42 protein-coding genes (1 of these 42 running past the window's edge) are annotated in these 57,671 nt (G+C 65.4%); 15 read left to right on the top strand and 27 right to left on the bottom strand.

Going from position 1 to position 57,671, the window contains the following annotated elements; all coding sequences use genetic code 11:
• Window positions 1–103 precede the first annotated feature (103 nt).
• The 4 genes from ACVOLO_RS08605 to ACVOLO_RS08620 all read right to left on the bottom strand — a co-directional run bounded on the left by ACVOLO_RS08605 (window position 104) and on the right by ACVOLO_RS08620 (window position 3,134).
• Window positions 104–439 carry a DUF6172 family protein gene (locus ACVOLO_RS08605; protein WP_481569833.1) on the bottom strand — a complete coding sequence of 112 codons (336 nt, stop codon included), beginning with the start codon at window positions 437–439 and terminating at the stop codon, window positions 104–106.
• 82 nt (window positions 440–521) lie between these two features.
• Window positions 522–1,193: a methyltransferase domain-containing protein gene (locus ACVOLO_RS08610; RefSeq protein ID WP_481569902.1), complete on the bottom strand. Its 672-nt coding sequence runs from the start codon at window positions 1,191–1,193 to the stop codon at window positions 522–524.
• A gap of 23 nt (window positions 1,194–1,216) precedes the next feature.
• Window positions 1,217–1,861 carry an SGNH/GDSL hydrolase family protein gene (locus tag ACVOLO_RS08615; protein WP_481569834.1) on the bottom strand — a complete coding sequence of 215 codons (645 nt, stop codon included), beginning with the start codon at window positions 1,859–1,861 and terminating at the stop codon, window positions 1,217–1,219.
• A 7-nt stretch (window positions 1,862–1,868) separates the two neighbouring features.
• The gene (locus ACVOLO_RS08620) at window positions 1,869–3,134 is read right to left on the bottom strand and encodes a pyridoxal phosphate-dependent aminotransferase (RefSeq protein ID WP_481569835.1); all 1,266 of its coding nucleotides are present in this window, start codon (window positions 3,132–3,134) and stop codon (window positions 1,869–1,871) included.
• A gap of 425 nt (window positions 3,135–3,559) precedes the next feature.
• Here ACVOLO_RS08620 and rsgA point away from each other — a divergent pair, with 425 nt between their 5' ends.
• Both rsgA and ACVOLO_RS08630 read left to right on the top strand, forming a co-directional pair.
• Complete coding sequence (gene rsgA / locus ACVOLO_RS08625) at window positions 3,560–4,657, top strand: ribosome small subunit-dependent GTPase A (protein ID WP_481569836.1); 1,098 nt, start codon at window positions 3,560–3,562, stop codon at window positions 4,655–4,657.
• A gap of 204 nt (window positions 4,658–4,861) precedes the next feature.
• Window positions 4,862–6,118, top strand: a complete 1,257-nt coding sequence (locus tag ACVOLO_RS08630) for a flavohemoglobin expression-modulating QEGLA motif protein (RefSeq protein WP_481569837.1) — start codon at window positions 4,862–4,864, stop codon at window positions 6,116–6,118.
• Between the two features lie 7 nt (window positions 6,119–6,125).
• Here ACVOLO_RS08630 and ACVOLO_RS08635 read toward each other — a convergent pair whose 3' ends face one another.
• The 8 genes from ACVOLO_RS08635 to ACVOLO_RS08670 form a co-directional block, all read right to left on the bottom strand.
• The gene (locus ACVOLO_RS08635; protein WP_481569838.1) at window positions 6,126–7,364 is read right to left on the bottom strand and encodes an FAD-dependent oxidoreductase; all 1,239 of its coding nucleotides are present in this window, start codon (window positions 7,362–7,364) and stop codon (window positions 6,126–6,128) included.
• Window positions 7,365–7,449: 85 nt separating this feature from the next.
• Window positions 7,450–8,655 carry a sodium/glutamate symporter gene (gene gltS / locus ACVOLO_RS08640; RefSeq protein WP_481569839.1) on the bottom strand — a complete coding sequence of 402 codons (1,206 nt, stop codon included), beginning with the start codon at window positions 8,653–8,655 and terminating at the stop codon, window positions 7,450–7,452.
• 320 nt (window positions 8,656–8,975) lie between these two features.
• A complete protein-coding gene (locus ACVOLO_RS08645; RefSeq protein ID WP_481569840.1) occupies window positions 8,976–9,374 on the bottom strand; it encodes a RidA family protein in 399 nt (132 codons plus the stop codon).
• 34 nt (window positions 9,375–9,408) lie between these two features.
• Window positions 9,409–10,845: an N-acyl-D-amino-acid deacylase family protein gene (locus tag ACVOLO_RS08650; RefSeq protein ID WP_481569841.1), complete on the bottom strand. Its 1,437-nt coding sequence runs from the start codon at window positions 10,843–10,845 to the stop codon at window positions 9,409–9,411.
• 3 nt (window positions 10,846–10,848) lie between these two features.
• The gene (locus ACVOLO_RS08655) at window positions 10,849–11,724 is read right to left on the bottom strand and encodes a MurR/RpiR family transcriptional regulator (RefSeq protein WP_481569842.1); all 876 of its coding nucleotides are present in this window, start codon (window positions 11,722–11,724) and stop codon (window positions 10,849–10,851) included.
• Between the two features lie 2 nt (window positions 11,725–11,726).
• Entirely contained in the window at window positions 11,727–13,082 is a 1,356-nt protein-coding gene (locus ACVOLO_RS08660; RefSeq protein WP_481569843.1) for a GntT/GntP/DsdX family permease, read from the bottom strand.
• Between the two features lie 25 nt (window positions 13,083–13,107).
• Window positions 13,108–14,373 (bottom strand): amino acid deaminase, encoded by a 1,266-nt coding sequence (locus ACVOLO_RS08665; RefSeq protein ID WP_481569844.1) that lies wholly within the window; start codon window positions 14,371–14,373, stop codon window positions 13,108–13,110.
• 396 nt (window positions 14,374–14,769) lie between these two features.
• Window positions 14,770–15,909, bottom strand: a complete 1,140-nt coding sequence (locus tag ACVOLO_RS08670) for an OprO/OprP family phosphate-selective porin (protein WP_481569845.1) — start codon at window positions 15,907–15,909, stop codon at window positions 14,770–14,772.
• A gap of 118 nt (window positions 15,910–16,027) precedes the next feature.
• On the opposite strand from ACVOLO_RS08670, the gene ACVOLO_RS08675 reads away from it, so the two are divergent.
• Window positions 16,028–16,675, top strand: coding sequence for a response regulator (locus ACVOLO_RS08675; RefSeq protein WP_481569903.1), 648 nt, complete (start codon window positions 16,028–16,030; stop codon window positions 16,673–16,675).
• A gap of 207 nt (window positions 16,676–16,882) precedes the next feature.
• Here the strand turns inward: ACVOLO_RS08675 and ACVOLO_RS08680 are convergent, their stop codons facing one another.
• Entirely contained in the window at window positions 16,883–19,531 is a 2,649-nt protein-coding gene (locus tag ACVOLO_RS08680) for a PAS-domain containing protein (RefSeq protein WP_481569904.1), read from the bottom strand.
• A gap of 247 nt (window positions 19,532–19,778) precedes the next feature.
• Between ACVOLO_RS08680 and ACVOLO_RS08685 the strand changes: the two genes are divergently transcribed.
• Together ACVOLO_RS08685 and ACVOLO_RS08690 are read left to right on the top strand one after the other, a co-directional pair.
• Entirely contained in the window at window positions 19,779–21,131 is a 1,353-nt protein-coding gene (locus ACVOLO_RS08685; protein WP_481569846.1) for a dicarboxylate/amino acid:cation symporter, read from the top strand.
• A 228-nt stretch (window positions 21,132–21,359) separates the two neighbouring features.
• Window positions 21,360–23,651, top strand: coding sequence for an NADP-dependent malic enzyme (locus ACVOLO_RS08690; RefSeq protein WP_481569847.1), 2,292 nt, complete (start codon window positions 21,360–21,362; stop codon window positions 23,649–23,651).
• Between the two features lie 283 nt (window positions 23,652–23,934).
• On the opposite strand, the gene ACVOLO_RS08695 is transcribed toward ACVOLO_RS08690, so the two are convergent.
• The gene (locus tag ACVOLO_RS08695; protein WP_481569848.1) at window positions 23,935–24,297 is read right to left on the bottom strand and encodes a helix-turn-helix transcriptional regulator; all 363 of its coding nucleotides are present in this window, start codon (window positions 24,295–24,297) and stop codon (window positions 23,935–23,937) included.
• A gap of 272 nt (window positions 24,298–24,569) precedes the next feature.
• Here ACVOLO_RS08695 and ACVOLO_RS08700 point away from each other — a divergent pair, with 272 nt between their 5' ends.
• The 6 genes from ACVOLO_RS08700 (at window position 24,570) to ACVOLO_RS08725 (ending at window position 33,778) form a co-directional block, all read left to right on the top strand.
• The gene (locus tag ACVOLO_RS08700) at window positions 24,570–25,832 is read left to right on the top strand and encodes an HlyD family secretion protein (RefSeq protein WP_481569905.1); all 1,263 of its coding nucleotides are present in this window, start codon (window positions 24,570–24,572) and stop codon (window positions 25,830–25,832) included.
• 279 nt (window positions 25,833–26,111) lie between these two features.
• Complete coding sequence (locus ACVOLO_RS08705; protein ID WP_481569849.1) at window positions 26,112–28,856, top strand: M16 family metallopeptidase; 2,745 nt, start codon at window positions 26,112–26,114, stop codon at window positions 28,854–28,856.
• 35 nt (window positions 28,857–28,891) lie between these two features.
• On the top strand, window positions 28,892–31,015 hold the full coding sequence (locus ACVOLO_RS08710; protein ID WP_481569850.1) for a peptidase domain-containing ABC transporter: 2,124 nt from the start codon (window positions 28,892–28,894) through the stop codon (window positions 31,013–31,015).
• A gap of 122 nt (window positions 31,016–31,137) precedes the next feature.
• A complete protein-coding gene (locus ACVOLO_RS08715) occupies window positions 31,138–31,335 on the top strand; it encodes a zinc-finger domain-containing protein (protein WP_481569851.1) in 198 nt (65 codons plus the stop codon).
• A 9-nt stretch (window positions 31,336–31,344) separates the two neighbouring features.
• On the top strand, window positions 31,345–32,460 hold the full coding sequence (locus tag ACVOLO_RS08720) for a glycosyltransferase (RefSeq protein WP_481569852.1): 1,116 nt from the start codon (window positions 31,345–31,347) through the stop codon (window positions 32,458–32,460).
• Window positions 32,441–33,778: an O-antigen ligase family protein gene (locus ACVOLO_RS08725; RefSeq protein WP_481569853.1), complete on the top strand. Its 1,338-nt coding sequence runs from the start codon at window positions 32,441–32,443 to the stop codon at window positions 33,776–33,778. The genes ACVOLO_RS08720 and ACVOLO_RS08725 overlap by 20 nt, the downstream gene beginning before the upstream one ends.
• Window positions 33,779–33,906: 128 nt before the next feature.
• Here ACVOLO_RS08725 and ACVOLO_RS08730 read toward each other — a convergent pair whose 3' ends face one another.
• Window positions 33,907–34,836 carry an LpxL/LpxP family Kdo(2)-lipid IV(A) lauroyl/palmitoleoyl acyltransferase gene (locus tag ACVOLO_RS08730; RefSeq protein WP_481569854.1) on the bottom strand — a complete coding sequence of 310 codons (930 nt, stop codon included), beginning with the start codon at window positions 34,834–34,836 and terminating at the stop codon, window positions 33,907–33,909.
• A gap of 289 nt (window positions 34,837–35,125) precedes the next feature.
• On the opposite strand from ACVOLO_RS08730, the gene waaA reads away from it, so the two are divergent.
• Window positions 35,126–36,421: a lipid IV(A) 3-deoxy-D-manno-octulosonic acid transferase gene (gene waaA / locus ACVOLO_RS08735; protein WP_481569855.1), complete on the top strand. Its 1,296-nt coding sequence runs from the start codon at window positions 35,126–35,128 to the stop codon at window positions 36,419–36,421.
• Between the two features lie 114 nt (window positions 36,422–36,535).
• Here waaA and ACVOLO_RS08740 read toward each other — a convergent pair whose 3' ends face one another.
• The 3 genes from ACVOLO_RS08740 to ACVOLO_RS08750 all read right to left on the bottom strand — a co-directional run bounded on the left by ACVOLO_RS08740 (window position 36,536) and on the right by ACVOLO_RS08750 (window position 39,369).
• Window positions 36,536–37,894: a TolC family outer membrane protein gene (locus ACVOLO_RS08740; protein WP_481569856.1), complete on the bottom strand. Its 1,359-nt coding sequence runs from the start codon at window positions 37,892–37,894 to the stop codon at window positions 36,536–36,538.
• Between the two features lie 20 nt (window positions 37,895–37,914).
• Window positions 37,915–38,562: a protein-L-isoaspartate O-methyltransferase family protein gene (locus tag ACVOLO_RS08745; protein WP_481569857.1), complete on the bottom strand. Its 648-nt coding sequence runs from the start codon at window positions 38,560–38,562 to the stop codon at window positions 37,915–37,917.
• A gap of 147 nt (window positions 38,563–38,709) precedes the next feature.
• Window positions 38,710–39,369, bottom strand: coding sequence for a TetR/AcrR family transcriptional regulator (locus ACVOLO_RS08750; protein ID WP_481569858.1), 660 nt, complete (start codon window positions 39,367–39,369; stop codon window positions 38,710–38,712).
• 102 nt (window positions 39,370–39,471) lie between these two features.
• Between ACVOLO_RS08750 and ACVOLO_RS08755 the strand changes: the two genes are divergently transcribed.
• The 3 genes from ACVOLO_RS08755 to ACVOLO_RS08765 all read left to right on the top strand — a co-directional run bounded on the left by ACVOLO_RS08755 (window position 39,472) and on the right by ACVOLO_RS08765 (window position 46,815).
• Entirely contained in the window at window positions 39,472–40,596 is a 1,125-nt protein-coding gene (locus ACVOLO_RS08755) for an efflux RND transporter periplasmic adaptor subunit (protein WP_481569859.1), read from the top strand.
• 3 nt (window positions 40,597–40,599) lie between these two features.
• Window positions 40,600–43,761 (top strand): efflux RND transporter permease subunit, encoded by a 3,162-nt coding sequence (locus tag ACVOLO_RS08760; RefSeq protein WP_481569860.1) that lies wholly within the window; start codon window positions 40,600–40,602, stop codon window positions 43,759–43,761.
• A 108-nt stretch (window positions 43,762–43,869) separates the two neighbouring features.
• Complete coding sequence (locus tag ACVOLO_RS08765) at window positions 43,870–46,815, top strand: diguanylate cyclase (RefSeq protein ID WP_481569861.1); 2,946 nt, start codon at window positions 43,870–43,872, stop codon at window positions 46,813–46,815.
• A gap of 62 nt (window positions 46,816–46,877) precedes the next feature.
• On the opposite strand, the gene gdhA is transcribed toward ACVOLO_RS08765, so the two are convergent.
• From gdhA to ilvC, 9 genes are all read right to left on the bottom strand, one after another.
• Window positions 46,878–48,221 carry an NADP-specific glutamate dehydrogenase gene (gene gdhA / locus ACVOLO_RS08770; protein WP_481569862.1) on the bottom strand — a complete coding sequence of 448 codons (1,344 nt, stop codon included), beginning with the start codon at window positions 48,219–48,221 and terminating at the stop codon, window positions 46,878–46,880.
• Between the two features lie 164 nt (window positions 48,222–48,385).
• Window positions 48,386–49,447, bottom strand: coding sequence for a 3-isopropylmalate dehydrogenase (gene leuB / locus ACVOLO_RS08775; RefSeq protein ID WP_481569863.1), 1,062 nt, complete (start codon window positions 49,445–49,447; stop codon window positions 48,386–48,388).
• A gap of 509 nt (window positions 49,448–49,956) precedes the next feature.
• Complete coding sequence (gene leuD / locus ACVOLO_RS08780; RefSeq protein ID WP_481569864.1) at window positions 49,957–50,535, bottom strand: 3-isopropylmalate dehydratase small subunit; 579 nt, start codon at window positions 50,533–50,535, stop codon at window positions 49,957–49,959.
• On the bottom strand, window positions 50,535–51,953 hold the full coding sequence (gene leuC, locus ACVOLO_RS08785; protein ID WP_481569865.1) for a 3-isopropylmalate dehydratase large subunit: 1,419 nt from the start codon (window positions 51,951–51,953) through the stop codon (window positions 50,535–50,537). Before leuC ends, leuD begins: the two co-directional genes overlap by 1 nt.
• A 35-nt stretch (window positions 51,954–51,988) precedes the next feature.
• The gene (locus tag ACVOLO_RS08790; RefSeq protein WP_481569866.1) at window positions 51,989–53,542 is read right to left on the bottom strand and encodes a 2-isopropylmalate synthase; all 1,554 of its coding nucleotides are present in this window, start codon (window positions 53,540–53,542) and stop codon (window positions 51,989–51,991) included.
• Complete coding sequence (locus tag ACVOLO_RS08795; RefSeq protein WP_481569906.1) at window positions 53,539–54,588, bottom strand: threonine dehydratase; 1,050 nt, start codon at window positions 54,586–54,588, stop codon at window positions 53,539–53,541. Before ACVOLO_RS08795 ends, ACVOLO_RS08790 begins: the two co-directional genes overlap by 4 nt.
• A 252-nt stretch (window positions 54,589–54,840) precedes the next feature.
• Window positions 54,841–55,092 carry an ACT domain-containing protein gene (locus ACVOLO_RS08800; protein ID WP_481569867.1) on the bottom strand — a complete coding sequence of 84 codons (252 nt, stop codon included), beginning with the start codon at window positions 55,090–55,092 and terminating at the stop codon, window positions 54,841–54,843.
• Window positions 55,076–56,803: an acetolactate synthase 2 catalytic subunit gene (gene ilvG, locus ACVOLO_RS08805; protein ID WP_481569868.1), complete on the bottom strand. Its 1,728-nt coding sequence runs from the start codon at window positions 56,801–56,803 to the stop codon at window positions 55,076–55,078. Before ilvG ends, ACVOLO_RS08800 begins: the two co-directional genes overlap by 17 nt.
• A gap of 38 nt (window positions 56,804–56,841) precedes the next feature.
• Window positions 56,842–57,671, bottom strand: the 3' portion of a protein-coding gene (gene ilvC / locus ACVOLO_RS08810; RefSeq protein WP_481569869.1) for a ketol-acid reductoisomerase. It continues 145 nt past the right edge of the window; 830 of the gene's 975 nt are visible here — the last part of the coding sequence; its start codon lies beyond the right edge, outside the window — the gene reads right to left on this strand; the stop codon is at window positions 56,842–56,844.

The following is a 57,671-nucleotide window of genomic DNA, read 5'->3' on the forward strand; positions in this document are numbered from 1 at the left end:
GCCCAAAGCCCAAAGCCCGAAGCCCGAAGCCCGAAGCCCAAAGCCCCAAGCCCAACGCCCAAAGCCACGGCATTGCCCGGTGTGATCGGGCAAGGCCCTTGAATCAATCTTCGAAGTCGCTTTCCGCTGCGGTTGCAGCGTCCGGCTCGGCATTCGGGCGCGGGTTGCGCTTGCCGGGCTTGCTCAGCACTTCGACATAGAACTGGGTGTTGCCGGCGGCTACCAGCGCGTCAATGGCGCGGAACAGCTCGTCATAGGCCACCGGCGTGGCCGAGGCTTCGTCCACGCCGAGCTTGCTGTCAAAGCCCCAGACATCCGCGCCGGCCGGCAGCGCTTTGCCGCGCTCGCGCTTGGTGTACTTGCGGATGTCGTGCTTGCTGGCTTCCAGCAGGCGGTCGGGGTGCTTGCCTTCGATGTCGAGGCGGTAGGTCTTTCTCACGGGTATCTCGTCGGTGTGCCGGCCAGGACGGTCGGCGGAAAAGGAATGGCGCAATTATCGGCGCAAACGGCTGAGTCGTGGCTCAATCGCGCTGTGCGACCAGCAACCAGTTGTTGAACGGGGTGTTGCCGTACAGCGGTGTGCTGCTGACGGCCAGGCCGCATTGCCGCAGGTGCGGGGCAATGACATCCAGCCCCAGATAGTGCCGCGGCCGGAAGCGCATCCAGCCCACCAGGTTGGCGGCCCGGTCGCCGATACGCGAGACCACGCTGCGCCGGCTGCCGTCGGCCACGGTCATGCGGATCACCAGCCGGTCGCCGTCTCCGAGCATTGCGGCGGTGTTCCGCAGTAGGTTGAGTTGGGCATCGGCCTGCAGGTACTGCAGTACATCGAGGATCGCCACGCTGCCGGTGTGCCGGGGCAGGGTGGTGGCCAGATCCACCTGCTCGAAGCGGGTATCGGCCAGCCCGGCGCGGCCGGCGGCGTGGCGGCCGGCGCGGATCTTGGGCGCGTCGTTGTCCACGCCGTAGTAGGCCATGGCCTGGCCGTCCTGGCGCAGTGCATGGGCCAGCAGCCCCAGGCCGCAACCCAGGTCGAGCACCGGGCTGGTGCTGCCGCGCAATGCAGTCAGCACGCCGGGATACAGCGGATCGCTACGCAGTTTCATCAGTGCGTAGCAGTAGTCGTTCCAGTTTTTCCAGGGGCGTGCCGGGGCAAATGCACCGGCAATGGCGCGGGCTTCATCGGCCGCCATGGCCGGGTGGACGCGCTGCACCGTCACGCCGGCGGTTGCGGCTTCAGCAGGGCGGCGGCCACCGGCAGTGCCTGTTCCATCCAGCGCTGATACATCAGTGCCGACGGATGCAGGCCGTCCTCGACCAGCATCGCCGGGTTGGCGCCGTCATCGCGGCTGGTGGGGGTGATGTCGACAAAGGCCACGTCATAGTCGCCGCAGCAGGCACGGGCGGCGGCGTTGAAATCGTCGATTTCGCGGGCCACCTGCGCTGCATCGCGGTCGTGCGCCTGGGCGTAGGGCGTGAAGCCCCAGTCGGGCGTGGACAGCACCAGCACATGGCCCGGGTGTTCGCCGGCCAGAGCGATGGCACGCTGCAGCAGTTGCTCGAACTGCTGCCGGTATTCGGCCAGCGGGCGGCCACGGTATTGGTTGTTGACGCCGATCAGCAGGCTGACCAGGGCGAACGGGCCCTGCGGTGCGGCCTCGTCGATGGCCGCGGCCAGCTCGTCGGTGGTCCAGCCGGTGGTAGCGATGACCCGGGGGTCATCCAGGTCGATGCCCTGCGCACGCAGCGCGGCGGCCAGCTGGTACGGCCAGGTGCCGGCAGCGGGCACGCCTTCACCGATGGTGTAGGAATCGCCCAGCGCCAGATAACGTGAGGAGGTTGTCTCGACAGTCGGTTCCATTGCGGGCTCAGGCACGGCGCGATTTCAGCGGCACCACCTTGGTCACCGCCTCGGCGCGGCGGGCCAGCAGCTTGTCGATACGGCCGAACACCTCGCGCATCACGCTGGCTTCCGGCAGCAGGGTCACGCGGAAGTGGTTGCGGTAGGGCACGTTGAAGCTGGAACCCGGCACCACCAGCACGCCTTCTTCTTCCATCAGCTGCAGCGCGAAATTGTGGTCGTCAAACCCTTGTGCGGCCGGCCCGACCACGGCCGGGAAGGCGTACAGCGCACCGGAGGGCACCACCAGCGACAAGTGCTCGCTGGCTTCACAGGCCTCGATGACGGCGCGGCGGGTTTCATAGAGACGGCCGCCGGGCGAGCACAGTGCGCTGACGGTGTCCGGGCCGCTGACGGCCGCTTCGATGGCGTACTGGCCCGGCACGTTGGCACACAGGCGCAACGCGCTGAGCAGATCCAGCGCGGCGCGGAACTCGCCCAGGCGCTCGCCGGCGCCGGACAGCAGCATCCAGCCCACGCGCCAGCCGCAGGCGCGGTGCACTTTGCTCAGGCCGCTGAAGGTCAGGCACGGGTGATCGCCGGCCAACGGTGCAACCGGCTGGAACTGCGCGCCGTCGTAAAGAATCTGGTCGTAGATTTCATCGACCAGCAGCAACAGGTTGTGCTTGCGGGCGATGGCGACGATTTTTTCCAGCAGCTCGCGCGGGTAGCTGGCGCCGGACGGGTTGTTGGGGTTGATCAGCACGATGGCGCGGGTGCGCGAGGACACCAGCGTCTCCATCTCCACCGGATCGGGCAGGAAGCCGTTTTCCGGGCGGCAGCGGTAATACACCGGGCGGCCGTCGTTGAGGATGGTGGCTGCCGACCACAGCGGGTAATCGGGCGAGGGAAGCAGGACTTCGTCGCCGGGGTTGAGCAGCGCACGCAGCGACAGGTCGATCAGTTCGGACACGCCATTGCCCAGGAACACGCGGTCGGCCACCGCATCGGGTGCGCCCCGGCGTGCATAGGACGCAGCGATGGCTTCGCGTGCAACCGGCAGGCCCTGCTGGTGCGTGTAGGGGTCGGTACGGCCCATGTCATCGGCGATGGCGTGCTGCAGATGTTCCGGCGCACGAAAACCGAAAGCACCCGGGTTGCCGATGTTGAGCTTGATCAGCTTGCGCCCCTGGGCCTCCAACTCTCGCGCTCGCCGGGCCAGTTCACCACGGATTTCGTAGCGGACTTCGGACAGACGTTCACGGATGGCGAGTGGTTTGGCGGGGGTTGACATTTCGACGGGGCCGTCATGGGCATGGAAGTCGCATGGTAGCTGATTGGGACGGGGATTCGGGGATGGAGCCGGGAATAGGATGAGGCTGGGAATGGGGAGTCGGGATTGGGGATTGGTTACAGGCAAAAGCAAAAGCCAATGCAAAGGCCAATGCCAATGCAAAGGCCAATGCAACGGCCAATGCAACGGCACCCCTCCCCAGCCCTCCCCTGCGCTGCGCGCAAGGGAGGGGGCCAAGCTGTTCCCCCTCCCTTTCACCGCAGGTGAAGGGGAGGGCCGGGGAGGGGTGCCGTTGCTCCTGCTCTTGCGAATCCCCAATCCCGACTCCCTATTCCCGGCTTCATTCCAATCCCTATTCCCGCTTCCCGGCTTCACTCCAATCCCCATTCCCGATTCCCCAATCCCGGCTCTTATAGAATTACCCAATGACTGATCCCATCGATTTCGATTCGCTCCGCTTCATCGGTTGGCCCTGGCCCGGTGCTCCTGAGGATCCGGCCTGGCAGGCGGCCTTTGCCGCGCATCCGCAGGCGCGGCCGGCACGGGTGATCGAACAGCATCGCTCCGGCTATGTCGTGGCCGATGCGCCCGAGGCCAGTGTGAAGACCGAGTCGCCGCCGGAATGGCAGCGGCCGCGCTTTCCCAGCCATGAGCGGGCCGCGGTCGGTGACTGGGTGTTGCTGGAAGGCATCCGCATCGTTGCCCTGCTGCCGCGGCGTACCTCGATCAAGCGCGGTGCGGCGGGCGAGCATTACCACCAGCAGGTGATCGCGGCGAACATCGATACGGTGTTCATCGTCTGCGGGCTGGATGCGGACTTCAATCCGCGCCGCATCGAGCGTTACCTGCTGTTGGTGGGCGGTGGCGGTGCCGCGCCAGTGGTGGTGCTGACCAAGGCCGACCAGACCGAATACAGCGAAGACGCGCTGGCCGTGCTGGAAGAACTGGCAGCGCAGCAGATTCCATTGCTTGCCATCAATGGCAAGGACCCGGCCAGCGTCGCCGCCTTGCTGCCGTGGCTGCAGCCCGGGCACACCATCGTGCTGGTGGGTTCGTCCGGTGCGGGCAAATCCACGCTCACCAACACGCTGTTGGGCGAGGAACGCATGAAGACCAACGCGGTGCGCGTCAACGATTCGCGCGGTCGCCACACCACCACCTATCGCGCGCTGATGTCGCTGCCCAGCGGCGCCTGCCTGATCGACACGCCCGGCATGCGCGAGTTGAAGCCAACCGGCGAGGAAACCCTGGCTGAAGGTGGCTTTGCCGATATCGAGGCACTGACCTTGCAGTGTCGGTTCCGCGATTGCTCGCACCAGCAGGAGCCGGGCTGCGCGGTGCGCGAAGCCATCGAGCGGGGGGATATCGAAGAGAGCCGCCTGCAGAACTACCTCAAGCTGCGCGAGGAAGTGGCCAACGCCGCGGCCAAGCTCGCCCAGCGCCAGGCCGAGCAGGCCATCGAGCGCAAGAGCAGCGGGCGCGGTGCGCAATGGCGGCCGGTAGGGAAGGGCAAGCGGCGTTGAGTCGCCTGCCTCGGCATTGCGCATGAATGATGGCGCCCTTCCACTGCTTGTGGAGCAAGATGCGAAGGCACGCCTGCGCTCGCTTCATGCCAGCGAAGACCTGAGTTTCGGCGGCGTCCGCGCACGCATGCCAGGTACGGTTTTGGTTTTTTCCTCATCCCAGGCCCGCATCCGTTCGGAAAGGGCTCACAGGTAGAGCACGGCATGGACAACGTTTCGGCTCACCCGGATTCTTCCATCGCCCATCACGCCGCGCTCGACGCGCGCATGGTTGCGGCGGTGCGCGGCATCCGTCTGCTTACCCTGACCAGTTGGCCGGCATCGCTTCAGGCGCCGTTCCTGCAGAGCGTGGCGCGCGGCAATCCGCTGCTGCCGCAGGTCAGTTACCCGAAGCAGGATTTCAGCCAAGCGCGGCGTGAGCTTGCCGCCATCGAAAAAAGCGTCGATGAAACCCATCCGCTGGGCGTGTACCTGCGCGATTCGGTGCGCAGCTGGGACCTGGCGGCGCAGCTGCTTGAAGCACTGGGCACGCCGGCGGTGGATCACTGTTCCAGCCAGTTGTTTGGCGTGCCCGAGCAGCCGATGCCGGGCAATGGCCCGACCACGCGCGAGGCGGCACGGCACTTCATCCAGATCGCGCAGGAGCTGGACCATGAACTGCTGGCGCCGGAAGAAACCGTGCCGGTGTCGGCCACTGCGCTGCAATTGCAGTTGCAGTCCGATCTGGATGATTTCTTCGATGCACGCATCATCACCGTGGAACTGGATGATGACCTGATCGCCAAGGCCGCTGCCGGCGCCACCCGCATCCGCCTGCGCACCAGCGCCTGTTTCAGTGCCTACGACCGCGCGCAGTTGTTCCACCACGAGGCGCTGGTGCATTCGCTCACCGCGCTCAATGGCCGCGACCAGGAGGTGCTGCCGAGCCTGGGGTTGTCGTCACCGCGCATCACCGCCACGCAGGAAGGCCTGGCGACGTTTGCCGAGCAGATCACCGGCAGCATCGACATCCAGCGGCTCAAGCGCATCAGCCTGCGCATCGAGGCGATTGCGATGGCGCGCGAGGGGGCGGACTTCATCCAGGTGTTCCATTATTTCCGCGACGCGGGGCAGACGGCGGAGGAGAGTTTTTCCTCGGCGCAGCGTGTGTTCCGCGGCGTGCCCACCGATGGTGGCGCGGCGTTTACCAAGGACACCGTGTACCTGCGCGGCATGGTGTCGGTGCATACGTTTTTCCGGCAGATGCTGCGCGAGGACAAACTGCGCACCTGCCGCTGGCTGTTTGCCGGCAAGATGACCCTGCACGATGCGCAGGCCTTGGCACCGCTGTTTGAAGCCGGTGTGCTGGCGCCGCCGCGCTGGCTGCCGCACTGGATCAACCGCGCCAACGGCCTGGCCGGCGCGTTGGCGTTTTCGTTGTTCGCCAACCGTATCCGCATGGACCAGATCGGCGAAGTCTGAGCGTGGCTCAGGGCTCGCCGAGCAACTGTTTGACGGCGCGTTCGCCGCTGCCCATTGCCAGCGTCCAGCCGAGCATACCGTGGCCGATGTTGCAGCCCAGGCCGTCGCCGAAGTCGCGGATGATCGGTGAGGACCATGGCGTCACCGGGCGCAGACCGGCCCAGCTGCTTTCGATGCGGTCGTAGTCGGCGGCCTCGGGCAGGGAGGCGCGGGCCATTGCCACCAGCTGCGCCAGGCGGGCCGGTTCGGGCGCGGGATTCCAGTCGTTGAGGTCGGCCAGGCCGGCCACGCGGATGCGCTCGCCCAGGCGGCAGAACACCAGCTTGCGCTTGGTGTCGGTGATGCTCACGTGCGGAGCGTTGGCGCCGCACGGTGCAGTGAACGAATACCCCTTGATCGCCATCAGCGGCACCGGCACGCGCAACGGCCGCAGCAGCGCCGCGCTGTCGATGCCGGCGCAGACCAGCACGCGCGCTGCCTGCACCCGGCGGCCATCGCGCGCCTGCAACTGCCATTGGCCGTGCGCGCGCTGCAACGTTTGGGTATCGAAATCGAATTCGGCCTGCACACCGTATTGGCGCTGCAGCACATCCAGCAGCCCGCGGCTGAAACGGTAGGGATCGCCGGCTTCTTCTTCGGGCGAATACACCGCGCCGGCCAGCCAGGGCGCGCCGGACAGCGCCGGCTCGATGGCAACCGCTTCGGCGGCATCGACCAGGCGCTGGCGGACACCGTAGGCCTGCTTGAGCGCAATCATTCCCGCAGCGCCCTGTGTGCCTTCGGGCGTCGGGTACAGATGCAGCTTGCCGGAGACCTGGTGGTCGAAGTCTATGGGGTGTTGCTGCAGCAGGGCCTGCATGGCTTGCCGTGATTCCAGCGCCAGTTCCAGTGTGGCCAGGGTATTGGCCTCCAGGCGCGTGGCGTTGGCCTGGCGCAGGAACGCAAGGCCCCAGCGCACGAAGCCCGGGTCGGCCGACCAGCGCGTGCGGAACGGCCCGTTGCGACCGAAGGCCATCTCCGGCAGTTGTGCCCAGGTGGACGGGCCGGCCATTGCATCGGTGTAGGCGTAGCTGAGTTGCGCGCCGTTGGCGAAGGAGGTGCCCCGTGCCGGGCCCGCATTGCGATCAACCAGCAGCACGGAGCGACCACGCCGTGCGGCGGCATAGGCACTGGCCAGGCCCACCACGCCAGCGCCGATGATGATCAGGTCGTGGCCGGTCGTGGCGGGAACAGCGGTGGAGGTCATGAAGGAAGCGGCTGGCAGCGGACGATGGCAGCCATTGTGGCGCCGCCCCGCGCATTCGGCACGGGCGCGGCGCACGGATGCTGCGTCAGTGCGGCCAGAAGTTGAGGAAGCCGGTGATGATCAGCGCATTGATGAAGTCGATGAAGAACGCGCCCACCAGCGGTGCCACCAGGAACGCGCGCGGTGCCGGCCCGTAACGCTGGGCCAGGCGACGCATCACCGCCATGGCGTTGGCGGTGGTGCCCAGCATGAAGCCGATGAAGCCACCGCCCATCACGGCTGCGTCGTAGTCGCGGCCCATCAACCAGTAGATCGGCACCGCGAACAGCGCCACCACGGCCACCTGGATGATCAGGTTGACCAGCAACGGCAGGCCCATGCCGGCCAGCTCCCACAGCTTGAGATCCATCAGCGCGATGGCCAGGAACAGGGCCAGGCAGATGTTGCCGACCAGGTCGGTGGTCGGTACCGACAGCTTGATCCAGCCGGTGTAGTCATCGATGTTTCGGATCACCGCACCCACCAGCATCGCGCCGATGTAGACCGGCAGGGTCAGGCCGATGCTCTCGAAGCCCTTGCCAACCCACACGCCCAGCCACATCGCCATCAGCAGCACGACAATGCTCTTGAGTGCGTCGAACTCACGCGCCGATTCGCTGGGGTAGCGCACCACCACCGACTCCTCGGCCAACTGCTCGGCCTCGGTGACTTTCCGGTTCGGGTGTTGCACCTTGAAGCGCTGCATCAGCACGGTGATCACCGGGCCGCCGACCAGGCCGCCGCAGATGATGCCGGCCATCGCCGCGGTCACCGCCAGGCTTTCGGCACCGACCAGCCCGGCCTTTTCAAACAGCGGTGCGAATGCCAGGCCGGTGGCCGGGCCGCCGGTGAGCGTGGCCGAGCCGGCCAGCACGCCGAACATCGGGTTGAGCCCGAATATTTTTGCCACGCTGATGCCGATCAGGTTCTGCAGCACCGCAAAGATGCTGGCGATCAGCAGGAACACCATGACCTGCCTGCCACTGACCTTGAGCAGACGCACGCTGGCATTGATGCCCAGTGTGGTGAAGAAGGCCACCATCAACGGCGTCTTGAGCGTGGTGTCCAGCTCGAACAGCGTGGTCTGCTGGTCATGTGCCCACCATACGGCCAGGGCAACCAGCAGGCCGCCGACGACCGGCTCCGGCAGGTTGTAGCGACGGAACAAGGGAATGGCACGGCAAAGCGCGTAGCCAGCGAACAGGGTCAGGCCGGCAAAGGCCACCGTCTGCACGGCATCGAGTTGGATCATGGAACGGGTACCTCAACCAACGGGACACGGACTTTGTCCGGCTCAGAAAACAATATCAATAGCGGTTAGAGGTGATTCCCGGGCAGTTTCCGCCACTCGGCCGTGTGCGAAGTTACCGTCGTTTGAAGCTGAATGGGGGTAATTGCACTTTCCTGCGGGTGCTTTGGCGGCTGCGCCCGGCCCAGTTTCGCCTGGCTTCTCCCCTGGCGCGCTTGCAGGGGAGTGCTCGGTTTTTGAGGGTTGCGCCGCAGCGCAGATGCAGACAGGCCGGCGTTGTGCCGCCGGCCCGGGGAGTTGCTGTTGCCGTCGTCAGGCGCGGGTCAATCGCGCTGCGGGCGCTTGTAGGCAACGCAATCCACTTCCACCTTGCAGTCCACCACCATGCGGCTCTCGACACAGGCGCGGGCGGGCGGGTGTTCGCCAAAGTAGTGCTTGAACACGCCATTGAAGGCGTAGAAATCACGCGCGTCATCCAGCCATACGCCGCAGCGCACCACGTGTTCGGGGCCATAGCCGGCCTCGGCCAGAATCTGCAGCACGTTGCCGATGACGACATGCGACTGCTCGGTGACGGTGCCGGCAACCAGTTCGCCATCGCGCATGGGCACCTGCCCGGACACGTACAGCCAGCCATCGGCTTCAACCGCGCGCGAAAACGGCATGTGCTGCTTGCCCTGGCCGACGCCGCCTTCGGCGCCATAGCGTTTGATGTCGCTCATGGAATTCCTCGCTGTGTAGTGCAGTAGATGAAAGTCAGTGTGCCGGCGCCGATTCCGGGGTGATGAAGCGGCCCGGGTGCGCGGCAACGGCGTTGCCGTCATAGGCCAGCTGGCCGTTCACCCACACCGCCTGGATGCCTTCGGCCGCACGGATGGGGTCGTGGAAACTGGCGGTGTCGCGTACCCGTGCCGGGTCAAACAGCACCAGGTCAGCCCACCAGCCGGCGCGGATGAAGCCGCGTGCGCCCAGGTTGAAGCGCGAGGCGGGCAGGCCGGTCATCTTGTGCACGGCGGTATGCAGCGGGAACAGCTGTTCGTCGCGGGCGTAATGGCCGAGCACACGCGGGAACGTGCCCCACAGGCGCGGGTGCGGGCGCGGGTCGCGTGGCAGGCCATCGGAGCCAATCATCGTCAGCGGGTGGCTGAGGATGCGACGCACGTCGGCCTCGTCCATGCAGTGGTACACCGCGCCGGCCGGTTGCAGGCGGATGGCGGCGTCCATCAACGGCAGCTGCCAGTCCGCGGCGATGTCGGCCAGCAGGCGGCCGCCCTGGGCGGGCTCGGATTCGGACCAGGTGATCAGGATGTCGTAGGCATCGGTGACCTGTTTCAGGTCCAGCGTCGAGGCGCTGGCGGCATACGGATAGCAGTCGCAGGCCACGTTCTGATGGACGGAGGTGGACTGGAGGCGGTCGAGCACCTCGCGACTGCGGCCCCAGTTGTCGATGCCGGCGCACTTCAGGTGCGACACGCGCACGCTGGCCTGGGGCGCGCGTGCCGCCTCGAAGGCTTCTTCCATCGCATCGAGGACACCGGCGAATTCGTCGCGCAGGTGTGTGGCGTAAAGCCCGCCGCTGGGCAGCTCCCGCGCCAGTTCGGCGACCTCGGAGGCATCCGCGCTGTAGGCCGATGCATAGGCCAGGCCGCTGCTCAGGCCCAGTGCGCCCTGGGCAAGGCTCTCGCGCAACTGCACGCGCATGGCGGTGATTTCGTCCGCCGTCGCGGTGCGGTCCAGCCGATCCATGTGGTTCTGCCGCAGCGCGGTGTGGCCAACCAGGGCTGCCACGTTCACGGCTGGCTGCGCGGATTGGACGGCATGGCGGTAGCTGGCGAAATCCGGATAGCGGAAGTCACTGACATCGCCGAGCAGGTTCATCGGGTCCGGCACCTCGGAGCGGATGCGGACCGGGCTGGCGCTGATGCCGCAGTTGCCGACCACCACCGTGGTCACGCCCTGCGACAACTTGTTGAGCATGTCCGGGTTGCGGATCACTTCCAGATCGTCATGCGTATGCACGTCGATGAAGCCCGGTGCCAAGGCCAGGCCGTGCGCATCGATGACCTGTGCGGCAGCGCCGGGGCATTGGCCAACGGCGGCAATGCGGCCGTCGCGCAGGGCAACATCGCCGGGTACGCCGGCGTGGTCGCTGCCGTCGAGAATCAGGACGTTGCGGATCAGAACGTCATACATGGATCAATCACCCAGCGGCAGGCGTGAATCGCCACCACGATGGCGGTCCAGCGCCAGCTTGATGCGGCGCAGGTGCTCGTGGTTGGCGGTTGCGCCATTGAGCGCAGTGGTGGTGGAAAGTACGTCGATGGCCAGCATCATTGCGTAGCGCGACGCCGAGGGTTTGAACACGAAATCGGTTTCCTCCACCAGGATGGGCAGCAGCCAGTCACTGCGCTCGGCCAGCTCGGTGTTGGCCTGGGTGATGGCACCCACGCGCGCGCCGTAGGTACGGGCGATATCCACTGCCGACACGATTTCCGGGGTGATGCCGCTGACCGACAGCGCCAGCACCAGGTCGTCCGGGCCCAGGGTGGCGGCGATGATCTTCATCATCAGCGCATCGCTGCAGGCCGATACAGGCCTGCCAAAGCGCACCAGGCGGCTTTGCATCTCCTGCGCGAATACGGTGGAGCAGCCGCCCAGGCCGAAGATATGCACCATCCGCGCACGGCACAGTGCATCGGCCAGTGCCTGCACCACGTCTTCCTTCAGGTTGGCGATGTTGTGGCGCAGGCTTTCCTGGATGTCGTCGCAGATCTGCGCATACAGCGCGGACACCGGCGGCGCGTTCTGTTGTTCCAGGAAGCGTTTGCCCACCGCGCTGGCCGAGGCCAGGCGTGCGCGCAGCTCACGCACGTGCTCGCAGCCCAGCGCCTTGGCAAACCGTGAGATGGCCGCGGCGCTGACTTCGGCGCGCTCAGCCAGTTCGCTGACGCCGTACTGCGCGGCGGCATCCACGTCGGCAAGGATGGCCGCGGCAATGCGTGCCTCCACCGGGCTGAACTCGTGCTGGCGTTGCCGCAGTTCGTAGACGATATCGAACGTGTTCTGGGACATGGTCAGATCACCATCGAGAGGGCCATCACCAGCGACAGGGCGATGACGGAAATGAGCGTCTCAAGCACGGTCCAGGTCTTGAAGGTCTGGGCCACGCTCATGTTGAAATATTCCTTCACCAGCCAGAAGCCGCCGTCATTGACGTGTGACAGCACCACTGAGCCGGCGCCGGTGGCCAGCACCAGCAGTTCGGGATGGGCATAGCCCATGGCCGCGGCAATCGGCGCGACGATGCCCGAGGCCGTGGTCATGGCCACCGTGGCCGAGCCGGTGGCCACGCGCATCAGCGCGGCCATGGTCCAGCCCATCAGCAGCGGCGACAGCTCAAACCGCTGCGACAGGCCAATGATCTCGCTGGCCACGCCGGTGTGCACCAGGATGCCGTTGAGCCCGCCGCCGGCGCCCACCAGCAGGGTGATGGCGGCCGTTGGTGCCAGGCATTCCTGTGAGAACTTGAGGATGTGCTCGCGGCTGAAGCCACGCATCAGGCCCAGCGTGACGAAGCTCATCAGCGTGGCCAGCAACAGCGCCACCACCGAGTGGCCGATGAAGCGCAGGCCGTGATTCAGGGAAGAGCCGGGCGTGGCGATCTGGTCGGCCCAGCCGCCCAGCAGCATCAGGAATACCGGCAGCAGCAGCGTGGCCAGGGTGATGCCGAAACTGGGCAACTGGTCGTCGGGAATGCGGCTGTGGCCCTCATCCAGCAGCGCCGCTTCCATCGGGTTGTGAGCCGGCAGTTTCACCCGTGGGGCAACGAACTTGGCGAACACCGGGCCGGCGATTGCAGCGGTGGGCAGGCCGATGATCAGCGAATAGAACACGGTGCGGCCGACATCGGCACCATACGCGCTTACCGCCAGCATCGCCGCCGGGTGCGGCGGCACCAGACCATGCACCACCGACAGGCCGGCCACCATCGGCAAGCCCACCAACAACAGTGGCACGCCGGTGCGGCGGGCGACGTTCAGTGCGATGGGAATCAGCAGCACAAAGCCGACTTCAAAGAAGATCGGCAGGCCGATGCAGAAGGCGATCAGCATCATCGCCCAGTGCACGTTCTTCGGGCCGAAGCGGGCAATCATGGTGCGCGCGATGCGTTCGGCGCCGCCGGATTCGGCCATCATCTTGCCGAGCATGGTGCCCAGCGCCACGATCAGCGCGATGTGCCCCAGGGTCTTGCCGACGCCTTGTTCGTAAGCCGGCAGGATTTCCGGCGCAGGCATGCCGGCCAGCAGGGCAAGGCCCACCGAGACCAGCGTGACGCTGATGAACGGATTGAGGCGGAAGCGGGCAATCAACACGATCAACGCCAGGATCGACAACGCAGCGTAGATCAACAACAGGTTTCCGTCGGTCATGCGTACAGGCCCCGGATGTCGGCGGTCAGAACTGCGTGGAAACGGCACCGATGACGTGGTATGCGTCATCGACCACCAGCAGGTGGCGCCACTTGTCGAAGGTCAGGCAGGGGTGGGAAATGTCAAAGCACAGCAGGTCGCCCACGCGCAGGTCGTCGCCATTACCGATGTCCAGGAAGGCGTGCTGGTCCATCATCGCGCTGATCTGCCAATGTGCCGGTGCATCCACCGGCGCCGTGTTGCCGGGGCGGTGATGCAGCGCAGGCACCGGGAAGCCGGCATCGAAGGCGGCGTCGCGTTTGCCCAGCGCGATGATCGCCTTGCCCGGCTCGGGAAGCGATTGCACACAGGCCCACAGGCGCAGCGCCGGGCGCAGGCTGCTGCCCATGTCGCGCGCCACCGGATTGCTGGCGTGGATGCGTTGGGCGGCCTGTCGATAGATGCCGACATCGTGGGTGAGGTAGCAGCCCGGGCGCAGCACCACCTGGGCATCGGCGTTGCCGGTCAGCGCGGAGAACTCTTCGGCGACCACATCGAACCAGGCCGAACCGGCGCCGGTGAGGATGGCTGGCAGTTGCGCAAAACCGCTGGCGGCGTGAATGGCCTGCCACGTCGCCAGGCTGCGTTGCAGCACCGCGCGCACACCGGCTTCGTCCTTGGCCACGCCTTCGTACACTTCCACGCCGACCAGGGCGACCGTCTCCGGCCAGCGGGCGATTTCTTCCAGCACCGCGCGGGCCTGCGCGTCATCGCGCACGCCGGTACGGCCGCCGGCCGCGCCGATCTCCAGCAGCACCTTGATCTGCTGCCCACGGGCGCTGAAATGGCGGCCCAGCGCAGCGACGTTGTCAGTGCTGTCCACCACGCAGGCGAACCAGAAGCCGGCATCGCGCGCCTGCAGCCCGGCGATCAATTCGAAGTTGCCCTTGCCGACCAGTTGATTGGCCAACAGCACGCGGCGCACACCGTGCTCGAAGGCGGCCACGGTTTGCGCCGCGGTGGCCAGGGTGATGCCCCAGGCGCCGGCATCAAGCTGCATCTGGAACAGCGCCGGGCTCATGGTGGTCTTGCCGTGCGGCGCCAGCTGGCAGCCATAGGCTTCGCTGAAGCGGCGCATCCATGCCAAATTGTGGCGCAGCGCCGGTTCGCTCAGCACCGCAACAGGCAGGCTGACCTGCTCATCCACGATCGAAAGGCGTTGCGCGGCAAGGGATGCCGGCGTCCACGGGCCGCCGTTGGGCAAGCCTTTGCCGATCAGGGACGTTTCGGATTGAAAGTAATTTTCCTTCACGCATCACTTCCTGTCACTGGGCCGACGGAAACTTCAGAGGCCTATTGTGTAGCACAGGAGGGCGTTCATGAAAATTATTTTCTTATAACGAAATGTGCCCACTGCAGGGAAATGGGGGCACGGTGCAGCACGCTGCGCAGCCGTGTTGCGGGTAGCGCGCGCTGCTTCGGCGGCAGGCTGTGCGGTGTTCGGGGAGCGTCATGCGCAGGTTCCCGGCCGGATGCCCGGGCAAGCGAAGCACGCCGGGGCTTGTTGCCGCCAGCGGAATTTGTGCGGTGCTGCAGGATTTTGCGCCTTGCAGGGCGTGCGGCATAAATATAAAAAAGCCGCCGGCGGTTCATCACCGCACGACGGCCTGGGTTCCCGATGTGCGGGCCTGCGCCCGCAGCGGCCTGCTCAGAAGTCGAGCTGCACGCGCCCGGCAAGCACTCCGGTGTGGTCCAGCGTGCGGTTGGCGGCTTCGTCACGGCGCCGGGTATCGGTCCAGTCCAGCATCACCCGTGCGTACTTGCGGGCATACCAGTTCACACCCACGGTCCACGCATCGGCCGACATTTCGCGCGGCCATTGCTTGCCTTCGATGTGGTCCATGCGCGCCACCAGTTCCCAGGCACCGCTGTCATGCAGGGGCTTGAGCTGGGTGAAGCGGCCGGCCTTGGCGTCGTACGGGCGGGTTTCGCCGGTGAGCAGCCAGGTGGCCTGCAGATAGCCGGCGCTGACCCGCGCGCGCTGCTGACCATCGTCATACAGCGCGCCGCCATATTCGCCCTGTAGTGACAGGGCGCCGAGCACGCTGGCCGCTTCCAGCCCGTATTTGTCCACCGACACATCGCGGCCGCTGCGGAAATCCACCAGGTTCAGGCGGCTGTTGTCGCCGAAGTAGCCCGCGATGCGCGGCTGCACTCGCAACGGTGAGGCACCGTTGGCGCCGGGATTGTCGTAATGCTCGTGGGCGAGGGCGGCACCGACATGCAGGACATGGCCTGGCTCCCGCCACGGGGCATAACCGGCGCGCGCGCCCGCGGCACGGCCCTTGGTCTTCCAGGCGTCGATGCTTTCCAGGCTGTAGACGCTGCCACTCCAAAACAGGCCTTGCTGGTAGCCATTTGCACCCACGCCGAGGCGATAAGTGGGGGCCAGCGTCTGTGCCAGCCAGCTGCGCTCCACCGCGGGGATGTGGTTGGAACTGCCGCGGTCGTCCAGCGTGAAGAATTGCTTGAACTGGCCGGCCGTGACCGTGGTGTTGCCGAAGCTGCGGGCAAGGTAGACATCGCGTGCCACCGGGCGGTGGCCGGCGACGTCGGTTTCCAGCTTGTAGTCCAACGCGAAGAATTTGCCCGACACCGCCAGCCATGCCGCGCGCAGGTCGTCATTGCCGCGCTCGTCGGTGCCACGGTTGTCGTTGTCGAAGCGGGCAACGTCGTAATGCAGGCGGCCGCTGAACTTGGCGGTCAGGTTGTCCCCGGCCTGTGCCGCGGGCACGGCGGCCAGCAGGAACAGCGCAGCCAATGTGCGGGGTTGGTTGAGTGTGAGCATCCGTTCTCTCTCCGGTGCCGGGTTGCTGAAGTGGCCGGACGATATCAGCCTGTCGTCAGCGACCAATAGCGATTTGGTACTAGGGCGCCGGCCCACGGCACGTGCCACACTGCCGGCCATGAGCCTGGCCAAGCTCCTTGTTGCAGACGACCACCCGCTGTTCCGTGCAGCGGTGCTGCATGCCTTGCGCGAAGGTATCAGCCTGGGACAAACCCTCGAAGTGGACAGCGTTTCGGCGCTGACCCAGGCATTGGATGCAAACCCGGATGTGGATCTGGTGCTGCTGGATCTGGCCATGCCTGGCGCACGCGGTTTCTCTTCGCTGGTGTGGCTGCGCGGCGAGCGGCCGGATATTCCGGTGATCGTGATTTCCTCCAATGACCATCCCCGTGTCATCCGCCGCGCGCAGCAGTTTGGTGCGGCCGGTTTCATACCCAAATCAGCGCCGGTGGAAACCATCCGCACCGCCGTCAGTGCGGTGATGGCCGGCGACACCTGCTTCCCGCCGCAGGCGGCCGCACGCTCAGAGCGTGATGCGCTGTTGGCCGCACGGCTGGCGCGGCTTACGCCACAGCAGTTCCGGGTGTTGATGAGCGTGGCCGATGGCCTGCTCAACAAGCAGATTGCCTATGAGTTGGGGCTGGCCGAAAACACCGTCAAGGTGCATGTCACAGCCATCCTGAAAAAGCTGGAGTGCAACAGCCGGACCCAGGCCGCACTGTTGGTCAAGGCGCTGGAGCCGGAAGGGGACAACGGGGCTGTCTGAGTAGCCGTGGGCTGAGTTGTGCCTGCTGCTTTTGGAGCAGTGGCTGTTTTGACTTCAACGGCGCAGCTGCCCTCACCCCAACCCCTCTCCCGCGCAGCGGGAGAGGGGCTTCAAGCAGCAGCTCAAGCAGACCATAGCCCCTCTCCCGCAACGCGGGAGAGGGGTTGGGGTGAGGGCGGCTTTCACCCAGAGCAGAAACAACGCCAGTTACCGCGACCGCTGATAAAGATGCGTCATCAACGAGCGCAATGCCGATGTGCGTGCCTGCTTGGACAAAAAGCCCCAGCCGCGTTCGCGGGCAAGCACGCGGAGCGCTTCATCCTGTTCGGCGGTGAACAGGATCACCGCCGGCTCCTGGCCCCAGCGCTTGGCCAGCTGCGGGAGCAGCTCCAGGCCGGTGCTGGCACCCAGGCGCATGTCCAGCAACAACAGGTCCGGTGCATTGCCATCGACGGCCGCCGCCAATGCCTGCTCGGCATCGCCCGAAAACGCCACACGACACGCCCAGCGCTCCAGCAGCAAGTGCGTGGCCTGGCTGACGCGCGTGTCATCGTCGATGCACCACACCTGGCAGCCGCCCAGCAATGAATCGGCTTGCGTATCCTCGTTTGCAGCCTCGGGACGGCGCTCGGCGGGCGGCGTGGCAATGGCGCCGCGCGGCACGCGGACCGAAAACACGCTGCCATGCTCCGGCCGTGAACGCAGGCCGATGCGATGGCCGAGCAGGCGTGCGATGCGCTCGACGATGGCCAGGCCAAGGCCGGTGCCGCGCTCCTGTCCGCTGACACCATCCAGGCGCCGGAATTCCTCGAAGATTTCCTTCTGTCGTGCCTTTGGAATGCCAGGGCCGGTGTCATGTACTTCGATGCGGACATGACTGCCGTCGTGCCTGCAGCCCAGCACGATGCGCCCGTGCCGTGTGTAGCGCACCGCATTGGACAGGAAATTCTGCAGGATGCGCCGCAGCAGGGCCTCGTCGCTGCGCACCACCACCGAAGTGGCCACCCGTTCCAGGGTCAGTCCACGCGGGGTGGCAAGAATGCCGAATTCGCGTGCCAGTGCTTCCAGCAGGGGATCGAGCGCGAAGTCGTGGACATGGGTCTCCAGGGCGCCGGATTCCAGCCGCGAAATGTCCAGCAGGCTGTTGAGGATGCCGTCCTGTGCAGCCAGTGCGCTGTCGATGTTGTAGGCAAGCTCACGCGCGCCGGCATCGGCAACGGGCAGGCGGCCGCGCAGCACCGACAGGAACATGCGCGCGGCATTCAATGGCTGCAGCAGGTCGTGCACGGCGGCGGCGACAAACCGGGTTTTGGAACGGTTGGCGTCCTCGGCTTCGCGCTTGGCCTCGGCCAGGTCACGGGTGCGTTCGTCGATGCGGTCGCTGAGTGTGTCGGCCAGTGAACGCAGGTCGCGCGCGGCATTCTTGTAGGCGGTGATGTCGGCATAGCTGGTGACAAAGCCGCCGTCGGGCAGCGGATTGCCGCGGATTTCGATCACGCTGCCGTCGCCGCGTTCGCGTTCGTGCATGTGCGGCTTGCCCGAGCGCAGGTGGTTGAGCCGGCGCTCGATGGCTTCCTCGATGGGCCCTGGCCCCAGCAGGCCGCGCCTGGCGTTGTAGCGGAACACATCGGCAATGGGGCGGCCCACCTTGATGAAGCCGGGCGGGAAGCGGAACAGTTCAATGTAGCGGCGGTTCCAGGCCACCAGGTTCAGCTGCGCATCCACCACGCAGACGCCCTGCGGCAGATGCTGCAGACTCTGGCTTTCGCCGTAGTCGGCGGTATGTGCGGCGTGAACCAGCCCATCCCGCGCGGTACGCAACTCCTGCGTGTGGTGCTTGACCAACCGTTCCAGTTCGACGCGGCTGCGCTCGCGCAGTTGCGCCAGTCGGCGGCGCTGCCACAGCACGAACCCCAGCAGGGCCAGCACCAGCAGGCCGGCGGCGATGGCCGCGGCCATGACGCGGGCCGCGGCAATGCTGTCGCGGGTAGGGCGTAGCAGATTCAGGGTCCAGCCGTGGGGCGAGAGCGGCAGCGAGACCCAGATGACATCCCCGACGTCGGGCAGGCGCACGCGGCGCACGTCATCGCCCAGGTTTTCCACCAGGCGGTACTTCAACTCCTGGCGTGGCACCTGGCCGTATTGACGGGTATTGCTCAATCGACGGCGGGTGACGTCATCCAGTGCATGCAGTGCGCGGTAGCGCCAGCTGGGCTGGCTGGACAGGAAGATCACCCCATTGCGGTCGCTGGCAAAGACATTGCCGGGCGCTTCGGCCCACAGCGCTTCCTGGGGGCGCAGCACCACTTTCACCACCACCACGCCAATTGCGTTGCCATGGTCATCGCGTACCGCCTGCGACAGGAAATAACCGGGCAGGGCGGTGGTGACGCCCTCGGCGTAGAACGTGGCACTGCCTTCGCGCATCGCACGCTGGAAGTAAGGGCGGAAGCTGTACGAATTGCCCACGTTGCTGGAGTCGGCGATCTGCCAGTTGCTGGCCGCCAGAGCCAGGCCGTTGCGGTCGAGCAGGGTCAGCGTGGAGGTGGCTACCGCACCGTTGACGAGTTCCAGCTTGCGGCTGATCTGCTCGGCGTCGGCCGGGCGGATGTCGCGCCGGGACAGCAGTGCACGGATTTCAGGGTCCAGTGCCAGCACCGTAGGCAACACGCGATGGCGCTCGATCAATGCCTGCAATGCGTCGCCGTGCAGGCGCAGCTGTTCCCGGGCCTGCTCGGCATCGGCCAGCAGGCTGCGCCGCTCCAGGTGGCGCATCACGGCAAGGCTCAGCAGTGCGATGGCCATGACCGCCAGGCCCAACAACATCAGGCTGGAGCGGCGGCGGGAGGTGTGCAGGAAAGGCATGGCGGCGATGGTCACGCAGATGCCGGGGATTCTCCACTGCGGCCTGCAACGGGCCCGGCGGGCCGGCGTGCATCGGCAGGCGCGGACCGCCAGTGGCCATGGGGCTTGCCGGCGGACAGCGCCGGAAATCCGGGGAAACGTCCTAATACCAATGGATTAGCTAGTACCAATGCGTTATCGGCGGCACCGCAGCGGGCGCGTACAACACCGCCAAAGCGAACCGTCGTCGAGGTGTTCCATGCATGTTTCCACCGATGCCATCGCGGTATCCCCTGTCCGTGTGCCGTTCTACCGGCAGCTGTACTTCCAGGTGTTGCTCGCCATTACCCTGGGTGTGTTGCTGGGGCACTTCGAGCCGGCCTTCGCCGAGACACTCAAACCGCTGGGAGATGCCTTCATCAAACTGGTGAAGATGATCATTGCGCCGGTGATTTTCCTGACCATCGTCACCGGCATCGCCGGCATGACCCACCTGCGCACGGTGGGTCGCGTCTTCACCAAGGCGATGATCTATTTCATGTTCTTCTCCACCCTGGCACTGGTGGTAGGCCTGGTGGTGGCGAACGTGGTGCAGCCGGGCGCCGGCATGAACATCGACCCGGCCGGGCTGGACCAGACCGCGGTCAACGGCTACGTGCAGAAGTCGCACGAGTTGACCCTGGTCGGTTTCGCCATGGACATCATCCCCAAAACGCTGGTGAGCCCGTTCGTGGGCGACAACATCCTGCAGGTGCTGTTCGTGGCGGTGCTGTTCGGCATCGCGCTGGCCTCGGTGGGCGAGAAGGGCAAGCCTGTCCTCAACTTCCTGGAGTCGTTGACCACGCCGGTGTTCAAGCTGGTGCACATGTTGATGAAGGCCGCGCCGATCGGCGCCTTTGGCGCCATTGCCTTCACCATCGGCAAGTACGGGCTGGGTTCGCTGGTCAACCTTGCATGGCTGGTCGGTTCGTTCTACCTGACCGCGCTGCTGTTCGTAGTGGTGATCCTGGGCACGGTGGCCCGTCTGTGCGGCTTCTCGGTGCTCAAGCTGGCGCGCTATCTGAAAGCCGAGCTGCTGCTGGTGCTGGGCACCTCGTCTTCCGAATCGGCATTGCCCTCGTTGATGGAAAAGATGGAGAAGGCCGGCTGCAGCAAGTCAGTGGTCGGGCTGGTGGTGCCCACCGGCTATTCCTTCAACCTGGACGGCACCAACATTTACATGACGCTGGCGGCGCTGTTCATCGCCCAGGCCACCAATACCGAACTCACCCTGGGCCATCAGATCGCGCTGCTGCTGGTGGCGATGCTCAGCTCCAAGGGCGCGGCAGGTGTCACCGGCGCCGGCTTCATCACCCTGGCCGCCACCCTGGCCGTGGTGCCGGAAGTACCAGTGGCCGGCATGGCGCTGATTCTTGGCGTGGACCGCTTCATGAGCGAATGCCGCTCGCTGACCAACTTCATCGGCAATGCCGTGGCCACCGTGGTGGTGTCGCGCTGGGAAGGTGCGCTGGATCACGACCGTCTGCGCCAGGCGCTGGATGGCCATGAAACCGAGGCACCGGGCAGTGACGGGCAGGCGCTCGATGCAGCGCCGGTGACCCTGGAAAGCTGAGCGGAGGGTTACCGCCGGGGGCGCTATTGAAAACAGCTGCAGTCCCGCCGATTTCCAGCGACAAGGCACATGACGGTCATCTCCGTGCGGAATACTGCACAAGTCCTGCAACATGCGCCGTGGAATTGTGCGGTTGCAGCATCACTGCGATAGCGTAGCGACAGGTTCAGCCTGCTTATCGGCGTTATCATCCCCGTTCCTCTCGCCCATTCAGCCCCTTAAAAATCGATGTCCAACGAAGATTTCAAACAGGCCGCCCTCGATTACCACCGGATTTCGCCCCCGGGAAAGATCAAGGTCACCGCGACCAAGCCGATGTTGACCCAGCGCGATCTGTCGCTGGCCTACTCGCCGGGTGTGGCGCATGCCTGTGAAGCCATCGTGGCCGACTCGGCCCAGGCCAGCGAGCTGACCGCACGCGGCAACCTGGTTGCGGTGATCACCAACGGCACCGCCGTGCTGGGCCTGGGCAATATCGGCCCGCTGGCCAGCAAGCCGGTGATGGAAGGCAAGGGCGTGCTGTTCCAGAAGTTCGCCGGTATCGATGTGTTCGACATCGAAATCAATGAGAACGATCCGGACAAGCTGGTCGACATCATCGCCTCGCTGGAGCCGACCTTCGGCGGCATCAACCTGGAAGACATCAAGGCACCGGAATGCTTCATCGTCGAGCGCAAGCTGCGCGAGCGCATGAACATCCCGGTGTTCCATGACGATCAGCACGGCACCGCAATCATCGTCGGCGCCGCCGTGCTCAATGCCATGCACATCACCGGCAAGAAGATCGAAGAGGTGAAGCTGGCCACCACCGGCATGGGTGCGGCGGGCATTTCCTGCGTCAACATGCTGGTGCAGTTGGGCCTGAAGCCGGAAAACATCCTCGCCTACGACCGCGACGGCGTGATCCACACCGGCCGCACCGATCTGGACTCGGAAAAGGCGCGTTACGCGCGCGATACCGACAAGCGCACCCTGGCCGAGATCGTCGAAGGTGCCGATATCTTCCTGGGCCTGTCGGCCGGCGGCATCCTCAAGCCGGAGATGGTCGCCACCATGGCACCGAACCCGGTGATCTTCGCGCTGGCCAACCCGTACCCGGAAATCCTGCCGGAAGACGCCAAGTCGGTGCGCCCGGACGCGATTCTCGGCACTGGCCGTTCGGATTACCCGAACCAGGTCAACAACGCGCTGTGCTTCCCGTACCTGTTCCGTGGCGCGCTGGACGTGGGCGCCACCGGCATCAACGAGGAGATGAAAATCGCCTGCGTGCGTGCCATCGCCGCGCTGGCACGCAAGGAAGCGTCCGACCTGGGCACCGCCTATGGCGGCGAAACCCCGAGCTTCGGCCGTGATTATCTGATCCCGCGCCCGTTCGACCGTCGCCTGCTGGTCGAGCTGTCGGCCGCCGTGGCCCAGGCCGCGATGGATTCGGGCGTGGCAACGCGCCCGATCGTCGACATGGCCGCCTACCGCGACAAGCTGGCCCAGTTCGTCTACCGCACCAGCCTGTTCATGAAGCCGGTCTACGACCGCGCGCGTTCGGACAAGCAGCGCGTGGCCTACGCCGAGGGCGAAGAAGAAGTGGTGTTGCAGGCCGTGCAGAATGTGATCGACGAAGGCGTGGCCTTCCCGATCCTGATCGGCCGCCCGGATGTCATCCAGGCCCGTATCGACCGCCTGGGCCTGCGCATGAAGGCTGGCGTTGATTACGAAGTCACCAACATCAACGACGATCCGCGCTTCAACGAGTATTGGCAGTACTACCACGAGATGACGGGCCGCAAGGGCGTCACCGTGTCCGCTGCCAAGAACCTGATGCGCTCGCGCCCGACCTTGATCGCCGCGGTGATGGTTGCCCGCGGTGAGGCCGATGCGATGCTGTCCGGCCTGGTTGGCCGCTTCCACAAGAAGCTGGGCTATGTGCGCAGCGTGATTCCGCTGGAACAGCGGGTCAGCTCGACCTCGGCCATGACCGGCGTGATCAATTCGCAGGGCGTGTTCTTCTTTGTCGATACGCATGTGCAGGAAGACCCGAGCGTCGATCAGATCGTCGAATCCACGCTGCAGGCTGCTTTCCGCATGAAGCTGTTCGGCATCGAGCCGAAGATAGCCTTGCTGTCGCATTCCAACTTCGGCAGCCACGATTCCCGGGACGCACTGAAGATGCGCCAGGTGCGTGAGCAGTTGCTCAAGCGCAACCCGCGCTTGAACGTGGACGGCGAAATGCAGGGCGACACCGCCTGGGACGAAGCACTGCGCGACAAGCTGTTGCCTAACAGCACGCTCAAGGGCCGTGCCAACCTGTTCGTGCTGCCGAACCTGGAAGCGGCCAACATTGCCTACAACCTGGTGCGTGTGTTCACCGACGGCGTGGCCATCGGCCCGATCCTGATGGGCATTTCCAAGCCGGTGCATATCCTGACCAGCAGCGCCAGCTCGCGTCGCGTGCTGAACATGACCGCCATCGCGGCCGTGGACGCGCAGATCCGCAAGCAGATGGAAGCCGACCGCGCAGGTTGATTTGCGTTCGGTGCAGTTGAAACAACAAAAGCCGGCAATCTGCCGGCTTTTGTTTTCGTTTGCTGGAAGGAACGGCCGCGCTGATGCGGGTGTAAGCGGATAACTCCTGGATGGCTGCAACTGCCGCCAGGGACGCCGGTGAATCCCTGCTACCGGGGCCGGCGTGCTCGTTCATTGCTCATCGGCCAGGTTGCTGCTCGGCGTCGGCCGCAATCGGGTCTGTTCACCGAAAGCGGCCAGGCTTTCGCCGGAACCGATGCAGCTGCCTACGCACCCAGCCTGATCAGGCCTGGGTCAGCCGCTGCCCTTCAAGGATCTGCAGCACCAGTTTGCGGGTGGCCGCACGGCAGGTGCGGTAGGCCAGCAGGAGCCGGCGCTCATGCGGGTCATCGACGATTTCCACGCCGCTCTGTGGTGGGGCGGGGATGACCTCAAGGCCATTGCGGCCAGTAGCAAGCCATTCAAACGAGACGTCGGTGACCATTGCGATGGTGATCATGCGGGTGGTGCACGGCATGATGCCGGTGGGGCTTTCCCAGTTACCCACGGCACTACGGCTCACCTTGAGCTGGGCGGCCAACTCAGCCTGGGTCATTCCTTTCTTGCGGCGGGCCCTGCGGATGCGGTTGGCAAGATGGTTGGGCATTGAGTCTCCTCCTTGAGGTGGGGCTGTGAGCGGTCAATCACGGATGGTGATTTTGAGTGATTTAATGTGATTCAAGGAGATTGAAAAAGAGGAAACGGGAGCTATGTCACTGAAACTGACCTTTTTGGTCAGGATTACTGACGTAATCAGATGAAAACCGTTCTCGCCTGAGCGGCTGGCCGCGTGCCAGTGGAAATGGAGCGGTGGAGCCATTGAGCCCGCTCCGGGCATCGGCCACATTCCCGGCACACACCGATTTCCAGGGGGCAGGGGTGCCACAGCAGTTGTTTCGAGAAGAGGTTCTACGGGCCCGCTCCAGTCGCTGGCTGGGGACCATTTCGCTGGCGCAGCGGCCGCGGCATTGGAGGTTGCTTGCGCTTGCAGCGATTGCCGCGGCAGGCGCTGTCGTGTTGTTCATCAGCCTGGGCAGTTACACCCGGCGCACCACCGTGAACGGACAGTTGGTCCCGGTCCAGGGCTTGGTAACGGTGCTGGCGCCGGCGACAGGCGTGGTGTCCTGGCTGGAGGCGCAGGAAGGCGAGCAAGTGCCCAGTGGTGGCACCTTGGCCTTGATAAGCCGTCCGCGCGCGACGCTGCAGGGGGGAAGCACCAGCGTCGCGCTTGAAGAGCGGCTGCAACGGCGACAGGGCGCGCTGCATGCCATGCATCAGGCGGCGCAGGACCAACTGCGTGAGCAGTCAAAAGGCATCGCCGCGCAGTTGATGACTGCCGTCCGGGAACTGCAGCAGACCGAATCGGAAGTCGCCACCCGGCGGCGGCAGATTGAGCTGGCCAATGAAACGCTGCGTCGGCTTCGGCAGCTGGAACAGGGGCAGTACGTGAGCGTGTTGCAGATCCAGCAGCAGGAGGCGGCAGTGCTCGATTACACCGGGCAGATGCAGGCGCTGCAACGTCAGGCATCGACAACGCGCAGGCTCCTGGCCCAGCTTCAGCAGGCAGAAGGCGAACTGCCTGGGCAGCGCCAGGGCGTTGATGCCGGCCACCAACAGCAGCTTGCCCAACTGGAGCAGGAGCGGGAGCAGACCCGGGCCGATGGTGCGTTGCTGGTGCAGGCGCCCGTGTCCGGCGTGGTGAGCGCGCAGGCGATCAAACCCGGGCAGGCGGTGCAGCAGGGGCAGGTGTTGCTGAGCCTGTTGCCTGGCGATGGTCGGTTGGAAGCCGAGCTGCTCATCCCCAGCAGCGCCATTGGTTTCATCGCGCCGGGCGACAGGGTGCGGCTTCGCTACGAAGCATTTCCGTACCAGAAGTTCGGCCATCAGGAGGGGCGTGTTTCGAGCATCAGCCGCAGTGCGTTGAGTCCTGTGGAACTGGCAGGGCGCGGCCGGCAGGACGAGGCGCTGTACCGGCTCACGGTGGCACTGGAGCAGCAGAGCGTTGTTGCCTATGGCCGGCCGGAACCCCTCAAGCCAGGCATGCGGCTTGCGGCCGATGTGATGGGAGAAGAGCGGAAGCTGTTCGAATGGTTGTTCGAGCCGCTGTATTCACTCAAGGGAAAGCTGGCCAGCAGCGATTGATGCGATGCGTCGCGTGATGCCAGAGCCGATGATGTGCGCCGTGACCGCATCCCTTGCGCATATGGAACGGCGATTTCGCAGGAAGCTGTGCTTCAATCGTGCCGCAGGATGGAACACATGTCCTGCGCTTCTTCGGCGTGATGCACCTGCCGGTAGCAATCGGCCGCCGTGGTTGACGGCTTTGCCTGGAAGCGAAGCGAACGCTGATCAGGCTCCCATCGCAGGCCACCATGCGTGCCCGCGGATTCTTCAATGGATACAACACAGAAAGGAACAAGGATGCTCAGACTGTCGGCGCGTGTATTGGCGGTTGCACTTTCAGTCGTCCTGGCGCTGCTGGTGTACGCAAACGGGGAGGTGCATCTGCCGGGGGCGGTCGAGGCTGGCCCATGCGTGGAGGGAATCTGCGAGTACCGGCTGCAAAACGGCATGCGGGTGCTGCTGTTCCCTGATGCGAGCAAGCCGACCGTGACGGTCAATATCGTCTACGGCGTGGGCTCGATGCACGAGAACTACGGTGAGACCGGCATGGCGCATCTGCTGGAACACCTTCTTTTCAAAGGTACGCCGAAGCATCCGGATATCCCGGGTGAGCTGCAGAAGCGCGGTGTGAGCAAGAACGCGACGACCTCGCTGGATCGCACCAACTACTTCGGCTCCTTTCCTGCCAACGATGAAACCCTGGACTGGCTGTTGGCGCTGGAAGCGGACCGCATGGTCAATTCGAGGATTGCCAAGGCGGACCTGGACAGCGAGATGACGGTCGTCCGCAATGAGATGGAGGCCGGAGACAACAACCCGACCGGGGTGCTGATGAAGCGCATGCGCTCGGTGGCCTTTGACTGGCACAACTACGGCAACCTGCCGGTGGGGGCGCGCTCGGATGTGGAGAATGTGCCGATCGGCAACCTGCAGGCGTTCTATCGCACCTGGTACCGGCCGGACAACGCCACGCTGATCGTGGCTGGCCGCATCGACAGCAGCTTGGTCCTGCAACGCATCGCCACGCATTTCGGCCCGCTGAAACAGCCACGGCAGGCATTGCCGAGGCTGCATACCGTCGAGCCGACGCAGGATGGTGAGCGTGCGGTCACGGTGAGGCGGACGAGCGATCTGTCGCTGGTTGCCGCCAGCTATCACATACCGGCACTGACGCAAGGCGACAGCGCGCCGCTGGTGGTGCTGGCCAATGTGCTGGGTGACAACCCCAATGGGCGTTTGTACAAGGCATTGATGGCGCCAAAGATTGCTGCATTTACCGCAGCGCAGGGAGAGCAGCTGCGTGATCCGGGCCTGTTTACCGTGCTCGGTGTCATTCCCAAGGATGGCGACGCGGGCAAGGCCGAGACGGAACTGCTCAGGCAGGCCGAAGCCATTGCCCGGGACCCGATCACGCCGCAGGAAGTGACGGCGGCCAAGCAGCGCATCGACAACGGCCTGAGAAAACTGAGCAGTGATGTCGATGCGATGGCCATGGCGCTGGCCGAGTACCAGGCCGTCGGTGACTGGCGCTTGCTGTTCGTGCAGCGTGATGCCATTGCCAAGGTGAGTGCGGCCGACGTCAATCGCGTTGCTGCGGCGTATCTGAAACCGAGCAATCGCACACTCGGGCGCTTTGTGCCCACCGCCGAGCCGGACCGCGCGATTGTGCCCGTGGCACCGCCTGTCGAGGGGCTGGTGGACGGCTACGTGGGGCGGGCTGCGGTGGACAGCGGCGAGGTGTTCGAGGCTACGCCGGAGAACATTGCCCGCCGTACCGAAACCTTCGTCCTCGGCCAGGGCTTGAAGGTATCGCTGCTTCCGAAGAAGAACCGGGGGCAGACCGTGGTGTTGCGGGCGACATTCCGCTTTGGGGATGAGAAGAGCATTGCGGGTCACAGCGATGCCGGCGCGATGGTCGGGCCCATGCTGATGATGGGCAGCGCAACGATGGACCGCAGCCAGATCGCAGCGCGCTTTGATGCGTTGGGCACGCAGGCACAGGTGAGTGGTGGGGCGCAGAGTGCGGTCATCCTGCTGGATGGCAAGCGTGACACGCTGGCCGATGCCCTGGCGCTGGCCGCGGAGGTGTTGCGCAGGCCGAAGTTTCCACGTGAACAGTTCGAGCAGCTGCGCATGCAGGCTGTTACCGGCATCGATTACCAGCGCAGCGAACCCGATGCATTGGCGCTGATGGCGATGGCGCAATACTTCGATCCGTGGCCGGAGGGGCATCCGCTGCATGTGGATTCCTTTGATGCGTCGCTGGCAAAGATGCGCGCGCTGCGGGTTGAAGACCTGCATGCCTTCCATCAGCGCTTCTATGGCACCGCCAATGGTGAAATCGTGGTCGTTGGCGACTTTGATCCCGATGTGCTCAAGGCGCAGTTGCAGTCGCTGTTTGCAGACTGGATTTCACCGGCCGCCTACGCGCCCATTGCGACCCGTTACCAGCAGCGGGCTGCACACCGTGAAAGCTTCACTACGCCTGACAAGCCCAATGCCGTGGTACTGGCACGGCAGAACCTGTCACTCAACATCGCTGACGCCGACTTCCCGGCACTCAGCATCGGGGTGGGGATTCTCGGCGGCGATCCGCTCAAGGCACGCCTGGCCAACCGGATTCGCCAGAAGGAGGGCCTGAGTTACAGCGTAAGCGCAGGCCTGCAGGCCGATGACAGCCGCGCAGGCCGGGATGACAGTGGCAGTCTCAGCATCCAGGCGATTGCTGCGCCGGAAAACGCAGGGAAGGTCGAAGCGGCCATCCGCGACGAACTGACGCGGTTGCTGGCCGAGGGCGTGACCGAGCTGGAGCTGCGCGATACGGTTTCGGCGCGGCTGGTGGCGCGTGAGCAGTCGCGCGCCACTGATACGGGGGTGTCCGGCCTGCTGGGCAACCAGCTGTACTACGGCCGCAACATGCAGTTCGAGATTGAACGCGACGCGGCCTATCGTGCATTGGCGGTGGAACAGGTCAACGCGGCCATCCGCAAACACCTCAAGCCCGAGCAGTTGAGTGTGTTCGTTGCAGGTGATTTCAAGTAAAGGGGAACAGGGGCGGCTCACGGCCGCCCCTTGTCATGAAGACGATCATTCAATCCGAGGCGGCCGAATGCGGCCTGGCTTCACTGGCGATGGTGGCCAATGCGCACGGGCTGGATATTGGGTTGCTGGAACTCAGGCGGCGCTTTCCGCTGTCGTTGAAGGGGGCAAAACTCAGCCAGCTGATGTCTGTTGCACAGCAGCTCGGCTTCTCGGCGCGGCCGTTGCGGCTGGACATGGAAGAACTGCCAGGATTGGCGCTGCCGTGCATCCTGCATTGGGATTTGAACCACTTCGTCGTATTGAAGAAGGTGGGCAAGTCCAGGGCCGTGCTGCTGGATCCGGCCATCGGTGAGCGGAACCTGTCGCTGTCTGAAGTCTCTGATCATTTCACCGGCGTGGCGCTGGAACTGTCGCCGGCGGCGGATTTCAGCCCGCGCAAGGCCAGCCCGTCGGTGAGTGTGCGGCAGCTGACCGGGCCGGTTCGCGGCGTGTGGCAGGCGCTGGGGCAGATTGTCGCGTTGTCGCTGGCGTTTCAGGTGTTTGTGGTGCTCGCGCCGTTCCTGATGCAGTGGGTGGTGGACCAGGTGCTGGTGTCTGCCGACCGTGATCTGTTGACCATCCTCGGCCTGGGGTTCGGCCTGGCACTGCTGCTGCAGGTTGGCATCGGCATGCTGCGCGGTGCGGCGGTGGTTGATCTCTCTTCGCGGCTCGGGCTGCAGTGGACGGGCAATGTGTTTGCGCACCTGCTCAGGTTGCCGTTGGACTTCTTTGAGAAGCGCAATCTCGGTGACATCACCTCGCGGCTTTCGTCGGTGCAGGCCATACAGCAAACTTTGACCACCAGCTTCGTCGAGGTGCTGATCGATGGGCTGATGGCGGTGCTGACGTTGGCATTGATGCTGTTCTATAGCTGGAAGCTGGCCTTGCTGACCCTGCTCGCAGTCGGGCTGTACGCGATCATCCGCAGCGTGGCGTGGCGGCCGCTGCGTGAGGGGACTGAGCAGCAGCTGGTGACGTCGGCGAGGCAGCAGACGCATCTGCTGGAATCACTGCGCGGCATGCAGAGCCTGAAAGTGGCAGGCGAAGAACCACGCCGTCGCAGCACCTACGACAACCTGATGGTGGACACGGTCAACCGCGACGTCCGCTTGGCGCACCTTGGGCTGGGATTCAATGGCGCCAGCCAGCTGGTGTTTGGCATTGAACGCATCGCGGTGATCTGGGCGGGCGCATTGTTGGCATTGGACAGCGTTTTTTCGGTGGGCATGCTGATCGCGTACCTGGCCTACAAGGACCAGTTCGCTGCGCGTATGGGTGGCTTGATCGACAAGTGGCTGGAATTCCGCATGTTGCGCCTGCATGGCGAGCGCCTGGCCGACATCGTGCTGACGGCGCCGGAGGAAGACGCCGGCGCCGCTGAAGGCAAGCCGCCGGCAAACGCGCGTATCGAGGTTGAGCGCCTGAGCTTCCGTTATGCCGACAACGAGCCTTGGGTGCTGCAGGATTGCAGCTTCAGCATTGCGCCGGGCGAGTCGGTGGCGGTGGTTGGCGCATCGGGTTGCGGCAAGACGACACTGATCAAACTGCTGCTTGGCCTGCTGCGGCCGAGCAGCGGCAGCATCCGCATCGGCGGGCAGGAGCTGCATCGATTGGGTGCACGCAACGTGCGCGCGATTGTCGGTGCGGTGATGCAGGACGACCAGCTGTTTGCAGGCAGCATCGCCGACAACATCGCTTTCTTCGACCCGGAGTTCGACCTGGAGCGGGTTGAGATAGCCGCGCGCCTGTCGGCGGTGCATGAGGACATCATGGCCATGCCGATGGGCTACCACGGTTTGATTGGCGACATGGGCAGCGCGCTGTCCGGTGGCCAGAAGCAGCGGATCATCCTGGCGCGTGCGCTGTACCGGCAGCCCAAGCTGTTGTTCCTGGACGAGGCGACCAGCCATCTGGATGTCAAGAGCGAACGCCTGGTCAACGATGCCGTGCGCAAGCTGCGCCTGACCCGGGTGATCATCGCCCATCGGCCCGAGACCATCGCCAGCGCGGACCGGGTGCTGGTGATGGAACAGGGGCGGATCGTGAAGGATCTGCCTCAGGCTGAGCCTGCCGCGGCGGTAGTGGCGACTGATGCCGCGCAGGAGCCGCTGCTGGCGTGACGCCGGCCCGGGACACTGCGCCGGTTCAGGCCCGTGATCCGGCTTCCGGGCCACCTCGGGGCAGCCCGCCCCGGCCCGCCGCTGTTAGAATTGCGCGTCCTCGATTTCCCGTGATTGACGCCATGAGCCATACCGCCACTGCACCGGCCAATGCCGAGAAGCGTTACAACGTCCACCGCGCCGACCTGCCGCTGAGCTGCCCGACGCCGGAAATGGCACTGTGGAACTCGCACCCGCGCGTGTACCTGCCGATCGAGAATGAGCCCACCGGCGAAGCGGCATGCCCGTACTGCGGCTCCGTCTTCGTTCTGGTCGACTGACGTCCCCCGATGCGCCGTCTGACGGTGGTGCAGTTGCTGCCGGCGCTGCACTCCGGCGGCGTTGAACGCTCGACCCTGGAGATCGCCAGTGCACTGGTGGCCGCAGGCCATCGTGCCATCGTGGTGTCAGCGGGCGGGCGGCTGGTGCAGCCGCTGCTGGACAGTGGCGCCGAGCACCTCAGCCTTGATATTGGCCGCAAGTCGCTGCTGACGCTGCGGCATGTGGCGTCGTTGCGCCGGCTGTTCACCGAAGTGGACGCGGACATCGTGCATGCGCGGTCCCGCCTGCCGGCCTGGCTGGGCTGGTACGCGCTCAAGGGCATGCCAGCGGGCAAGCGTCCGCGCTGGGTGACGACCATGCACGGTTTGAACTCACCTGGCCGCTACAGCGGCATCATGGCCAGCGGTGAGCGGGTGATCTGCGTGTCGCAGACCGTGCGTGAATACCTGCTTGCCAATTACCCGTCCACCGACCCGGACAAGCTGCGGGTGATTCCGCGGGGTGTCGATGTCAGGCAGTTTCCGCGCGTGGCACGCACGGACCGGCGCCCGCGTCTGGACGTTGCACGCAGCCATCGGCAACTTGCCGGCGACGGGCAAGTGCTGTTGCTGCCCGGGCGCGGCACCCGCTTGAAGGGCCATGCATACGCCATCCAGCTTTTAGCCAACCTGCATCAACAGGGCGAGCGCAACACGGCATTGTGGATGCCCGGCGTGCGTGAGCCCGGCCGTGAGGCCTATGTGCGTGAGCTTGAACAGCTGGCGCAGCACCTGGGCGTTGCCGAGCGGGTGGCGCTGACCGAACCAACCAGTCGTATCGCCCAGGCGTATGCCGCCAGTGACCTGGTGCTGCAGCTCTCCGACAAGCCAGAGGCCTTTGGGCGCACCGTGGTCGAGGCGCTCTCGGTGGGGCGGCCTGTGCTGGGCTGGAACCATGGGGGTGTCGGCGAACTGCTGGCCCAGTTGCAGCCGGCCGGTGCGGTTGCGCTGGGTGACGAGGCTGCGTTGACCAAGGCCGCCGTGGCCTTGTTGCGCCATCCCCCCGCGTTGCCGGCGCGTATTCCCTTCACCCTGCAGGCAATGCAACGCGCGACACTGGATGTCTATGGCGAACTCATCGATTGACATGGCGGTGCCCGCACCCGCGCAACGTCTCCCGGGGCGTTGGGCGCCGGTCTGGGTGATTGCTTTCGTCGCACTGTGGCCGGCACCGGGTATTGCCGAAGCGGTGCTGGTGCTGGGCGCGCTGTTCACGGTGGTGCGTCTGCTGCAGTTGCACCTCAACGGCGGTATCCGGCCGTTGTTGAGCATCCCCGCGTGGGCGTTGACCGGCGTGTTGTTCATGGCCTACTGGGTGCCGCAGGCACTGTCGGCCGTGGACGCGGAGGACCCGGCCAGAACCTGGACAAAAGTGGCCGCTGCCCTGCGCTACCTGCCTTTCATGTGGCTGGTGGCCATTGCCGTGGCGACGGCATCGCGGCGGCGCGCAACGTTCACGGGGTTGGCTGTGGTCACCGGCGTGTGGACGCTGGATGCCCTGGCGCAGGCGCTTTCCGGCACCAGCCCGCTGTTCTGGTCGATGGACCAGCTCAAATGGCTGATCAATGGCCATGGTCTGTGCAGTGCGGAAGAGGTGGCCGCGGCCGATCGGCTCTCCGGTGTGCTGGGGCCATGCAACCTCAAGTTCGGTCAGGTGCTGGCGACGATGTCGCCGTTCCTGTTGTTCTTCGTCGGTACCCGTTGGGGGCGCTGGAGCTGGTTGCTCGTCACGATGCTCATCGGCGTGGTGCTGGTGTTGGCCGGCTCGCGCGCGTCGTGGATTACCTATGCACTGATCGTGCTGTTCTCCGGCTGGCGATTGCTGGGGGCCAAGTGGATGGCGCTGGTGCTGCTGGCCGGCGTGGTTGGCCTGGGAGCGCTGGGGTTTGGCTCGTCGCAGGTGCGCGAGCGTTTTTCGCGTACCGCAATGGCGCTCAGTGGCGAGGCGAGCGGCGTCAACGAGGCCTTGTCCGGGCGCAGCCAGATATGGGGCGCAGCCGTGTGCATGGTGCGTGAGCACCCGATCAATGGCGTGGGGGTGCGCGACTTCCGCAAGGCTTATCCCGAGTGCGATCCAACGCCGGAACGTACTGCGGTGTGGGGCTCCAGTCCGGCCCTGCATGCACACCAGATCGTGCTGGAAATTCTTGCCGAAACCGGCGTGCTGGGCCTGTTGCTATGGCTGGCCGGTGCGGCCATGGCGGTGCGCGCCTGGCGCTATGCGAGCAAGGAAGCGCGCGACCGGGCGCGCCCGGCGGCGCTGGCGCTGGCTGCGACAGTGTTCCCGCTGAATACCCATCTGGCGTTCTATTCCACGTTCTGGGGCGGGGTGACGGTGTTGCTGGCGGCGCTGTATGCCGGCGCGCTGCTGGCCGAAGAGCCGAAGTCAGCAAGCTCTGCATGACGCGCGGATAAGTCTCCCGCGGAAACAGTTGCTCGATTGCAGTGGAATCGGTCTCCTCCCTTGCGTATGTCGCTGGGGAGGAGTGCACGACGGATGCTGCTGCCCGTCGCCTACTCTGAGCAAGCCGCTTACTTCTGCTTTGAATAGAAGTTGCTGAGGCCTTCGGGCTGGCGCTTGAAGCGGCGGTGGATCCACAGATACTGCTCGGGAGCCTCGCGCACCATTGCCTCAATGGCGGTGTTCACTCGCGCGGTATCGGTCACGACATCGTCGGACGGGAAGTCCGGGAGCGGCGGTGCGATCTTGAGTACGTAGCGGCTGCCCACGCGGCGGTGGAAGAACGGCACCACCGCGCAGCCGGTCATGCGTGCGAACTGGTGGGTGGCCGTGATGGTCGAGGCCGGCATGCCAAAGAACGGGACGAATACCGAATCCTTGCCGCGCATGTCCTGGTCCGGCGCGTACCAGAGAAAGCCGCCCTTCTTCAGGTGACGCACCGTCGCGCGGATGTCTTCGTTGGCATACATCGCGCTGGCATAGCGCAGGCGGCCGCTCTTCACCGCCCACTCCATCACCGGGTTGCGGTATTTGCGGTACATGCCGGCGAGCGGCACATGGTCGCAGAGCAGGCGGCCGCACATCTCCAGCGTCATGAAATGGCCGGAGATCAACAGCACGCCGCGGCCTTCGGCCTGCAGGGCCTTGAGCTGCTCCAGCCCTTCGATCTGTACCTGCGGGCGAATGGTGTCGATGCTGCCCCACCAGGCGCGGGCAAACTCGAAGATGCCAACGCCAAGCGCGTCGAAACTGTCGCGCAGCAGGCGCTGGCGCCAGGCTTCATCCTGTTCGGGAAAGCACAGCCGCAGATTGACTTCGGTTGCATGGCGCCGGCTCCTGGCCAGATGCAGCGCCAGCCAGCCGATGCCGCGGCCAAGTGCCCGTTGCAGCGTCCATGGCAGGCGTGCACCGAGCATGGCGATGCCCAGCAGCGCAAAGGTCAGCCAGTGCCGGGGCTGCAGGAGTGAAGGGCGGGTGGCAGTGGAGGGCGAATCGGACATGCGTCGATTCTAAGCCACGGGGCCGAAGGCGGTAATGCATAGGAGCAGGGGCGATGCGAGAGCTGGAGTGAAGGCTGAGGGCGAAGCACCCCTCCTCAATCCTCCCCTGCGCTGCGCACAAAGGGAGGAGGCAGGTTCTGCAGTGGCAGACTTTTTCGGTGGCGGTCGCCATCGCTGTTGCCTTGGCCATTGCCTGGATCGGGGCTTGTACGCATTCTTCAGGACTGCAACCCTGCTCGTGGCGTGCGGTTCTTCACTCACTCCTGCGGTTCTCCCGTATCCTTCGGCGATGCGCAAGGATCCCGTTGAACTACTGCTGCGTGGCCTCTATTCGGCCCTGCTGTACCTGTTGTTGCCGATTACCGTCTACCACCTGGTGTGGCGTGGTTTCCGTGTGCGCGAATACTTCAAGCGCTGGGACGAGCGCTACGCCTCCTATCCGGAGAGCGGTGGCCAGCCACGGGTGTGGCTGCATGCGGTGTCGGTGGGCGAGGTGAACGCTGCCGCGCCGGTGGTGAATGCCCTGCGTGAACTGCGCCCGGATATCCGCTGGATCATCACCACCATCACGCCCACCGGCTCGCAGCGCGTGCGTGCCTTGTGGGGCGACGCCGTGGATCACGTCTACCTGCCATACGACGTGCCCGGCAGCGTCAACCGTTTCCTGGCGCATTTCCGGCCCAGTCTTGCGTTGATCCTGGAGACCGAGCTGTGGCCGAACATGTTGTTTGGTTGCCGTGACCGCGGTATTCCGGTCTACATCCTCAATGCCCGCTTGTCGGCACGTTCGCTGAAAGGCTATCGCCTGCTCAAAGCGCTTGTCGGCCGCGCACTGCGCACGGTGACCTTCGTGGCGGCGCAGTCGCAGGACGACGCGCAGCGCTTTGTCGAACTGGGGGCCCGTCCGGAGCAGGTGAAGGCACTGGGCAACCTGAAGTTCGATATCCGTCCACCGGATCCGGCGGCGGTGCTGGAGGCATTCCGCCAGCATGTGCCGGCCACCCGGCCGGTATGGATCGCGGCCAGCACGCACGAGGGCGAAGAGCAGGCCGTGGTGGAGATTCACGCGCAACTGCTGAAACAGCATCCGGATGCCCTGTTGCTGTGGGCGCCACGCCATCCTGAGCGTTTTGCCCGGGTGGAGACGTTGGCACGTGAGCAGGGTTGGCGGGTTGGCACGCGCCGCGCGAAGCAGTGGCCTGATGCAGGCAATCAGGCATTCATCGTGGATACGCTTGGCGAACTGATGGCGTTCTTTGCCTGCGCGCAGGTTGCCTTTGTCGGCGGCAGCCTGCAGGCCATTGGTGGTCACAATCTGCTGGAGCCTGCGGCGATGGGGACGGCGACGGTGACAGGCCCGCACCTGCATAATTTCGCGGAGATTTCGCGGCGGATGGAGGAGGCCGGCGCGCTGCGCATCTGTGCCGATGCGGCGGCTGTCGGCGCGGCGGTGTCCGCGTTGCTTGACGATGCGGATGAGCGCGAGCGCATGGTGCAGGCCGGGCGCGCGTTGGTGGAAAACGGCCGTGGCGCGCTGCAGCGCACGCTGGAGCTGATTGCGCCGCAATTGCCGCCGCCGAATTGAGGCCGCTCTGTCGGGCATGGCCCGGTACGGCCGGTTTGGCACGTTCCAGCGCCTGATCGATAAAAAAAGAGCGGGCCGAAGCCCGCTCTTTTCTTGTTCCACCGATGCAACTGCTTACTGCGCGCTGGACGACTGCAGCTTGGCACTGGCGTCCTGGGTCAGCAGGCGATTGATGTCCTGTACTTCGGCAATCTCCAGGTCACCCACGGCCTGGCTCAGCTGCAGGCGGGCCAGCAGGAAGTTGTAGCGCGACTGGGCATAATCCAGCTGCGCCTGGAACAACGTGCGCTGGTTCTGCACCACGTCCAGCACGGTACGGGTACCAACTTCCAGGCCAACCTGCGAGGCATCGTAGGCGCTCTGCGCCGACACCACTGCCAGGCGACGGGCTTCCACTTCGCTGATGCCCGCTACCAGGTTCTGGTAGGCATTGCGGGTGTTGCGATCCAGGGCGCGCTTCTGCTGTTCGAAGGTGTCCTGCGCGATATCGCGCTGGGCCAGTGCCTGGCGAACCTGCGACTGGGTGGCACCGCCGGCGAAGATCGGAACGTTCAGGGTCAGGCCGATCGCGTTGGTGGTGCTGTCCGGCGTACTGGCGGTGCCGCCAACGCTGTCACCCCAGCGGGCGTTCTTGCCCCAGCTGCCGCCCAGCGACAGGGTCGGGTAATGGCCGCCGCGCGCTGCCGATACGCTCGACTCGGCTGCACTGACCTTCAGTTCCTGGGCCTTCAGATCCGGGTTGCCGGTGATCGCAGCGGTGACCAACTGGTCAACGTTGGCACGGTTGACCGGCAGTTCCGGGCGGAAGTCTTCCGGCAGGCCGCGCACGTCACGCACCGGCTGCCCGGTCAGTTCGGTGAGCGCCTGGTAGGCATCTTCCAGCGCGTTCTGGGCAAGGATGGTGTTGGCGCGTGCCTGATCGTACTGGGCGCGGGCTTCATGTACGTCGGTGATCGGCGCCAGGCCCACTTCCAGGCGTTTGTCGGCGTAGTCGAACTGCTTCTTGGCCGCGGCTTCATTGGTCTGCGCGGCAGTCAGCGATTCGATGGCCACCAGTACGTTGAAATAGGTGGTCGACGTGCGGACGATCAGCTCGTCATTGGCCGAGTCCAGGGTGAAATCGGCGGCCTTGCTGATGTCGCGCTGTGCACGCAGCGTGGAGAACTGGCTCCAGTTGAACAGGGTCTGGCCGCCGGTCACGCGGTAGGTGCGGTCCTTGCTGGTGGCGGTGCCGCTGATGCCGTCGTATTCCACGCGCGAGCGGTTCAACGAGGCCTCACCGTTGATCTGCGGCAGCAGTGCCGCGCGCGCCTGCACCTGGCCTTCCTTGGTGTAGAGCCGGTTTGACTCGGCGGCGGACAGCTGCGGGTCACCGTTGCGCGCCATTTCGTAGACCTGCAGCAGGTCGGCGGCATGGGTCGTCAGCGGGGCCAGTGCGATTGCCAGCGCCAGGGTGAGGGATCGGCGGATCATTGCGGCTTCCTTGGACGTTTTCAGAGTTGGAATTGCGGTGCGGGGGCGGCGCCCTGCAGGTAGTCGATATCGGTTTCAAACAGCGAGTTGATGCTGCCGTCGGCATTGACCAGGATGGCTTCCATCACCGGCGACTTGCCCTGGATGACAAACAGGCGGCCGCCCGGGCGCAGCATCTTGAGGAACTGGCTCGGTACGGTTTCCACCGCGCCGGTGATGCAGATGGCGTCGAAGTGACGCTGCGTCTGCCAGTCCAGCGCATCAGCCACTTCGATGCGCACATTGCTGCCCAGCTTGGCGGCGTCCAGGTTCTGGCGCGCACGCTCGGCCAGCTCGGGCTGGATTTCAAGGCTGAGCACCTCGCGGGCCAACTGGCCCATGCAGGCGCTGAGGAAACCGCTGCCGGTGCCGACTTCCAGCACTTCGTCGCCCGGTTGCAGGTCCAGCGCCTGCAGCGTGCGGCCTTCAATGACCGGCTTCATCATTTTCTGACCGTGCCCCAGCGGCAGCTCGACATCGGTGTAGGCCAGTGCACGATGGGACTCGGCAACAAAGGCTTCACGCGGCAGGCGGGCCAGCACGTCCAGCACGCGGATATCCAGCACATCCCAGGGACGGATCTGCTGTTCAACCATCATTTCGCGGACGTGGGGGTAATTGATCGTCATTGGGAAGCTCGTCATTCCAGCGCAGTGGGCTGGCCATTTTAGCGGTTAGTACGCGGCAGTGCGGCCAAGCATCGCCGTGCGGTGTTGGGGGCCGCAGTGCCGGAAGTCATCCGGACCACCAGTTCATTCAGCTTGGTGGGCGGGGCTTCAGCGGGGTTCATAGGCCCGCAGGAAGAAATCGACACTGGCGGCGATATGAGCGGCCGCATCAAGCTGGCCCGGCGCGGCGCACAGGCCGCACATCATGTGGGTATGCAGTTCGCCCTTGATCAGGCAGAAAAACTGGCGCGCGGCCAGGTGCAGGTCGCCGATGACCAGCTCACCCCGTGCCACGCGGGCGCCGAGGAAGTCCGACAGCGCGGTCTCGGTGCGGGCAGGGCCGGCCTGCCAGAACATCTGGCGGATCCGGTCATCGGTATCGGGGGTCATCATCATGCGCTGGGTGGCGATGGCGGCATCGCTGCTGATCAGCGCGAAAAAGGCATGGCCGATGCCCAGCAACTGGCCACGCAGCGGGCCCTCGCTGTCGGTGACGAACAGGTCATCGGGCATCATTTCCACGCATTTGGCCTGGATCGCCTCGGTGAACAGCGCTTCCTTGTCACCGAAGTGGCTATAGACGGTGAGTTTGGAAACCCCCGCATTGGCGGCGATGCCGTCCATGCTCACGCCATTGAAACCCTGTTCGATGAACATTTCCTTGGCCGCGTCCAGGATGGCCGCGCGCTTGCTCAGGTCCTTGGGACGGCCCGGACCGGAAGCGCGAGCCGTCTTGGCGACGTCAGGTGAAGGTGTTTTCGAAGACATTGTTCAATACTAGACCAGCTGGTTCGATATTTATACTATACCGCGTCGTTCAGTAATGGCGCATTGCCGTCACTTCCTTCCCTAGCGTTCGCGACCCTACCCATGAACAACCTCCGATGGATTGGCAGCGGCCTTTTGCTGGCCGCGCTAGCTGCATGTGGCAAACCCGAAACCGCGCCGGTGCAGGCGCTTCCCGTGCTGGTGGTCCACCCTGAAGGCCGTGAGGGAATAGCCGTGACGGCGTATCCCGGCGAGGTACGGGCGCGCGAAGAAGCCGCGTTGTCGTTCCGGGTTGGCGGCAATCTGCTGCGCCGTGACGTGGATGCGGGGCAGCGCGTGAAGAAGGGCCAACTGCTGGCCGAGCTGGATGTTGCCGACTACGACCTGCAGGCCCGGGCGGCGCAGGCGCAGTACGCCGCAGCCGAGGCCGACCTGGTGCGGGCGCGTGACGAGCACAAGCGCTATGCGGCGCTGGCCGAGCAGCAACTGGTCAGCCGCTCGGCGCTGGATGCGCAGACGGCCGCGCTGAAGGCGGCGCAGGGGCAGGCCGATGCGGCCCGTGCCAATCTGGACGTCAGCCGCAACCAGGCCGGCTACGCGCAGTTGCATGCGCCGGAGGCCGGCATGATCGCCAGCCGTGAAGCCGAAGCCGGGCAGGTGGTTGCCGCTGGCCAGACCATTTATAGGTTGGCCGCCGATGGCGCCCGCGAAGTGGCCATTGCCCTGCCGGAAAGCGTGATCCGCGATTTCAGCGTGGGCCAGGCGGTGGAAGTGGAGCTGTGGAACCAGGCGGGCAAGCGCTTGCCGGGCAGCATCCGCGAGATCGCCGCCGCCGCTGACCCGCAGACCCGCACCTATGCCGCACGGGTGAGCCTGGCCGCAGAGGCCTTGAACGCGGTGGAGCTGGGCCAGAGCGCCCGGGTGTTCATCGGCCATGGCAAGGGCGGCGCGCTGAGCGTGCCGTTGGCGGCAGTACAGCCGGGCAAGCAGGATCAGCAGGCCAGCGTCTGGGTGGTGGACCCGGCCACGGCCACGTTGCAGGCCCGCGCGGTGACGCTCGGCGCCTATGGCCCGGAGCAGGTGCCGGTGCTGCAGGGCCTGAAGGGGAACGAGTGGGTGGTGGCCGCAGGTGGCCATCTGCTGCGCGAAGGCCAGCAGGTAACGGCGGTGGACCGCGACAATCGTCCCGTACTCGCACCGGCTCCGGCCGCCAAAAAAGGGGAGTGAGGCGTGCGCCGCTTCAATCTTTCCGAATGGGCGTTGAGCAACCGCCCGCTGGTGTTGTTCATGATGATCGCCATGGCGGTCATCGGTGCCTGGTCATACAAGCACCTGGGGCAGTCTGAAGATCCACCGTTCACCTTCAAGGCGATGGTGGTGCAGACGATGTGGCCCGGCGCTACCGCCGAGCAGGTGTCCAGGCAGGTCACTGAGCCGATCGAAAAGGCGCTGATGAACACCGGGCAGTTCGAGTTCATCCAGTCGTATTCGCGGCCCGGCGAATCGCAGGTGATCTTCATGGCGCGCGATTCTATGCGCTCCAAGGACGTGCCCGACCTGTTCTACCAGGTGCGCAAGAAGGTCGGCGACATCCACTCGCAGCTGCCGGCCGAGGTGATTGGCCCGTTCTTCAACGATGAGTTCGGCGACACCTTCGGCAACATTTATGCGTTGACCGGCAAGGGCTTTGACTATGCGCTGATGCGCGACTACGCCGACCGCATCCAGCTGCAGCTGCAGCGCGTGGATGACGTGGGCAAGGTTGACCTGCTGGGCCTGCAGGACGAGAAGGTGTGGATTGAACTGTCCAACACCAAGCTGGCAACGCTGGGCGTGTCGCTGCAGCAGGTGCAGCAGGCGCTGGCCCAGCAGAACGCGATGGCCCCGGCCAGTTGGTTCGAGACGCCCACCGACCGCGTGCAGTTGCGCATCACCGGGCAGTTCAAATCGGTGCAGGAAATCGCTGATTTCCCGATCCACGCTGGCGGCCGCACCGTGCGTCTGGGCGATATCGCCGAGGTGAAGCGCGGCTTTGCCGACCCGGCGTCGGCGAAGATGCGCTTCATGGGTGAAGATGCCATCGGCATCGCGGTGGCGATGAAACACGGCGGCGACATCCTCAAGCTGGGCAAGACCCTGGATGCCGAGTTCGCACAGCTGCAGAAAACCCTGCCGGCCGGCATGGAGCTGCGCAAGGTGTCCGACCAGCCGCATGCGGTGAAGGACTCGGTGGGCGAGTTCATCAAGGTGCTCACCGAGGCGGTGGTGGTGGTGCTGCTGGTGAGCTTCTTCTCGCTGGGCTGGCGTACCGGCCTGGTGGTGGCGGTGTCGATCCCGCTGGTGCTGGCGATGACGTTCTTCGTCATGTACCTGTTCGACATCGGCCTGCACAAGATTTCCCTCGGCGCGCTGGTGCTGGCGCTGGGCCTGATGGTGGATGACGCGATCATCGCGGTGGAGATGATGGCCACCAAGATGGAACAGGGCTACGACCGATTGCGCGCGGCCAGCTTTGCCTGGACATCCACCGCCTTCCCGATGCTGACCGGCACCTTGATCACCGCTGCCGGCTTCCTGCCGATTGCCACCGCCGCATCCAGCACCGGCGAATACACGCGCTCGCTGTTCCAGGTGGTAACGATTGCGCTGGTGGTGTCGTGGATTGCGGCGGTGCTGTTCATTCCGTACCTGGGCGACAAGATGCTGCCGGACCTGCACAACCCGCAGCCGCCCAAGCCGGGCAGCATCGCCGCGCGCTGGCGTGCGCTACGCCTGCGCTGGGCCGACCGCAATCCGGCGCTGGACAACCTGGTCCGGCCCAAGGAGCTGTCGCACGACCATGACCCGTACAAAAGCGCGTTCTACCAGCGCTTCCGGGCGTTCCTGGATGCCTGCCTGCGCCGCCGCTGGCTGGTGATCTTCGCCACCATTGGCTTGTTCGTGTTCTCGCTGGTGATGTTCCGTTTCGTACCGCAGCAGTTCTTCCCGGATTCGACCCGGCCGGAACTGATGGTCGATATCGAACTGGCCGAAGGCGCCTCGCTGACCGCCACCCAGGCGCAGGCACAAAAATTCGAGCAGTTGCTCAAGCAGCGCAAGGGCATTGCCAATTTCGTCGGTTACGTGGGCAGCGGATCGCCGCGTTTCTACCTGCCGCTGGACCAGCAGTTGCCGGCCACCAACTTCGCCCAGTACGTGGTGCTGGCCGATGACATCCACGCGCGTGAGGAAGTGCGCGCGTGGCTGTTGCAGGAAGTGGTGCCGAAGTTCGGCGATGTGCAGTTGCGTGTGACCCGCCTGGAGAACGGCCCGCCGGTAGGTTACCCGGTGCAGTTCCGTGTTTCCGGCGAACACATTGATCGGGTACAGGCCATTGCCCAGCAGGTGGCCGACAAGGTGCGGCAGAACCCGCACACCACCAACGTCAACCTCAACTGGAGCGAGCCCAGCAAGGTGGTGCGCCTGGTCGTGGACCAGGATCGCGCGCGCGCGCTGGGGGTGAGCAGTGCGCAGTTGGCGCAGTTCCTGAGCAGTTCGCTGGCCGGCAGCAGCGTCAGCACCTATCGCGAAGGCAACCGCCAGATCGGTATGTTGTTGCGTGGCCCGGATGACGAACGCGCGCGCCTGGACATGCTGGGCAGCCTGGCCATTCCGACGGAAAGCGGCAAGGCGGTGTCGCTGTCGCAGGTGGCACGCCTGGAGCATGTGTTCGAGGACGGCATCATCTGGCACCGCGACCGCCTGCCGACCGTCACCGTGCGTGCCGATATCGGCGATGGCATGTTGCCGGTGGGCGTGGTTGGGCAGATCCTGCCGACGCTGGAAGACATCCGCACGCAGTTGCCCGATGGCTACCTGCTGGAAACCGGCGGCACGGTGGAGGACTCGGCGCGTGGCCAGAACTCGATCAAGGCCGGCATGCCGTTGTTCCTGGTGGTGGTGGCGACCCTGCTGATGCTGCAGCTGCGCAGCTTCTCGCGGGCGGCGATGGTGTTTGTCACCGCGCCGCTGGGCATCATCGGTGCCACCTTGTTCCTGCTGATCTTCCGTGTGCCGTTCGGCTTCGTGGCGATGCTGGGCACCATCGCACTGGCGGGCATGATCATGCGCAACTCGGTGATCCTGATCGACCAGATCCAGCAGGACATCGATGCCGGCCACGACCGTTGGCACGCCATCATCGATGCCACCGTGCGCCGCTTCCGGCCGATCGTGCTGACCGCACTGGCGGCGGTGCTGGCGATGATTCCGCTGTCGCGCAGTGCGTTCTATGGCTCGATGGCGATCTCGATCATGGGCGGGCTGATCGTCGGCACGGTGTTGACCCTGGTGTTCCTGCCGGCGCTGTATGCGGCGTGGTTCCGGGTGCGCCCGGATGAGGCCACGCACTGAGTCCGCGGCCGGTCTGATTCACCCCTGTGAAGGGGTGAATCTCACGGCGGGATGCTAAATTGGGGCGGCCGGCCGGTTGGGGTCGGCCATGACCTGCGGGAGGCAGGTTTGTCCCGGACCCTGTTTGACCGACCTGATTCCTGTCCCCGTGCCGGTTGGCTGGCGCGATTGCTGGGCTGTTGCCTGTTGCTTGTGATCGCCGGTGCCTGGCCGGCAGCGGCAGCACCGCGTCACACCGTGGCGGGCTGGGGCATGGAGCAGGGGTTGCCGCACAACCTGGTGCAGTCGGTGGCCCAGGGCAGCGACGGTTTCATCTGGCTGGGTACCTGGGAAGGCGCGGTGCGTTTCAACGGCCGCAGCTTTACCGTGTTCGACCGCCAGAACACGCAGGGCGTGGAGCTGTCGGGGGTGCAGAGCATCGTGGCCGAGGCCGATGGCGCCATGCTGTTCGGCACCATGTCCGATGGGATCTATCGCTACCACCGTGGCCGCTGGGAAGCCGTGGGGGGCGAGGTGACCCGGCATCTGCCGGTCAACGCGATGCTGCGTGATCCCTCCGGCGCACTGTGGATTGCCTCGGGCGAGCGCCTGCTGCGGTTGATGACATCGGGGCAGTTGCTCGATGCCGGTGCCGAGGTGGGCCTGCCGCGCGTGCCGATCACCCGGCTGCACAGTGACCACGAGGGCGGTTTGCTGATAGCGACCGAACACGGCATCCAGCGCCTGTGGAAAGGCCGGCTGACGCCGTGGAAGGAAACCGCAGGCTGGGTGGTCCGCGATCTGGTGGACGACACCCGCGGTGGCTGGATCGTGGCGACCGACGATGGCATCCACTGGTTGCACGGCAATGGGCAGCAGGAACACCTACGGGCTGGCGAGCGTGTGGACTCGGTGCGGCGTGATGCCACCGGCGCGCTGTGGATGAGTCTTTCGGCCGGCCGCCTGGAGCGCTATGCCGACGGCCACAGCGAGCGTATCGCCATCGCCGGGCAGGTAAGCCCGGCGTTGATGATCGACCGCGAAGGCCTGGTCTGGGTTGGCAGTACCGACGGCCTGTTCCGGGTGGACGAGGGCGCGGCCCGGGGTCTCACCAGCGCCGACGGCCTGGGTTCGGACTATGTACGCGCAGTGATCCAGTCCGACGACGACGTGGTGTGGGTAGGCCATTCGGAAGGCTTGGATCGGCTGCAGGGCGAGCAGGTCGAACGCATACGCCTGGTGCCCGGCAGCGGGCGTGACGCTTCGGTGCTGGCCCTGGCCACGCACGGCCATGACATCTGGGCCGGCACCTACAACCGGGGCGTCTATCGCCTGGATGCGAAAGGCCGGGTGCGCCAGCAGCTTTCCCTGCCTGGCACCCTGCAGCCGCTGGTGCGCGCGCTGTGGGTGGATGCCGATGGCACCATGTGGATCGGCAGCAGTGATGGCCTGTATCGCTACCGGGGTGATGCGCTGCTCCACTACGGCGAAGAGGAAGGCCTGCCGGGCCTGGCGGTGCTTTCGCTCTATCGCGACCCGGCAGGCGTGCTGTGGATAGGAACCAACGGTGGCATGGCCGCGTTGGCCGCCGATGGCAGCCTGCAGGCATGGTCGGCGGACCGGGATTTCCCGGCACGCTACGTTTTCGACTTCCTGGGCGATGCCAACGGTGACCTGTGGATAGCCACCGACCACGGGCTGCTGCGCAAGCGGGGCCTGGAGCTGACGGTGTTCGACCACCGCAACGGCCTGCCGCGCGACAAGCTGTTCCGCATCATCGATGACGGCAACGGCTATCTCTGGTTGTCGAGCAACCAGGGCGTGTTCCGCCTGGAGCGCAGCGACCTGGTGGCGGTGGCGGCCGCGGCGCGCAGCCACCTGGCCGTGCATGTGGTTGACCACAACGACGGCATGCCCAGCAGCCAGGGCAATGGCGCTTCGTCGCCGGCCGGATGGATGACCCGGCAGGGCCAGCTGCTGTTCCCCACTGCCGGTGGCCTTGCGCTGATCGACCCTGCGCGCGCCGATGGCTATGTGCGTCAACGCAAGGCGCCTACTGCAATTGAAAGCGTCGAGGTGGACGGCGAACCGCAGCCGGTGCGGGCGGCCTACGACCTGCCCCACGAGGTGGAACGTATTTCCGTTGCCTATGCCGGGCTGGGTTTCCGTGCCCCGGACAAGATGCGCTACCGCTACCGGATGGAAGGTTTTGATGCCGACTGGGTGGATGCGGGCAGCCGCACCGAGGCGGTCTATACCAACCTGCCCTCCGGCAATTACCGGCTGCGGGTTCAGTCCATTGCGCTGCCGCTGGACTGGGACAACCGTGAGCGCGTGGGCGAAGCCAGCCTCACCTTCACTATCGCCGCGCCCTATTGGCAGCGGCCGTGGGTGATGGCGCTGGCGGCGGTGACGCTGGTAGGGCTGTTGTTGTTGCTGATCAGTTGGCGCACTGCCAGTTATCGCAGCCGCCAGCGGCTGCTCAACCGCGAAATAGGTGCACGCACGCAGGAACTGCGTGAGAAGAACGATGCGCTTGAACAGGCCGGCAGGGAGCGCGACAACCTGATGCAACGGCTGGAATACATGGCCATGCATGACGCACTGACCGGCCTGCCCAACCGCCGCGCCGGTGATGCCCACCTGCAGCAGGCGCTGCAGGAAGCACTGCAGGCCGGTACCCGCCTGAATGTCGCGTTGTTGGACATCGACCACTTCAAGCACGTCAACGACCGTTTTGGTCATGAAGCCGGTGACCGGGTGTTGCGGGAGGTGGCCGGGTTGCTGCAGTTGCAGGTCGGCAGCGGGCAGTACGTGTCACGCCATGGCGGGGAGGAATTCCTGATCGTGTTGCATGGCATGTCACTGGACGAGGCGGTGAGGCTGCTGCAGGAACTGCGCCTGCGCCTGACCCGGTTGCGGATCGAAGAGGTGGACCCGGACATCGCCATTTCCGCCAGCATCGGCGTGGCCGCACTGGGCCCTGAGCAGGACACGATACGCACCCTGTTGGCCGCGGCCGACCGTCACCTTTACCGGGCCAAGCGCGAGGGGCGCAACCGGGTGCTGTCGTGACCGCGTGCCCGGTGTGTTGAAACGCAGGCCGGGGTGTTTCCCGGCCCACGCGCTGTCGTTGCTCAGTACAGCCCCTGCGCCAGCATGGCATCGGCCACTTTGACGAAGCCGGCGATGTTGGCGCCGTCCACGTAGTTGACGCTGCCATCGGCGCGAACACCGTGCCGCACGCAGTTGGCGTGGATCTCTTTCATGATGACGTGCAGGCGCTCATCGACATCGGCATGACGCCAGGAAAGGCGCAGCGCGTTCTGGCTCATCTCCAGCCCTGATGTTGCCACGCCGCCGGCATTGCTGGCCTTGCCCGGTGCGTACAGCGTGCCGGCCTGCAGGAACACATCCACCGCTTCCAGCGTCGAAGGCATGTTGGCGCCTTCGGCCACGCACAGCACGCCGTTGTGGACGAGGGTGCGGGCGTCGGTTTCGTCCAGCTCGTTCTGGGTGGCACAGGGCAGGGCGATATCGGCCGGGATATGCCACGGCCGGCGGTCGGCGAGGTATTCAAAGCGCGCATCGTCGGCCAGTTCGGACAAACGGCCACGGCGTTCGTTCTTCAGCGTCATCACGTCCTGCATGCCCTGCTCGTCGAAGCCATCGCGTGCGTACAGCGTGCCGCCGGAGTCGGAGAAGGTGAGCACCTTGCCGCCGAGCTCGGCGACCTTGATCGCGGCGAACTGGGCCACGTTGCCCGAGCCGGAGATCAGCACCTTGGCACCGTGGGTTTCGCGGCGTGCGTGGTGCAGCATCTGCTCGACGAAATAGACCGTGCCAAAGCCGGTGGCTTCCGGGCGCATCAGGCTGCCGCCGAACGCCAGCCCCTTGCCGGTGAACACGCTGGCGGCACTGTTGCTGAGTTTTTTCATCATGCCGGCCATGAAGCCGACCTCGCGCGCACCCACGCCGATGTCACCGGCCGGCACGTCGGTGTCCGGGCCGAGGTGGCGATACAACTCCAGCATCAGCGCCTGGCAGAAGCGCATCACTTCGCCGTCGCTCTTGCCCTTGGGGTCGAAGTCCGAGCCGCCCTTGCCGCCGCCCATCGGCAACGTGGTCAGCGCGTTCTTGAAGGTCTGCTCGAAGGCCAGGAATTTCAGGATCGACAGGTTCACCGACGGGTGGAAACGCATGCCGCCCTTGAACGGGCCAATGGCCGAACTGTGTTGCACGCGCCAGGCGCGGTTGACGTGGGTCTGGCCCTTGTCGTCCGCCCATGCCACGCGGAACTGGATTACCCGCTCCGGCTCGACCAGCCGCTCCAGCAACCCGTGCTGCGTGTACTTCGGGTTCTGCTGCAGGAAGGGCCACAGGCTGAGGGTGACTTCCTTCACCGCCTGCAGGAACTCGGCTTGGTTGGGGTCGCGCCTGGCCACATGGGCAAGGAAATCGTCGGGGCTACGGTAGTTCAAGGGCATTCCTCTCAGGAGGGGGATCTGAAGCAACAGATCCAAGAATGAAGAGCAGAATTGTTTGTCCACCAGGCGGTAACGTGCCGCCAATCAACGGTACCCAGCGCTTGCAGCATACGCGGGCACCAAAAAAGAACGCGGCCAATGGCCGCGTCCGGGTACGACTAGCTGAGCTGCGCAAGCACTGCCTGCGCTGCCTGGCAGGTGGAAAGCGCCTGCCCTTGTGCCGCCAGGTCGGCGGTGAATTGTCCGGCGTCCAATGCCGCGCTGACCGCGGCCTCGATGGCGGCCGCCTCGGCTTCCAGCTGAAGCGAATGGCGCAGCAGCATCGCTGCGCTGAGGATGGTGGCATAGGGATTGGCGATGCCCTTGCCAGCGATGTCCGGTGCCGAACCGTGGATGGGTTCGAAGATGCCAACCTTGCCCTGTTCGCCCAGCGAGGCCGACGGCAACAGGCCCAGCGAGCCGGCCAGCATCGAGGCTTCGTCGGTGAGGATGTCGCCGAACATGTTTTCGGTGACGATCACATCGTAGGCGCGCGGCTTGGAAATCAGGTGCATGGCCATGGAGTCGACCAACTGGTGTTCCAGTTCCACGTCGGGGAATTCTTCGCGGCCAATGCGCGTGGCGATGTCGCGCCACAGGCGTGAGGTTTCCAGCACGTTGGCCTTGTCCACCGACGTGAGCTTGCCGCGACGCTGCTGTGCCAGGGCGAAGGCGCTGCGCAGCACGCGCTCGATTTCCACCGTGGTATAGCGGCACAGGTCACTGGCGCTGTCGGCATCACGGGTCTTGTCGCCGAAGTAGATGCCGCCGGTCAGCTCGCGCACGACCACGAAGTCCACATCGGTGAGCAACTCCGGCTTGATCGGCGAGGCGCTCAATGCTGCCGGATGGGTACGCACCGGGCGCAGGTTGGCAAACAGCCCCAGCGCCTTGCGGATGGCCAGCAGCCCTTGTTCCGGGCGCACCTTGGCATTCGGGTCGGACCACTTCGGGCCACCGACCGCGCCGAGCAGGATGGCGTCGGCCTTGCTGCAGGCCTCCAGCGTGGCGGCAGGCAGGGGCTCGCCATGGTTGTCGATGGCGATGCCACCGATGTCGTGCTCGCTGAAGCTGAAGCTGTGGCCAAAGCGGGTGGCGATGGCCTTGAGCACGTCCACCGCGACGGCGGTGATTTCAGGACCGATGCCGTCACCCGGCAGTACGACGATGTTGGCTTGCATGTAAGGGTTCCGGTTGCTGTTGTTGGTCGCTCCCTCTCTTGCGCCGCAGGCGCAGGGGAGGGCTGGGGAGGGGGAGCTTCTGCCGTTGCTGCTTGCGTAGCACAGGCCAAAGCCAACCCCCTCCCGACCTCCCCCTGCCGGCTGCGCCGGCAAGGGGAGGGGTGTTTCGTCACGCTGCCCTGCAGGCAACGCGGATCTGCCCCCTCCCGTGCGCCGACGGCGCAGGGGAGGGTTGGGGAGGGGTAGCTTCTGCCGTTGCTGTTTGCGCAGCACAAGTCAAAGCCACCCCCCTCCCGACCTCTCCCTGTCGGCTGCGCCGACAAGGGGAGGGGTGTTTCGTTACGCAGCCCTGCAGGCAACGCGGATCTGCCCCCTCCCTTGCGCCGCAGGCGCAGGGGAGGGTTGGGGAGGGGGAGCTTCTGCCGTTGCTGTTTGCGTAGCACAAGCCAAAGCCAACCCCCTCCCGACCACCCCCAGGCGGCTGCGCCGGCAAGGGGAGGGGTGTTTCGTCATGCTGCTCGCGAAGCCTCGTACGCGGCAATTTCTTCAGCACGCCCCAGCAGCCAGCCCAGCTGGTCCACACCTTCCAGCAGACAGGTCTGCGAGAAGCCATCCAGCGGGAAGGAATACACCTTGCCGCTGGAAGTACGCAGCTCGCGCGCCGCCACATCCACGGTCAGTTCGTCATCCGGGTTCTGCATCAGTTCCTGCACGTCGGCTTCGTCCAGCACGATCGGCAGCAGGCCGTTCTTCAATGAATTGCCACGGAAGATGTCGGCGATCTCGCTGCTGACAATCGCCTGCAGGCCCAGGTCGGTCAATGCCCACGGCGCATGCTCGCGCGAGGAGCCGCAACCGAAGTTGCGCCCAGCCAACAGGATGGAGCGGCCCTGGTTGTGCGGCTGGTTGAAGGCGAAGTCCGCATTCGGCGAACCATCGGCCTGCCAGCGCCAATCATTGAATGCATTCTTGCCCAGGCCGGCGCGCTCGGTGGTGGACAGGAAGCGCGCGGGGATGATCTGGTCGGTGTCGATGTTGGTCTGGCGCAGCACCACGCTGCGCGAAACGATGCGGGTCAGTGCGGCCATCACGCCACCTCCTTGGCAAACAGTTCGCGCGGGTCGGCAACGTGACCATTCACCGCAGCCCACGCCGCGCTCATCGGTGAGGCCAGCAGCGTGCGCGAGCCCGGGCCCTGGCGGCCTTCAAAGTTGCGGTTGCTGGTGCTCACCGCCAACTGGCCCGGTGCGACCAGATCGCCGTTCATGGCGATGCACATCGAGCAGCCCGGTTCGCGCCATTCGGCACCGGCGGCACGCACGATCTCGTGGATGCCTTCAGCCTCGGCATCGCGCTTGACGATCTCCGAGCCCGGCACCACCAGCATGCGCACGCCAGCGGCAATGCGACGGCCACGCAGCACCTGCGCCACTTCGCGCATGTCGCTCAGGCGGCCGTTGGTGCAGGAGCCGACGAATACCACGTCCACCCGCGTGCCAGCCAACGCATGGCCCGACTCGAACTTCATGTAGTCCAGGCCCTTCTGCGCGGCGGCATCGTTGGCGGCCGGGATCGGCGCATCCACCGCAATCGCCGTGCCCGGGTGCGTGCCCCAGGTCAGGGTCGGGCGGATGTCGGCCGCATCGATATGCACTTCGGCGTCGAAGCGTGCGCCGGCATCGGTGTCCAGCGTCTTCCAGTACGCAACGGCCTTGTCGAAGTCGGCGCCCTTGGGGCCGCGCGGGGTGTTGGCGACCCAGTCAAACGTGACCTGGTCCGGTGCCACCATGCCGGCGCGCGCACCGGCCTCGATCGACATGTTGCACAGGGTCATGCGCTGTTCCATGTCCATCGCGCGGATCGCCGAGCCACGGAATTCCAGCACATGGCCGGTGCCGCCGTTGACGCCGATCACGCCGATGATGTGCAGCACCACGTCCTTGGCGCCGACGCCCGGGGCCAGTTCGCCATCAACGGTGATGGCCATGGTCCTGGCCTTGCGTTGCAGCAGGCACTGCGTGGCCAGCACGTGGCCGACTTCGCTGGTGCCGATGCCGAAGGCCAGCGAACCAAACGCGCCGTGCGTGGAGGTGTGGCTGTCACCGCAGACGATGGTCATGCCCGGCTGGGTGAAGCCTTGTTCCGGGGCGATGACGTGGACGATGCCACGGTTGGCCGAGGACAGGTCGAACAGCTCGATGCCGTACTCGGCGCAGTTCCTGGCCAGCGTTTCCACCTGCGCTTCGGAGGCCTTGCTGGCATAGGGCAGCTTGCCGTCCGGGCCGGCCGGCAGGGTCGGCGTGGAGTGGTCCATCGTCGCCTTGGTGCGGTCGGGGCGCCGCGGCTTCAGGCCGCGCGCGCGCAGTTCGGTGAAGGCCTGCGGTGAGGTCACTTCGTGGATCAGGTGCAGGTCGATGTACAGCACGGCCGGCGCGTTGTCGGATTCGGGGACGACAACGTGGGCGTCCCACAGTTTGTCGTACAGGGTCTTGGGTGCGGAGCTCATCAGTACGTTCCGTTGCCTATGTTCTGCCGTCGCGCTCAGGCGCTGACGGCTTCCTCGGTCTTGCTGCCTTCACGCTGGCGCAGCAGGCGGTTGGTGACATCCAGCCAGGCCAGCGCGCTGGCTTCGATGATGTCACGGCTGGTGCCGGTGCCTTCGAGGATCTCGCCTTCATGGCGCACGCTCAGGTTGGCTTCGCCACGTGCATCGGCACCGATGCCGACGCTGTGCACGTGGTAGCTGTCCAGGGTCAGCTGGATGCCGGTGGCCGCCGACAATGCGGAGAACAACGCATCCACCGGGCCATCACCCTGCGCGGTTTCGGCCACGCGGTTGCCTTCCGGGTCGGACAGTTCAACCAGCGCGTTGGCGCGGCTGCCGACGTCGCTGATGGTCATCGAGGCCAGGCGGTAACCATCGCTGCTGGAGGTGCCCTGCATCAGGGTCTGCAGGTCGGCGTCGGTGACCACGCGCTGCTGCTCGCACATGGCCTTGAACTGCTCGAACACCAGTTTCAGTTCTTCTTCTTCCAGCCAGAAACCCAGCGCACGCAGGCGTGCCTCGACCGCGGCGCGGCCGCTGTGGCGGCCCAGCACCATCTGCGAAGACTCCCAGCCCACGTCTTCCGGGCGCATGATTTCGTAGGTGTTGCGGTTGCGCAGCATGCCGTGCTGGTGGATGCCCGATTCATGCGCAAAAGCATTGGCGCCGACGATGGCCTTGTTGCGCTGTACCGGCATGCCGACCAGGCGCTGCAGCAGCTGCGAGGTAGGCACGATGCGCTGGGTGTCAAAGCCGGTGTCGAAGTTGTAGTACGCGTTGCGTACCTTCAGCACCATCGCGATTTCTTCCAGCGCGCAGTTGCCGGCGCGTTCGCCGATGCCGTTGATGGAACCTTCCACCTGCCGCGCGCCGCCCTCGATGGCGGCTAGCGAGTTGGCCACGGCCAGGCCCAGGTCGTTGTGGCAGTGCGTGCTGAAGATCACCTTGTCGGCACCGGCGGCATTGCCGATCACATGCTGGAACATCGCGCGGATTTCGTCCGGCGTGGTGAAGCCAACCGTATCGGGCAGGTTGATGGTGCGGGCGCCGGCAGCGATGGCCACCTGGGCCACTTCGGTCAGGAACTCCAGCTCGGTACGGGTGGCGTCTTCGGCGGAGAACTCCACGTCGTCCACGTAACCGCGCGCCATCGTCACGTGCTTGTGCACCGATTCGAGCACCTGCTCCTTGCTCATGCGCAGCTTGTGCTCGCGGTGCAGCGGGCTGGTGGACAGGAACAGGTGCAGGCGCGGGCGCGCCGCCGCTTCCAGCGCCTTGACCGAGGTCTCGATGTCGGCGGCCAGGCAGCGCGACAGCACCGCCAGCACCGGGTCGCGTACTTCGCGGCCGATCAGCGCCATCGCCTCGCGGTCGGATTGGGAACTTGCCGGGAAGCCGGTTTCGATCACGTCCATGCCCAGCTCGGCCAGGGCGCGCGCCATCACCAGCTTCTGCGGTGGGGTCATGCTGCAGCCCGGGGATTGTTCGCCGTCACGCAGGGTCGTGTCGAAGATGGTAATTCGTGGGCTGTTGTTGGTTGGAGTATTCACCAGAGGGTCTCCTCGACTGCGGTAACGGAAATTTGGGGGGATTCGGATTTGAGTGTGCGTAACGGGGGCGAGGTGGCACGGCTTCTAAGTCGCTCTCCGTTGCGCCGTCGAGGTTTGCGCGGCGGGCGCGGCCGCACTTCGGACAACAGCGTGGCCAGTACCGTGGCATCGATGTTGCCGCCGGACACCACCGCGCATTTGCGCTTGCCGGCCACACGCCGGCCCGCAGCCAGTGCCAGTGCGCCGGCGCCTTCGGCGATGACGTGTTCTTCCAGTGCCAGGCGCACCAGGGTTTCGCGCAGTTCGGCTTCGCGCACGATGACCACATCGTCCAACAGGCTGGCGCACAGGCGGCGGGTAATGAAGCCGGGAATCTTGACCTTGACGCCATCGGCCAGGGTTGCCACCGGGTCAATCTGGCGCACGTCGCCCTTGATGGCGCGGGCCATGGAATCCACGCCCTCGACCTGTGCACCGATGATGCGCACGCCCTGCGACTTCAGCGCCAGCGCCACACCCGAGGCCAGGCCGCCGCCGCCGATCGGCACGATGACCACGTCCGGTGCATGCGCGGCCAGTTCGATGCCCAGCGTGCCCTGGCCGGCGATCACGTCCGGGTCATCGAAGGCAGACAGGAAGCGGTAGCCGTTCTGTTCGGCCAGCTCGCGGGCGAAGGCATAGGCTTCGTCATAGCTGTTGCCGTGCTGGCGCACGGTGGCGCCCCAGTGCTGCACGCCGGCAATCTTGGTTTCCGGAGCGCCATGCGGCATCACCGTGATGGCCTGTACGCCCAGGCGGAAGGACGCCCATGCCACGCCCTGCGCATGGTTGCCGGCCGAGGCACAGATCACCGGCCGCTCGTCGCCGCGTTCGAGTGCGGCCAGCATTGCGTTCAACGCGCCGCGCACCTTGTACGAGCCGGTGCGCTGCAGGTTTTCCAGCTTCAGCCAGGTACCGAAACGCTCGGCGTAATGCAGCGGCGTGGGCGGCAGGAAACGGCGCAGGCGGGCCTGCGCGGCGAGTACGTCGGCGACGCTGACGTTCACTTCGCCAGCGTGGTCTGCAACGGAGACAGGGCGGCCACGGTCAGGCATGGTGACGCCGGGATTCGGGATTCGGGATTGCGGATTGAAGATGCGCTGCGAGTGGTTGGAGAAGACACCTCCGTTCAGCACCGCCCACTGCCGCCGCAGAGCGGGTGCGAACCCCGGCTCCCGGCTCCCGGATTCGGCCACCACAAAGAAGACGCCTCCGTTGTCTGCGCAGGCGTACTACAGGTACGTCGCTTACATCGCTGCTCATACGCTGGCACCGGCGACAGGTACCACGCGTACCGATTCGCAGTCGTAGACCTTTTCCAGCTGGTGGCGCAGGGTTTCCGGCGGGCGCGTGCCGCTGATGTCCATCTGCACGTGCCAGCGCCCGGCATCGTCCGCATCGCGGTTGCCGGCGATGTTGCTGGGGGCGAAGCCGCGCCGTTCGACCATGCCGATCACGCGCACCAGCGCGCCTTCGGCAGGCTTCAGCACCAGGTCAAGCCGGTATTGCATTGGAACTCTCCTGTGCTGCCTTGGCGTGTGCGGGGTTGCTGTCCAGCATGGTGCTGTTGGCGTAGTTCGGCGGCACCAGTGGCCACACGTTGGCGCGGGCATCGATGGCCACGTGCAGGAAGGCCGGGCCGGGGGTGTCCAGCAGTGCGGCCAGTGCATCTTCCACTTCGGCACGCTGGGTGATGCGGGTGGCGGGGATGCCGAACACCTGCACCAGTGCGGCGAAATCCGGGTTGTCGGACAGGTCGATCTCGCTGTAACGCTCGGCGAAGAACAACTCCTGCCACTGGCGGACCATGCCCAGCGAGGCGTTGTCCAGCAGGATGATCTTCACCGGCAAGCGACAGCGGGCGATGGTGACCAGCTCCTGCACGTTCATCATGAAACTGCCATCGCCGGAGACCAGCACCACGGTGCGGTCCGGGCAGGCGAACTGCGCGCCCATCGCCGCCGGCAGGCCGAAACCCATGGTGCCCAGCGCGCCGGAGGTCAGGTGGTTGCGCGGATGGTTGAAGCGGCAATGCTGCGCCACCCACATCTGGTGCTGGCCGACATCGCAGGCGATGACGGTGTCCGGCGGTGCAACCTCGCTCAGGCGCTTGAGCAGTGCCGGTGCGTAGATGTCCTTGCCCGGTGCGTCATAGCGCGCGGTGAACTTCTCGCGGTTGGCCGCGCAGCGTGCACGCCAGCCGTTGCAGTTGCCGCGGATGCCGGTCAGGGCCTGCACGCCGGCCTTCAGATTGCCGGGGATGGCCAGGTCGGCGCTGCGCAGCTTGGAGATTTCATACGCATCGGCATCCAGGTGGATGACGCGGGCGAACGGCGCAAACTCGGCCAGCTTGCCGGTGGCACGGTCGTCAAAACGCGCGCCGACCACGATCAGCAGGTCCGACTCCTGCACCGCCATGTTGGCGGCGCGGGTGCCGTGCATGCCCAGCATGCCCAGGTACTGCGGATGACTGGCCGGCAGCGCGCCCAGGCCACGCAGGGTCAACACGGTGGGGATGCCGGTAGCTTCGACGAACTGGCGGAACTCGCCAACCGCGTCGGCCAGGCCGATGCCGCCACCGCCGTAGATGACCGGCTTTTCGGCGGCGGCAATCATTTCCACCGCCTCGGCCAGGCGCTGTGCATCCGGTGCCGGCACCGGATCAACCGATGCCGGCGTGTGCGCGGGCAGGTGCGAGGCATCGGCCAACTGCACGTCCTTGGGCAGGTCGATCAACACCGGCCCGGGCCGCCCTTCGCGGGCGACGCGGAACGCTTCGGCAACCACCTGCGGCAGCTCATCCACGCTGCGCACCAGCCAGCTGTGCTTGACGATGGGCATGGTCATGCCGAACACGTCCAGCTCCTGGAATGCGTCGGTGCCGAGCAGCGGCGTACCGACCTGGCCGGTCAGGCACACCATCGGTACCGAGTCGAGCATGGCATCGGCAATGCCGGTGACCAGGTTGGACGCACCGGGGCCGGAGGTGGCCACGCATACGCCGACCTTGCCGCTGGCGCGGGCGTAGCCGTTGGCAGCCAGTGCCGCGCCCTGTTCGTGGCGCACCAGGATGTGCTTGAGGCTGGAATCCACCAATGCGTCGTAGAACGGCATGATGGTGCCGCCCGGGTAGCCGAACAGCGTTTGCACGCCTTCGGCCTCCAGGGCCTGCGTCAGCCAGCGTGCACCGTTGCGCGGTGCAGCTTGGGTGGAAGTGTTCATGCAGCGACCTTTGCCTTTATCCGGTGGGGGACCGCGGATTACGCCGTCTGGCCTTGCAGCCAAACCATCTTGGCGCGCAGTTCCTTGCCCACCTTCTCGATGGGGTGTTCCATGTCGGCCTGCTGGAACTTCTTGTAGTTCGGCAGGCCGGCGTCGTACTCGGCTTCCCAGTTCTTGGTGAAGGTGCCGTTCTGGATATCGGTCAGCACGTCCTTCATGCGTGCCTTCACCGAGGCATCAATCACGCGCGGGCCGCTGACGAAATCGCCGTACTGCGCGGTTTCGGAGATGAACTCCAGCATGCGGGTGATGCCGCCTTCGTAGAACAGGTCCACGATCAGCTTCAGCTCGTGCAGCACTTCGTAGTAGGCGATTTCCGGCTGGTAGCCGGCTTCCACCAGGGTTTCAAAGCCGGCCTGCACCAGCGAGGAAGCGCCACCGCACAGCACGGCCTGCTCGCCGAACAGATCGGTTTCGGTTTCTTCCTTGAAGGTGGTCTTGATGATGTTGGCGCGGGCGCCGCCCAGGCCGGCCGCATAGGCCAGCGCGAACTGCTCGGCCTTGCCGCTGATGTCCTGGTAGACCGCGTAGATGCACGGCACGCCGCGGCCGATTTCATACTCGCGGCGCACCAGTGCACCCGGGCCCTTGGGGGCGACCAGCACCACGTCCAGGTCGGCGCGCGGCTCGATCATGCCGAAATGCACGTTCAGGCCGTGCGCGAACAGCAGGCAGGCGCCCTGCTTCATGTTCGGTGCCAGCACGTCGTTGTAGAGCTTCTTCTGCACCATGTCCGGGGTCAGCACGGCGACCAGGTCGGCGTCCTTGACCGCTTCGGCCGGGGTCTTGACGGTGAAGCCATCGGCCT

This window comes from Stenotrophomonas sp. STEN056 (assembly GCF_056759635.1).

Excerpts from the sequence above, each read along its gene's own strand:
- ACVOLO_RS08615 (WP_481569834.1), bottom strand. The coding sequence starts at position 1,861 with ATGGAACCGACTGTCGAGACAACCTCCTCACGTTATCTGGCGCTGGGC.
- ACVOLO_RS08710 (WP_481569850.1), top strand. The coding sequence starts at position 28,892 with ATGAAGACGATCATTCAATCCGAGGCGGCCGAATGCGGCCTGGCTTCA.
- rsgA (WP_481569836.1), top strand. The coding sequence starts at position 3,560 with ATGACTGATCCCATCGATTTCGATTCGCTCCGCTTCATCGGTTGGCCC.
- ACVOLO_RS08685 (WP_481569846.1), top strand. The coding sequence starts at position 19,779 with ATGCATGTTTCCACCGATGCCATCGCGGTATCCCCTGTCCGTGTGCCG.
- ACVOLO_RS08740 (WP_481569856.1), bottom strand. The coding sequence starts at position 37,894 with ATGATCCGCCGATCCCTCACCCTGGCGCTGGCAATCGCACTGGCCCCG.
- ACVOLO_RS08730 (WP_481569854.1), bottom strand. The coding sequence starts at position 34,836 with ATGTCCGATTCGCCCTCCACTGCCACCCGCCCTTCACTCCTGCAGCCC.
- ACVOLO_RS08660 (WP_481569843.1), bottom strand. The coding sequence starts at position 13,082 with ATGACCGACGGAAACCTGTTGTTGATCTACGCTGCGTTGTCGATCCTG.
- ACVOLO_RS08720 (WP_481569852.1), top strand. The coding sequence starts at position 31,345 with ATGCGCCGTCTGACGGTGGTGCAGTTGCTGCCGGCGCTGCACTCCGGC.
- ACVOLO_RS08675 (WP_481569903.1), top strand. The coding sequence starts at position 16,028 with ATGAGCCTGGCCAAGCTCCTTGTTGCAGACGACCACCCGCTGTTCCGT.
- ACVOLO_RS08745 (WP_481569857.1), bottom strand. The coding sequence starts at position 38,562 with ATGACGATCAATTACCCCCACGTCCGCGAAATGATGGTTGAACAGCAG.
- gltS (WP_481569839.1), bottom strand. The coding sequence starts at position 8,655 with ATGATCCAACTCGATGCCGTGCAGACGGTGGCCTTTGCCGGCCTGACC.
- ACVOLO_RS08645 (WP_481569840.1), bottom strand. The coding sequence starts at position 9,374 with ATGAGCGACATCAAACGCTATGGCGCCGAAGGCGGCGTCGGCCAGGGC.
- ACVOLO_RS08650 (WP_481569841.1), bottom strand. The coding sequence starts at position 10,845 with ATGTATGACGTTCTGATCCGCAACGTCCTGATTCTCGACGGCAGCGAC.
- ACVOLO_RS08620 (WP_481569835.1), bottom strand. The coding sequence starts at position 3,134 with ATGTCAACCCCCGCCAAACCACTCGCCATCCGTGAACGTCTGTCCGAA.
- waaA (WP_481569855.1), top strand. The coding sequence starts at position 35,126 with ATGCGCAAGGATCCCGTTGAACTACTGCTGCGTGGCCTCTATTCGGCC.
- leuC (WP_481569865.1), bottom strand. The coding sequence starts at position 51,953 with ATGAGCTCCGCACCCAAGACCCTGTACGACAAACTGTGGGACGCCCAC.
- leuD (WP_481569864.1), bottom strand. The coding sequence starts at position 50,535 with ATGGCCGCACTGACCCGCATCGTTTCGCGCAGCGTGGTGCTGCGCCAG.
- ACVOLO_RS08695 (WP_481569848.1), bottom strand. The coding sequence starts at position 24,297 with ATGCCCAACCATCTTGCCAACCGCATCCGCAGGGCCCGCCGCAAGAAA.
- ACVOLO_RS08635 (WP_481569838.1), bottom strand. The coding sequence starts at position 7,364 with ATGACCTCCACCGCTGTTCCCGCCACGACCGGCCACGACCTGATCATC.
- ACVOLO_RS08630 (WP_481569837.1), top strand. The coding sequence starts at position 4,862 with ATGGACAACGTTTCGGCTCACCCGGATTCTTCCATCGCCCATCACGCC.
- ACVOLO_RS08755 (WP_481569859.1), top strand. The coding sequence starts at position 39,472 with ATGAACAACCTCCGATGGATTGGCAGCGGCCTTTTGCTGGCCGCGCTA.
- ACVOLO_RS08705 (WP_481569849.1), top strand. The coding sequence starts at position 26,112 with ATGCTCAGACTGTCGGCGCGTGTATTGGCGGTTGCACTTTCAGTCGTC.
- ACVOLO_RS08725 (WP_481569853.1), top strand. The coding sequence starts at position 32,441 with ATGGCGAACTCATCGATTGACATGGCGGTGCCCGCACCCGCGCAACGT.
- ACVOLO_RS08715 (WP_481569851.1), top strand. The coding sequence starts at position 31,138 with ATGAGCCATACCGCCACTGCACCGGCCAATGCCGAGAAGCGTTACAAC.
- ACVOLO_RS08750 (WP_481569858.1), bottom strand. The coding sequence starts at position 39,369 with ATGTCTTCGAAAACACCTTCACCTGACGTCGCCAAGACGGCTCGCGCT.
- leuB (WP_481569863.1), bottom strand. The coding sequence starts at position 49,447 with ATGCAAGCCAACATCGTCGTACTGCCGGGTGACGGCATCGGTCCTGAA.
- ACVOLO_RS08655 (WP_481569842.1), bottom strand. The coding sequence starts at position 11,724 with ATGTCCCAGAACACGTTCGATATCGTCTACGAACTGCGGCAACGCCAG.
- ilvG (WP_481569868.1), bottom strand. The coding sequence starts at position 56,803 with ATGAACACTTCCACCCAAGCTGCACCGCGCAACGGTGCACGCTGGCTG.
- ACVOLO_RS08610 (WP_481569902.1), bottom strand. The coding sequence starts at position 1,193 with ATGGCGGCCGATGAAGCCCGCGCCATTGCCGGTGCATTTGCCCCGGCA.
- ACVOLO_RS08800 (WP_481569867.1), bottom strand. The coding sequence starts at position 55,092 with ATGCAATACCGGCTTGACCTGGTGCTGAAGCCTGCCGAAGGCGCGCTG.
- ACVOLO_RS08670 (WP_481569845.1), bottom strand. The coding sequence starts at position 15,909 with ATGCTCACACTCAACCAACCCCGCACATTGGCTGCGCTGTTCCTGCTG.
- ACVOLO_RS08690 (WP_481569847.1), top strand. The coding sequence starts at position 21,360 with ATGTCCAACGAAGATTTCAAACAGGCCGCCCTCGATTACCACCGGATT.